Here is a 56,604-nt window from a genome sequence, read left to right on the forward strand (position 1 = left end):
ATGTAGAGCGCGGTCATGCCCGGATTATGTGGATTGTCGAACCACTCCTTGGAGCGAAGCCGCCGCTTGCCTGATGTGGCGGGGTGCTGCCCGTTGGTCTTGTTTGTTGTCATTGGTGTCTCCTGCAATGCAAACGCGCGGGCGCTTGGGCCTAAAGGCTCATGGCTCTCAGGCGTTCGGCTTGTGCGATGCCCAACGGCGCCGGCGCGTGACTGCGACGGGCCTGTCGGCGGATCGTTTCCTCACAAGCTCGATACTAATCATGACCGCTTGGTAACGCTATCATTTTGTTCATCCGGCCAACATTCCGGAAACCGCCGGCTGGCTGTCCGGGCGCCGGAGCACCGAGCTTTGGCGCTCGATCACCTTGAATCCGAGATCGAGCACCGGCTGCTCGGGACGCCGTCCGTCGATCGCGTCGATCAGCATTGTGGCAGCAGTCTTGCCCATCTCATAGCGATTGGTGCGCACGCTCGTGAGCGTCGGCACGGCGGAGGCCATGAATTCGAGATCATTGAAGCCCACTATCGCGATCTGTGCCGGTACCGCGATCTCGCGCCTGCGGCACTCGAACAGCACGCCGAGCGCAAGGTCGTCATTGGCGCAGAACACCGCGTCCATGTCCGGCTGCCGCGCCAAGAGGTCGGTGAACAATGTCCCGCCGAGGGTGACCGAGGTGGGCGTCGCCGTCGTGACGACCAGCCGCTGGTCGAACAGCGCGGCGTCCTTCATGGCCGAGACATAGCCGTCCAGCCGCCGCTGCACCCGCGGGTCCATCCGTGCGCCGACAAATCCGATCTTGCGACAGCCCTGCGCGTAGAGATGCGCAACGGCCGCGCGCGCCGCATCATAGTGGGAAAAGCCGATCATCATGTCGACGGGATTGGGGCCGATCTCCATGATCTGCACGATCGGACAATCGGCGGCCTCCAGCATCGCTCGCGATTCGGCGGTCTGGTCGATCCCGGTGACGATCAGCCCGGCCGGCTTCTGCGCAAGAAACAGGCGCAGGAGCTTTTCTTCCTGGAGGATGCTGTAGCGGGTGTTGGAGAGCTGGATCGAGTAGCGGCTGCCTTCGGACGCATCGTAGATGCCGCGCAGTACGTCGGAGAACACGTTGTTGGTCAAGGAGGGAATGAGGACGCCGATCACTTCCGTGCGCTGCGATGCAAGTGCACGCGCCGCGAGATTCGGCACATAACCCAATTCTTTGGCGGCGCTCTCGACTCGCGCGCGCTTGGCGACCGACAGCGCCTCCGGATTTCTGAAGAAGCGGGACGCGGTAATGGGGCTGACACCCGCGAGCTCGGCGACTTCCGCCAGCCGGATCTTGCCAGACTTGGTGCGTTTTCGTCCCATTTGCTGCTCATACCACAGGCCTCTGTGCAAACAAAGGAACATTGACAGCGCTACCAGACCAGACTAACCAAAGACAAATTGCAAAAACCGCACAAACTGCCGACAATGCCGCCCGCTACACTCGGGCTTCGCTCGGCGAAGTTTCAGAAAAACAAGACGGTAGCGGCGCTTGATCGGCGTCGCGATCCATGAGGAGGGAGCTAGATGTCGTCTGTGCAAATCCGCGACGTGCGGAAATCGTTCGGCAATTTTGAGGTCCTGCACGGCGTGACCGTTCCGATCGAGGATGGCGAATTCGTCGTGCTGGTCGGCCCCTCCGGCTGCGGCAAGTCCACCCTGCTGCGCATGCTCGCCGGTCTCGAGAACATCACCTCAGGCACGATCTCGATCGGCGATCGCGTGGTCAACAATGTCCAGCCGAAGGAGCGGGACATTGCAATGGTGTTCCAGAACTACGCGCTCTATCCGCACATGACGGTCGCCGACAACATGGGCTTCTCGCTCAAGCTGCGCGGCGCAAGCCAGGACGAGATCGGCAAGCGCGTGAAGCGCGCCGCCGAGATCCTCGCGCTCGCACCGTTGCTCGAACGTTATCCGCGCCAGCTTTCGGGCGGCCAGCGCCAGCGCGTCGCCATGGGCCGCGCGATCGTGCGCGATCCGCAGGTGTTCTTGTTCGACGAGCCGCTGTCCAATCTCGACGCCAAGCTGCGCGTTGCCATGCGCACCGAGATCAAGGAGCTGCATCAGCGGCTGAAGACGACCACCGTCTACGTCACCCACGACCAGATCGAGGCCATGACGATGGCCGACAAGATCGTCGTCATGCATGACGGCATCGTCGAGCAGATGGGCTCGCCGCTCGAGCTCTACGACAAGCCAGCCAACCAGTTCGTTGCGGGCTTCATCGGCTCGCCCGCGATGAACTTCCTCAAGGGCAAAGTTCGGTCGAACGGCGTCGCCAGCTTCGAGGGGCCGAACGGCGTCAAGCTGCCACTGAAGACCGCGCCAACTGCCTCCGACGGTCAGCCCGCGGTCTACGGCATCCGGCCCGAGCACTTCACCATCGCCGATGACGGCGCCGAGGCCGAGATCATCGTGGTCGAGCCGACCGGCTCGGAAACGCAGGTGTTTGCCAAGCTCGGCGGCGAGCAGGTCGTCGCCGTCTTCCGCGAGCGCCACCAGTTCAATCCGGGCGACAAGATCCGGTTGAAGCCCGATCCGTCGCTCGTCCATCTGTTCGACGATGCGACGGGCAAACGGCTCAATGCATAAGGCAGACTAAAAAGCATCACAGGGAGGATGACATGCAAGACTTTACCCGCCGGGCATTGCTTCAAGGCGGAACGGCGCTGGCTGCCACCGGCGCACTGACTGGGCCGGCACTGTTCGAATTCGCAAAAGCCTGGGCGGCGGACGCGCCGTGGAAGGCCGAGCCGGGCGCCAAGCTGACGGTGATGCGCTGGAAGCGCTTCGTGCCGGCGGAAGACGAGGCGTTCAATGCCATGGTTGCAGCGTTCAAGGCCGCGACCGGCACCGAGATGAACGTGTTCAGCGAGTCCTTCGAGGACGTGCAGCCAAAGGCCTCGGTCGCCGCCAACACCGGCTCCGGTCTCGACCTGGCCTGGGGTCTGCACACGCTGCCGCAGCTCTTCCCGACCAAGGTCCTCAAGATGAACGACGTTGCCGACTACCTCGGCAACAAATACGGCGGCTGGACCGATGCCGCAGCGCGCACCTGCAAGCAGGGCAATGACTGGCTCGGCATTCCCGTCGCCACGGTCGGCGGCTACTACACCTACCGCAAGTCGGCGACCGACAAGGCTGGCTTCAAAGAGTTCCCGAAGGATTTCCCGGGCTTCCTTGAAATGTGCAAGGCGCTCAAGGCGAACAACACGCCCGCCGGCCTGGCGCTCGGCCACGCCAGCGGCGACGCCAATGGCTGGCTGCACGGGATGCTCTGGGGTCACGGTGCCTACACCGTCGACAAGGATGACAAGGTCATCATCAACTCGCCGGAGACCATCAAGGCGCTGGAATACGTCAAGGCGCTGTCGGAGACCTTCATTCCCGGCGTCGCCTCCTGGAACGACTCATCCAACAACAAGGCGTTCCTCGCCGGCGAATTGTATTGCACCCTGAATGGCATCTCGATCTACATCGCCGCCAAGGACGACCCGACCAAGAAAGAGCTGGCGGAAGACACCTATCACGCGCTGTGGCCGGTGGGTCCGGTCGGCAAGCCGACCGAACTGCAGCTCTGCGTGCCGATCCTGGCCTTCAACTTCACGAAGTATCCGAACGCTGCGAAGGCCTTCATCGCCTTCATGCTGGAGAAGGAGAACTTCGAGAAGTGGCTGACGGGTGCGCGGGGCTATCTCACCCACACGCTCAATGCCTACGAAAGTGCGCCGGTCTGGACCGCCGATCCAAAGAATGCGGTGTTCTCCCAGGCTTCGAAGCGCGCGCTGCCGGCTTCCGGCATCGGCACGCCGGGCGAGAAGGCGGCGACCGCGATCGCCGACTTCATCGTGGTCGATATGTTCGCCAACTACTGCACCGGTGCCAAGGATGCCAAGTCCTCGGTGGCGGAAGCCGAACGGCAGTTGAAGCGCATCTATCGCTAAGGTCGCGGGGCGGGCGGTTTCGGCCGCCCGCTCATTAACACTTGATCAGGGATGTCGGGCATGGCTGATATCGCAGTTGCTCCCCGGGCCAAGCCTCAATTTCGCGAGGCGAGCGCCTGGGACCAGCTCAAGCACAACCGCAATTGGCTTGGCCTCTGGTTCATGTTGCCGGCCATGGCCTTCCTGATCTTCTTCCTGGCCTATCCGTTGGGCCTGGGCATCTGGCTGTCCTTTACCGACACCCGGATCGGCCGGGTCGGGCATTTCGTCGCCACCGAGAACTACGAGTGGCTGTGGGACGATTCCATCTTCTGGCTGTCGGTCTTCAACACGCTGCTCTACACCTTCCTCGCGAGCGCCATCAAATTCGCGATCGGGCTCTATCTCGCGCTGCTCCTCAACGAGAACATGCCGTTCAAGGCGATGTTGCGCGCGATGGTCTTGATCCCCTTCATCGTGCCGACGGTGCTCTCCGCGCTAGCCTTCTGGTGGATCTTCGACTCCCAATTCTCGATCATCTCCTGGTCGCTGAAGCATCTCGGCCTGATCAGCCAGAACATCAACTTCCTGGGCGACGCGACATGGGCGCGGATCTGCGTGATCTTCGCCAACATCTGGCGCGGCGTGCCGTTCGTGGCGATCACGCTGCTCGCCGGCCTCCAGACCGTGTCGCCGTCGCTGTACGAAGCCGCAACGCTCGACGGCGCGACGAGCTGGCAGAACTTCCGGTACATCACCTATCCCTTGCTGACGCCGATCATCGCCGTTGTCATGACCTTCTCGGTCCTGTTCACCTTCACCGACTTCCAGCTCATCTGGGCGATGACCCGCGGCGGCCCGGTCAACGCCACCCACCTGATGGCGACCTTGTCCTATCAACGCGCGATCATCGCCGGGCAACTCGGCGAGGGAGCCGCGATCTCCAGCGCCATGATTCCATTCTTGCTTGCCGCAATCATGATCTCCTGGTTCGGCTTGCAGCGCAGAAAGTGGCAACAGGGAGAGAGCAATGACTGATCTTCCTGCCTCGAAAGTCGATCTCAAGACCGTCCTGTCGACGCCAGCGCGCGTCGATAACAGCGAAGGCATGAGCTATCTCCAGTCGGTGCCGCGGCGCGTCGTGACGCTCTATCTGCCGCTCTCGATCATCGTCGTCATCCTGCTGTTTCCGTTCTACTGGATGGCGCTGACGTCGATCAAACCGGACGAGCAGTTGATCGACCTTGAGACCTACAGCCCGTTCTGGACTTGGAATCCGACCTTCAAGCACTTCTACAAGCTCTTGTTCGACAGCTACTACCCGCACTGGCTCTGGAACACGATGTATGTGGCGGTCTGCGCGACCGTGCTCTCGATCATCGCCTCGGTGCTCGCGGCCTATGCCATCGTGCGCCTGCGCTACAAGGGTGCGAACCTCGTCGGCGGGCTGATCTTCCTGGCCTATCTGGTGCCGCCCTCGATCCTGTTCATTCCGCTCGCTACCGTCGTGTTCCAGTACGGCCTGTTCGACTCGCCGATGGCGCTGATCCTGACCTATCCGACCATCCTGATCCCGTTCTCGACATGGCTGTTGATGGGCTACTTCAAGACCATCCCGTTCGAGCTCGAGGAATGCGCGCTGATCGACGGGGCAAGCCGCTGGCAGATCCTGATCAAGATCGTGCTGCCGCTGGCGATCCCCGGGCTGATCTCGGCCTTCATCTTCTGCTTCACGTTGTGCTGGAACGAGTTCATCTACGCGCTGACGTTCCTGCAGTCGGTCAGCAACAAGACCGTTCCCGTCGCGATCGTCAACGAGTTCGTCGACGGCGACATCTACCGGTGGGGCTCGCTGATGGCGGGTGCGCTGGCGGGCTCGCTGCCGCTGGTTATCCTTTACGCCTTCTTCGTGGAGCATTATGTGTCGGCGATGACCGGCGCGGTGAAGGAATGATGGCGGGCCGGATACAGTTCGCGTCGAGACGGCGCGCTCAAGACCAATAAGAAGGAGTCTGGCTCTTGCACATTCTGGTTCTCGGCGCTGCCGGCATGGTCGGCCGCAAATTGTGCGAACGTTTGCTGCGCGACGGCCGCCTCGGCAAGAGCGATATCACGCGGCTCACCATGCACGACGTGGTCGAGCCGAAGAAGCCGGAGAAGGCCGGCTTCCCCGTCGACACCGTCTTCGGCGATTTCGCAGTAGCAGGCGCGGCCGAAAAGCTGATCGCCGGCCGCCCCGATGTGATCTTCCATCTCGCCGCGATCGTGTCCGGCGAAGCCGAGCTCGATTTCGACAAGGGCTACCGCATCAACCTCGACGGCACGCGGATGCTGCTCGACGCCATCAGGCTTGCCGGGGGCGGCTACAAGCCGCGCGTTGTGTTCACCTCGTCGATCGCGGTGTTCGGCGCGCCGTTCCCGGAGGCGATCGGCGACGAGTTCTTCCACACCCCGCTCTTGAGCTACGGCACGCAGAAGGCGATCGGCGAATTGCTGCTCGCCGATTATTCCCGCCGCGGCTTCCTGGACGGCATCGGCATCCGGTTGCCGACCATCTGCATCCGGCCCGGCCTGCCCAACAAGGCGGCATCCGGCTTCTTCTCCAACATCCTGCGCGAGCCGCTCGCGGGCAAGGAAGCCGTCCTGCCGGTGTCCGAGGACGTCCGTCATTGGCACGCGACGCCGCGCTCGGCCGTCGGCTTCCTGCTGCATGCCGGAACGATGGATCTCGCCGCGGTCGGCCCGCGCCGCAATCTCACCATGCCAGGCCTGTCGGCGACCGTCGGCGAGCAGATCGCGGCCTTGAAGCGGGTCGCCGGCGAGAAAGTCGCCGCGCGCATCAAGCGCGAGCCGGATCCCTTCATCGTGGGCATCGTCGGCGGCTGGCCGCGCAATTTCGATGCGCGGCGGTCGCGCGAGCTCGGCTTCACCACCGCCGAAAAGACTTTTGACGACATCATTCGCATTCACATCGAAGACGAGCTCGGCGGCACCTTCGTTGCCTAGAGGTTGGTCGCTTAAAGCTTCGCTCTTGAAGTGATCTGTTGAATGGCGCAGGTGAAGCCATGGCGAACGTAGCCTGCATTGGCGAATGCATGATCGAGCTCCGGCAAGCCCAGGGCGGACAGTCCGCCGGGCAGGGCGGCGGCCTGTATTCGCGCGGCTTTGGCGGCGACACGCTCAACACCGCCGTCTATCTCGCTCGCCTCGAGGTCAAGGTCGACTATCTTACCGCGCTCGGTGACGATGCGCTGAGCGACGAGATGATCGCGGCCTGGACCGCGGAGAATGTCGGCACGCGGCGAGTTCTGCGGCTGCCCGGCAAGCTGCCCGGCCTCTACATGATCCAGACCGATGCGAAGGGAGAGCGGCAGTTCTTTCACTGGCGCGAAAACTCCGCCGCGCGCCGGCTGATGGACGTGCCGGAGACGGACGAGATCCTGAATTCGCTGATGGGCTACAACATCGTCTATCTCTCGGCCATCACGCTCTCGATCTACACCGAGAGCGGCCGCGAGCGCCTGCTGGCGGCGGTGAAGCGCGCACGTCTGCTCGGCACCCGCTTCGCGTTCGACACCAATTTCCGCGCGCGGGGCTGGCCCGACCTCGACGTCGCGCGCCGGGCTTTTGCTGCCGCTTTTGAGGTCGCCGACATCGTCCTGTGCTCGACCGAGGACATGACCACGCTCTATCCCGGCGAAAGCCACGCCCAGCTCATGGCGCGCATTCCTGCGCCCGAGCTGGTTCTGCGGCTCGCCGAGCCCGTCAGCCTGTTGCGCTTCCCCGGCGGCTCCAGCGAGGTGAGGGCCGAGCCGGTGACGAAGCCGGTGGTCGACACCACGGCCGCGGGCGACAGTTTTGCCGCAGCCTACATCGCCGCCCGGCTCGCCGACGCCGACCCGGTCGAGGCCGCGCATGCCGGCCATCGTCTTGCCGGTCTCGTGATCTGCTATCCCGGCGCCATCATCCCGGCCTATGCCATGCCGCCGAAGAAGCGGTACCGTTCGGCCAGCTCGCGCCAAGCGTCTAAATAGGCTTCCAAATAAGCTTCCAGATAAGATTGCTGCACCATGACCATGACCGCCAAACAGGAAAAGCTCGCCGCACTGTTCAAGGCCGCGACCGTCATTCCCGTGCTCACGATCGAGCGCCTGGAGGACGCCGTGCCCCTGGCGCGCGCGTTGGTCGCAGGCGGCGTGCGCACGCTGGAGGTGACGCTGCGCACCCCGGTCGCGGCTGACGCGGCGAAGGCGATGATCGCGGACGTGCCGGAGGCGATCGTTGGCATCGGGACGATCCTCAACCCCGCCGATCTCGCGCGCGCCGAGGCCTTGGGCGCCAAATTCGGCATCAGCCCCGGCGGGACGCCCGAACTCCTGAAGGCCGCGGCCGGCAGCGCCTTGCCGTTCGCCCCGGGCATTGCGACCGCATCCGAGCTGATGCAGGCCCTGGCGTTCGGCTGCGATCTTGCAAAATTCTTCCCGGCCGAGCAGGCCGGCGGCATCAAGGGCCTGCGGGCGCTGGGCGGACCCTTTCCGAACGTGCGGTTCTGCCCGACCGGCGGCGTCGGCGAGGCGAATGCGGCGACCTGGCTCGCCGAGCCGAATGTGCTGGCGGTCGGCGGTTCCTGGCTGTGCCCGGCGGCGGAAGTCCGGGCCGGGAACTGGGCTGGCATAACTGCCATCTGCCAGCGCACCCTGAAAAGCCTCAAAGCCGGGTGAAGTCTTGCCATCCTTGGGCTAAGACTTAGGTCAGGAAAGACCCAGGGAGAATAACAATGACGGCCAGCATCGTCGGGTGGGCGCATACGCCGTTCGGCAAATTCGATACCGAAACCGTGGAAAGCCTCGTCACGCGCGTCGCCAATGAGGCGCTCGCGGACGCCGGCATTGCCGCCTCCGACGTCGACGAGATCGTGCTCGGTCATTTCAACGCCGGCTTCTCGCCGCAGGATTTTACCGCCTCGCTGGTGCTGCAGGCCGACCCGCAACTGCGCTTCAAGCCGGCGACGCGGGTCGAGAACGCCTGCGCGACGGGCTCGGCGGCTGTCCACCAGGGCATCCGTGCAATCGCGGCCGGTGCGGCCAAGATCGTGCTGGTGGTCGGCGTCGAGCAGATGACGCGCACGCCGGGTCCCGAGATCGGCAAGAACCTCCTCAAGGCGTCCTACCTGCCGGAGGACGGCGATACGGTCGGCGGCTTCGCCGGCGTGTTCGGCAAGATCGCAAGCGGCTATTTCCAGAAGTATGGCGACCAGTCCGATGCGCTGGCGCTGATCGCCGCCAAGAACCACAAGAACGGCGTCGCCAATCCCTTCGCCCAGATGCGCAAGGATTTTGGCTTCGACTTCTGCCGCTCCGAGAGCGAGAAGAACCCCTATGTCGCCGGTCCCTTGAAGCGGACGGACTGCTCGCTGGTCTCCGACGGCGCCGCGGCACTGGTGCTGGCGGATGCCGAGACCGCGAAGGGCATGACGAAGTCGATCGGCTTCCGCGCCACCGCCCACGCCCAGGACTTCTTGCCGATGTCCAAGCGCGACATCCTCCAGTTCGAGGGCTGCACGGTCGCTTGGCAGCGCGCGCTGGAAAAGGCCGGCGTCACGCTGTCCGATCTCTCCTTCGTCGAGACCCATGACTGCTTCACCGTCGCCGAGCTGATCGAATATGAAGCGATGGGCCTGACGCCGAAGGGGCAGGGCGCCCGCGCTATCAAGGAAGGCTGGACGCTGAAAGAGGGCAAGCTGCCGGTCAATCCATCCGGCGGGCTGAAGGCCAAGGGCCACCCGATCGGTGCCACCGGTGTCTCCATGCACGTGATGACCGCGATGCAGCTTGCGGGGCAGGCGCCCGAGGGGATGCAGCTCAAGAACGCCAAGCTCGGCGGCATCTTCAATATGGGCGGCGCGGCCGTCGCCAACTACGTGTCTATCCTTGAGCCGCTGAAGTAAGGTCGCCTGGGGTGGGCAAAGGCGCGCAGAGCGCCGTGCCCGCCCTTTTTCTTTGCGTTAGATCATGGTCGGGCCACTCGGCCCACCTTTAATGCTCCTGATTGATTTGCAGGGAATGCGTCATGAGCACTGAATATGGATCCTCGCTGTCACTGGACGAACTCAACGATCGCATTGCGATCCTCGAGGGCAATATCCGGCAGCTCATCGAGCAGGCGGCCGCTGCTTCGGGCGAGCAGAACGAGGCGCGCATCGCCGACCGCATCAATCAGCAGAACGAGGAGCTCGAACGGCTGCTCAAGATCCGCGAAGCCCGCCAGAAGAAATGAGCTGATGGCCACGGTCCGCGCCGCGCATGCGGCCATACGCCGGCCGCCCTTGCTCGCAACGGAGCGCTGCCGTTAGGTGACCGAAATCGCAGGCTCGCTCGTGAGCCCGCGCAATCGGGAGAGAACGATGGGGCCGCTGCAGGGCATCAAAGTCATCGATATGACCACCGTGCTGATGGGGCCCTATGCCACCCAGATGCTGGGCGACTACGGCGCCGACGTCATCAAGGTGGAATCGCTCGACGGCGACGTCACGCGCCAGATCGGCCCGATGCGGCATGCCGGCATGGGCCCGGTGTTCCTCAACACCAACCGCAGCAAGCGCTGCATTTGCCTCGACCTGAAGAAGCCGGCCGGCCGCGAGGCCGTGCTGCGCCTGATCAGGGGCGCCGACGTCCTGGTCTACAACGTCCGGCCGCAGGCGATGGCGCGGCTCCAGCTCGGCTATGACGTGGTCTCCGCAATCAACCCGCGCCTGGTCTATGCCGGCGTCTTCGGTTTTGGCCAGGATGGCCCTTACGCGGCAAAGCCCGCCTATGACGACCTGATCCAGGGCGCTACCGCGCTCCCCGCCTTGATGGCGCAGACCGGCGACGGCGTGCCGCGCTACGTGCCGAATGCGCTGGTCGATCGCATCGTCGGCCTCACCGCCGTTGGCGCGATCTGCGCGAGCATCGTGCATCGCGACCGCACCGGATGCGGCCAGCGCGTCGACATCCCCATGTTCGAGACCATGGCTGGCTTCGTCATGGGCGATCACATGGGCGGGCTCACCTTCGAGCCGCCCCTCGACAAGGGCGGTTATGCCCGCCACCTCTCGCGCGACCGCAGGCCCTACAAGACATCAGACGGCTATCTCAGCGTCATCGTCTACAACGACAAGCAATGGGAAAACTTCTTTGAGGCGACCGGCCGCGAGGATTTGCGCGCCGACAAGCGGTTCGCCACTTTCGCCGGCCGCGCCGCCAATATCGACTTCGTCTATGCCGAGCTCGCCCGCATCTTTGAGACCCGCTCGACGGCGGAGTGGATCGATCTGCTCACCAGGGCCGACGTGCCGGTCATGCCCATGCACGACCTCCAGACCATTTTGGGCGACGAGCATCTCGTCGCCACGGACTTCTTCCCGGTCGTCAATCATCCGACTGAAGGCCCGATCCGCAGCATGAAAGTCACCGCGACCTGGTCGGAGACCGAAGCCGAGCCGGTCCGGCTGGCGCCGCGGCTCAACGAGCATGGCGACGAGATCCTGCGCGAGATCGGCTACTCCGTGGACGAGATCGCGGCGCTGGTGCGCGACGGGGTGACCCGATCGCCGCCAAAGTAGGAGGGCAGGGATGACAACTCTCTCATCCGTCATTCCGGGGCGCGACGAAGTCGCGAGCCCGGAATCCATACTCACGATGGTGGCTATGGATTCCGGGCTCGCGCCAAGAGGCGCGCCCCGGAATGACGGTGTGGAGACAGCATCATGAGCTTCGTCACCGGCGTCGGGCTCACACCTTTCGGCAAGCATGAAGGCTCGTCCTCGCTCGACCTGATGAGCAAGGCCGCCCAGCTTGCGATCGACGACGCCGGGCTGAAGCGCGCCGAGATCGACGGCATTCTTTGCGGCTATTCGACCGTCTCGCCGCACATCATGCTGGCGACCGTGTTCGCCGAACATTTCGGCATCCGCCCTAGCTACGCCCACGCCGTTCAGGTCGGCGGCGCCACCGGCCTTGCCATGACCATGCTGGCGCATCAGCTCGTCGAGGCCGGCGTCGTCAAGCACGTGCTGGTCGTCGCCGGCGAGAACCGTCTGACCGGGCAGAGCCGCGACGCCTCCATCCAGGCGCTCGCCCAGGTCGGCCATCCCGACTACGAGGTGCCGCTGGGCCCGACCATTCCCGCCTATTACGGCCTCGTCGCTTCGCGCTACATGCACGAATACGGCGTCACCGAAGAGGACCTTGCCGAATTCGCGGTGCTGATGCGGGCGCATGCCTGCAGCCATCCCGGCGCGCAATTCCACGACCCGATCACGGTCGCCGACGTCATGGCGTCGAAGCCGGTGGCGTTGCCGCTCAAGCTGCTCGATTGCTGCCCGGTCTCCGACGGTGGCGCAGCCTTCGTCATCAGTCGCGAACGAACCGGCGCGAGTGGGGTCAAGGTGCGTGGCTGCGCGCAGGCCCATACCCACCAGCACGTCACGGCTGCGCCCGCGCTGAGTGAACTCGGCGCCGAGATTTCGATTGCGCGCGCAAAGCAGGCCGCAGGCGTTGCGATATCGGATGTGCGCTACGCTGCAGTCTATGACAGCTTTACGATCACGCTCGCGATGCTGCTCGAGGATCTCGGGCTTGCGAAGCGGGGCGAGGCGGCGGCCCGCGTGCGCTCCGGCCATTTTGGCCGTGACGGCGCCATGCCGCTCAACACCCATGGCGGTCTGCTCAGCTACGGCCATTGCGGCGTCGGCGGTGCGATGGCGCATCTCGTCGAAACGCATTTGCAGATGACGGAACGGGCGGGCAATCGCCAGGTGCGCGATGCCTCGATGGCGCTGCTGCATGGCGATGGCGGCGTGTTGTCCTCCCATGTCAGCATGTTTCTGGAGCGGGTGCGATGAGCGAACGGATGGCCGATTGGACCAAGGGTGAGCAGGCGATCGTCTATCAGACCTGCGGAGCCTGCGGCCATGTCCAGTATTTCCATCGTGCCTTCTGCGCGGCCTGTGGTGCGGCAGATCCGGGGGAACGGCGCGCAAGCGGCAATGGCAGGGTGTACGCAACCTCACTCGTCTGTCGCGCGGCGACGCCGGAGACGAAGGCGCACGTGCCCTACAACATCCTGCTGGTCGATTGTGCCGAAGGCTTTCGCATGATGGCGCATGGCGAGATGAATCTCGCCATCGGCGACGTGGTCACCGCGAGCTTTGTGCCGTTTGCCGAAAAGCTCGTGCCGTTCTTCACCAAGAGGAGCTAGTGGATTTCGCCATTCGGGGGCGGTCCAAAGGACCGAGCCTGGAACGGGAATTCTGGGCCTGGCGCACGTGCGCGATGCGCCACCCCGGAATGACGAATACTCTGAACTAGCGCCCGTAGAACAAAATGCTGGCGATGACGAGCATCGCCGTCACCGCCAGCATATGCGCGAGCGCTTCCGAGGCCGCCCTCCTGGTGGCTTCCTTCATGCCGTTTTCTCCCTAAACCTGGGCGTGACTCATCGTTGCGCGCGCTGCGCAATCGACGGCCAAATTTTGTTACTCGGAACACCCCACGGCGAGCATTCGCTTCGATGAGTCCCCACTCAGCGAACACTGCACTGTCTCAAGGTCGATCAGTAATACGGCGGCAATTTGGAGAGATAATGTTGCTCTTGCGTCGGTGCACGAATAGTCTTCGGGAATTCGAGGAAAAATCGACAATAAAACCAAGACCCAAGGTGATTGATGGCCCGTATCGACTACGCCGATCCCGCGAACGCATCCGATCGTACCCGCGAGATTCTCGCCAAGAATCGCAATGCCAACATATTTCGCATGATGTCGCATTCGCCCGACTATTTCGTGCAGTATTGCCGGCTCGGCGGCGCGATCCGCAGCAGGGGCGAGCTCGATCCGGTCGTGCGGGAACTCGCGATCACGCGCACCGGGATTCTCTGCGAAGCGCCTTACGAGATCATCGCGCACAAGCGCATCGGCAAGAACGTCGGCGTCACCGACGAGCAGAACGAGGCGCTGACGAACTGGCAGGCGGCGGCCTGCTTCACCGAGACGCAGCGTGCCGCGCTCGCCTTCACCGATGAGATCGTGAGGCTGAACAAGCCGACCGATGCCACGTTCAAGGCGATCGCGTCGAAGTTGACGCCGGGCGCGCTGGTCGAACTCCAGCTCTCGGTCGGCTTCTACATCATGACCTCGAAGTTCCTCGAGACCTTTGAGATCGACCTCCAGCCGGTGACGGAGGTCGTTGGCTAGGGAGCCATCGATGACGATCGACGATTACGCCGCGTGGGCTGCGAGCACGGCAAAGGGCACGCAGCCGCCGACCCATGAGCGGCTGTCCTATCTCGGTCTCGGCCTCGCAGGAGAGGCCGGCGAAGTCGCCGAGCACATCAAGAAGCTGCTGCGTGACGGAACGCTGGATCAGGCCGCGATGGCCGAAGAACTCGGCGACGTCGTCTACTATTGGGCGTGCCTCTGCGCCGCGCTCGGCCGCAAGCCGTCGGAGGTGCTTGCCGCGAGCAAGGCCAAGGTTGAGCGCAGGCTCGGGCCGTAGACCACCTACATCGACGTCAAAATATCCACCTTGGCATTCGCCACGATCAGGCGGTCGGCGAGCAGTTGCGCCAGGTTGCGCATGATGCGCTCGCCGGCGCGGGGGTGCTGCTTGCGGAAGCGCTCGAAATCCCCGAGAGGCACCTCGTAAGCCGTCGCCGACATGTCAGCCAGAACATCTGCGGAGCGCGTGGATTCCAGCAGCGCCATCTCGCCAAAGGCCATGCCGGCGGTCAGCGTCGCCAGCCGCACGCCGTCGGGCAGCGTGACGTGCACGGCGCCGGAGCGCAGGAAGAACAGGGAATCGGCGGGATTGCCGGTCGCAACGATCTTCGCGCCCGCCTGATAGCTCCTGATCGTGCAGAGCGAGGCGAGGTCGGCCAGCTCTTCTTCGCTGAGGCCGGCGAGCAGCAGCTGCTCGTCAAGCTCGGTGGTTTCGTGAAAATCGATCGAGCCGCCATAGCGGTAGACGATCTGGTCCTCGACCCATTCGATGGCGGTATCGAGCAAATAGAAGTCGCGGACGTTCCTCAGCTCTGCCGTCCATTCCCGCAAGCTGTCCCATTCCCGCGATGCGCGTTTGACACCTGAAATGACGACGGTGACGTTGAGCGTTGCGAGCTCCGCAAAGGCTTCCGCGACGAGGCGCGCGCCGGCGCGGGTGGTTGAGGTGACGCGGTGCAGGTCGAAGATCACGAATTGCGGGCGGGGCCTCGCCGCAAGTCGCCGCGAGACGTAGTCCACCGCGGAGAGCGACAGCGTGCCGACCAGCTCGATGATCCACACATCCTGGTCATGCGCGGCGATGATCTCGCGCTCCTGCGGGCGGCGGACGCGCCGTGACGGACTCTTGCCGATGTCGTAGTCGGCGATCACGGCGTTGCGCGCGTCGTCGCTGCGGTTGAGCATGTGCAGATCGTAGTGCGAGGACAATGCCTCGCAGACCTTGATGCCGCGCACGCTGTTGCCGTGCTTGTCGAGCTTTGGCGAATAGCTGCCGAGGCCGAGCCGTGCGGGCAGGGCGGCCAAAATGCCGCCGCCGACGCCGCTCTTGGCGGGAATGCCGATGCGGTAGATCCATTCGCCGGCGTAGTCGTACATGCCCGACGAGGTCATCACCGACAGCGTGCGCGAGATCGCATAGGGCGTCATCACCTGCTCGCCGGTGACGGGATTGATGCCGCGATTGGCAAGCGTCGCGGCCATGACGGCAATGTCGCGCGCGCTGACCAGAACCGCGCATTGCCGGAAATAGACGTCGAGCACGGCAGCGACGTTGTCGGCGATGACCGCATTGGTCTTCAGGAGATAGGCGATGGCGCGATTGCGGTCGCCGGTCTGGCTTTCGGATGCATAGACGGCTTCGTCCACGTCGAGCTCGCGGCCTGCGAAGCGGCCGAGCGCCTTGTGGATCTCCTCGAAGGCGGCATCGCCCTTGCTCTCGCAAATCAGCCCTGTGCACGCGATCGCGCCGGCGTTCACCATCGGGTTGAAGGGATGGTTGTCCGAATTGAGCCTGATCGAGTTGAAAGGGTCGCCCGACGGCTCGACGCCGATCGCGCTCTCGACCCGGCTTGCGCCCAGCACATCCAGGGCCAGGGCGAACACGAACGGCTTAGACATGGACTGGATGGTGAAGGGCACTCGGCTGTCGCCGACCTCATAAACATGGCCGTCCAGCGTCGCGAGGCTGATGCCAAAATGGGCAGGGTCGGCCTTGCTGAGCTCGGGGATGTAGTCGGCGACGGTGCCGGACGTCTCGGCCGAGAATTCATTGAGACAAGCGTTCAGAAACCGCAGCAAGGGCGGGTTCGAGCGGGTCCAGGCGTCGGCGGCGGGCGATTGCGATGTCATCCCTCTCCTTGTGCATCGCAATCAGGGCACGCGCAACCCGTCAGGCACCATGCCCTGGCGCCGGACCAGCAGCAGCGCGAGCACGACCGTGGGCACGAGTATCGCAAGTCCCAGCAAGGTCACCTGCATCTGCGACAGCGGCATGATCCCGCCGCCGGGCGTCGCGATCACGAATCCGCCGATGACCAGCAGAATGCGGATCGGCCATTCCATGAGCCCGGCATTCCGGAGATCGCCAACATAGGCCTGGTAGCCCTGAATGCCCCCGCAGATGAAGACGATGCCGAAACAGGCAAGCGCCGTGAGCCCGAGCGCCTCGGGGTAGGGATTGCTGCCCTGGAGCAGCAACGCCGGGTTCAGCACGAAGAAGAACGGAATGAAATAGATGATGCTGCCGACCCACATGCTCTCCCAGCCCGTCTTCATCGCGGGCGCGCCGGCAATGCCGGCCGCGGCGAAGGAGGCGATCGCGACCGGCGGCGTGATCGAGGACAGCATGCCCCAGTAGAAGATGAACATGTGCACGGCCATCTTGTTCAGCCCGAGCTTTTCCAGCGCCGGGGCCACCAGGATGGCGAGGAAGATGTAGCACGACGTCGTCGTCAGCCCGAGGCCGAGGATCAGGCTGGTGATGGCGCACATGATCAGCAGCAGGAACGCGTCACCGCCGGCGATGTTGAGGAGGTCGTTGGCAAGGCTCGAGATCACGCCGGTAAGCGAGAACGCGCCGATCAGGAGACCACAGCCGGCCAGGATCGCGATCAGCTCGACGAACGTCTTGCCGTTGAGCTCAAGGAACTGCAGCCAGCGCGCGCCGCCCCAGTTCTTGCCGGGGAAGAACTCGTTCAGCGCGGCGAGCAGGCACATGCCCCAAAGCGCCGCGTTGAGAACGCTGAACCAGAACATGGCCGCGGTCGCGACGATCGAGAGGATCAACACGGCCGTGTTGCCGAGCTTCCACGGCGCCGGTCCGGACCACTGGTGCAAAATCACCAGCAACACGGACGCGTAGAACGGTGCGTGGCTCTCGCGTTTGAAATGGAGCAGCATGACCACGAGGACGACGATGACGAACAAATAGTACCAGCCGTCCTTGAAGGCGTCCCAGAAGCGCGGCAGCTCGGCACGAGGAATGCCCTTCAGCTTGTGGCGGGCGGCGTAAGCGTCGACCTGCGCGAACAGGCCGACATAATAGAGTACCGAGGGTATGGTTGCGGCGAGCGCGACGTCGGCATAGCTCGTGTTCATGAACTGGGCCATCACGAAGGCGGTGGCGCCGAGCACAGGCGGTGCCAGCACCGCGCCGGTCGAGGCGCAGGCCTCGATCGCGCCGGAATAGGACGGTGTAAAGCCCGTCTTCTTCATGGCGGGAATGGTCATGGTGCCGGCGGTGAGCACGTTGGAGACGATGCTGCCGCCGACGGTGCCGAGCAGGCCCGAGGCGAACACGCAGACTTTTGCCGCTCCGCCGCGGAACGTGCCGCACATCGCAAAGGCGATGTTGATGAAGAACTTTCCGGCGCCCGTCATCATCAGCGCGGTGCCGAACACCAAAAAGCCGATTACGGTGTCGGCAAAGGCCTGGATCGGGATGCCCAACAGGCTTTCGCCCGAGAGCATGTGATAGGCGGTGGTTTGCTGCAGTGTCGATTGCGTGCCGCGGAACGGGCCAAGCCAGGTGGCGTCGGCAAACATCGGGTAGAACGTAAACGGCAGCACGCTCAGGAGCAGGCTCCAGCCGCCGGTGCGGCGCAGCGCCTCCATCAGCAGGAACCACATCACCAGCCCAGCGACGATGACGTGGGTTGGCGCACCGTCAAACTCCCATCCGAATTGCGCGGCCTTGCGAATGTTGAACATCAGCCAGATCGCGGAGACGAAGGTCGCGGCGAACAGCAGCAGGTCGTACCAGGGGATGCGGTCGAGCGGCGCCGTCTCCGATCCCGGGAACATCAGGAAGGTGAACGGCAGCATCAACGCGATCAGCAGGTAGAAATATTCGGTGTTGAGCTGGGTGTAATCGATAAAGAAGCGCAGCGAGAATTGCTGGTTGACGCAGAGCAGGATGGTGGCGGCAGTCAGGACGAGCAGCGCCCAGCGCCACGCGCCGCGCAAGCTGCGGACGCGCGTGACCTCGGATTCCTGCAAGTCTCCGGCGGCGGAGAGATGCGGGTCCTCGAACTCGATCTTCTTCGCCGGCGCTGCCGTGGTCTCGGACATCACCGCTTCCCCCTAAACCCCGATCCTAGCTGCCCCTAGTCGAAGCCGTTCGGCATATTGGCCTTCGTCAGCGCTGCCGCGCGCGCCTTCATCCAGCCGTCGAGAAAAGCCTTGTCGTCGGCCGGCGGATTGGACTTGCCGTAGTCGGCCCAGGCTGTCGCCAGCACCTCCTGGCGCTTGTAGAGCGCATTGTTGTGGGCCTCCTGCGCGTCGCTCCATTGCCCGGCTTCCTTCAGCGCCTTCACGGCACCCGGATGCACCGGCACCACCCAGTTCTTGGTCTGGCGATCGGCGGCGAGGCCACCGGCGCCCGGCGCGGAGTCCTTGTAGGCGTCGTAGTTCACGATCATCGCCTTGGTCATGGCGTAGACCTGGTCGGGAGCTTGCGAAGCGTAGGCGACGAAGATCGGGTAGGGGTAATTGCCGAGCTCGACCGGCTTCTCCTTCGAGATGCCGGCGCCGCAGGTCGCAAGCTGCGGGAAGAAGAACGAGCCGACCTTCTGCATGCGTGCCCAGCCTTCCTTGTCCTTGGCGGGCAGCGGCGGCCAGAGCAGGCCGCGCGGTGAGGTCTCGGCTTCCTTGGCGGGGCCGGTGATGGTGGTGCCGAAGGCGGCATCGGTGTCGTTGTTGATCAGCCCCTTCCACATCGCGCCATAGCTTGCGAACTCCACGACCTTGACGTCGTTCTGCGTCAGCCCGGCGAAAGCGAGCACCGCGAGCGAGTTCTGGTTCAGCGCGGGCGAGCCGACGACGAAGCCAACGCGCTTGCCCTTGAGATCCCTGAGGTCCTTGACGCCGGTATCGGCGGCGACGCCGAGCGACCCGCAATTGCAGTCGACCGAGGAGAGCATGAGCTGGAGCGCCTGCGGCCCCCATTCCCTGGCGCCGAATTCGAACACGCCTTCCTGCGCGAAATAGGTGCCGGATCCCATTGCTGCCGAGGCCGCGCGCTTGGCGCGCAAGGGCGCAAGCCGCGCGACGTCGTTGCCGGCCGGCAGCACGCGCACGTCGGTGCTGTACTTGTCCTTCATCATCTTGCCGACGCCGACGGCGATGTTGAAGCCGGCGGTGCCGGTGTCGTAGGCGGTGAATGTCAGTGTCGGCGGAAGCTTGATGTCGTCAGCGACAGCATAGCGTGTAGACGCAAAAGAAATGCCTGCCACCAAGGCAGGCGCAAGCACGTACAGCCCACGAAGCATGTTTCTCCCTCCGATGTCCTTCGCTCTTTCCGCGAAGTCCTTCGCGCGCCTTGCGCGAAGTTCCTCGCTTTTCGCGAGGATTTTTTGCTTGGATCGATCATGTCACCGCCGTCAGGCGATGGCAACGCCGTGCCGCGGCTCCCAATCCCGCAGACAGTTTGTCGCGGCGTCTTTTCGCAAGAAGTTGTCTGATCAACGCCTCAGGATTGCGATCGCCTGACCTTCGGCAACGACATCGTCCAGCTTGACGAGAAGCGATGTGAGCGTGCCGGCTGCAGGCGAGGGAACCGGGATCTCCATCTTCATGGCTTCGACGAATGCAATTTCGTCGCCATCTCCAACGCTTCCTCCAACCTCCACGGGAAGCGCGCAGACGCGTCCCGCCACCTCCGTAACAATTCGAATATCTGGCATGCCAATCGCCTTTTTGTTGTCGTCGCAAAATGCCTGATGTAGCGTGTCCTTCAAGCGGAATTTAATTCCGCACAGCGGAACAATCGGTAGGGAACATGGGACGACGATCGGAGCGGTTAAGTCGGCAAGGAGTGCTCGCCGGTGAATCAGGCGAGGGTGATGTCATTCAGGTCGTATCGCGCGCATTCGATGTGCTGCGGTGCTTCGAGGGCCACGAGGCCCGGCTCGGCAATCTCGAAATCTCCAACCGCTGTGGCCTGCCGCGATCGACCGTATCGCGCCTGACCCACACGCTGACCCGGATGGGCCAGCTCGTGTATCTGCCGCGCGATCAGAAGTACCGCATCGGCCCGAGCGCGGTGGCGATGAGTTCCTCGATGATGAAGGGCCTGCAGCTCCGCAATCTGATCCGTCAGCGCTTGGCTGACGTCGCCGAGCAATTGCCCGGCACCGTCGGCTTCGTCATCCCCGATCGTTTCCACCTGGTCTATTTCGAGTTCGCGCGCTCGGCGAGTGCGCTCGGCCTGCACGAGGTTACCGGCAGCCGCATCTCGATGGCCTCCACCGCAGCGGGCGCGGCCTACACAGCGGCGCTCCCGCAGGAGATCGGCGATGCGCTGATCGCGGAGATGGAGCGCGAGGTTCCCGACGCCGCAAAACTGCTGAAGCCCCGCATCGAGGCCAACCGCCAGTTCTTGCGCGAGCACGGCTATGTCGTGGCCTGCGGCATCTGGAGCCCGCATATCAACGGCCTCGCGGTGCCGCTGTGGTCGCCGCAATACCAGACCGTCGTCGTGGTCACGATCGGCCTGCTGGCGGCGATGTATGACGAAGAGCGGCTGCATCGCGAAGTCGCGCCGCTGATGATTGAGCTCGGCCGGGCGGTGGGAGGCCTGCTCGAAGGAGCCGAAGGCGATTTCCTCAACTCTCGCCTCGAACGGAAACCGATTGCGGTGGCGGTCCATAACAATAACAAGCCCATCACGTCGGAGGGAGTGAATGACCTGGAAGCCGGAACTCGACGAGCTCGCTCGGCGCGAAGCGTTCGCGCGCGAGATGGGAGGCGTTGACAAGGTCAAGCGACAGCATGACCAGGGCCGGCTGACGGTTCGGGAGCGCATCAACAAGCTGGTCGACAAGAGCAGCTTTCACGAGATCGGTGCGGTCTCCGGCATCGGCGAATACGACCAGCAAGGCGACCTCAAGCATGTGACGCCGGCGAACTGCGTGTTCGGCCGCGCGCGGGTCGACGGCCGCACCGTCGTCGTGGTCGGCGACGATTTTACCGTGCGCGGCGGCTCGGCCGACGCCTCGATCTCGGCAAAGCCCTTGATGGCCGAGGAGATGGCGCACGATTTTCGCCTGCCCATCATCCGCATCATCGAAGGTTCCGGCGGCGGCGGCTCGGTCAAGACGATCGAGACCAAGGGTGCAGCCAATCTGCCGGGCGGCATCGGCGGCACCCGCTGGTATCGCTTCACGACCGAGAATCTCTCGCGCGTGCCTGTGGTGGCACTGGGGCTCGGCTCGGTGGCGGGCCTTGGCGCGGCGCGCCTCGCAGCGAGCCACTACTCCATCATGACAAAAGCGTCCGCGATGTTCGTCGCGGGGCCGCCGGTGGTGAAGCGGTTGGGGCAGGATCTCTCGAAGCAGGATCTCGGCGGCGCCGACATCCAGACGCGCGCCGGCGCAATCGACCATGCGGTCGAGACCGAGGAAGAGGCGTTTGCCTGCGCGCGGCGCTTCCTGTCGTACCTGCCGTCGTCGGTCTATGAACTGCCGCCGACGCTGCCGTGCCAGGACGATCCCGAGCGCACTGACGAGGCCTTGATGAAGGCGGTGCCGCGCGGCCGCCGCCAGGTCTACAAGATGCGGCCGATCATCGAGTCCGTCGTCGACAAGGGCTCGTTCTTCGAGGTTGCCTCCAACTTCGGCAAGCCGATCATCGTCGGCCTCGCGCGGCTCGAGGGCAGGGCGGTGATGGTGCTCGCCAGCGATCCCTTCCACTATGGCGGCTCATGGACGGCGGACGCCTGCCAGAAGGTGGTGCGCTGGGTCGACTTCGCCGAAACCTTCCAGCTGCCGATCGTCTATCTCATGGACTGCCCCGGCTTCATGATCGGGCTCGACGCCGAGAAGGCGGCGACCATCCGCCACGGCGTGCGCGCGATGGCGGCGGTCAACCAGACCACGGTGCCCTGGTGCACGGTGATCCTGCGCAACGCCTTCGGCGTCGCCGGCGTGGTGCATCAGCCGGCCGACCGCTTCTCGATCCGCTACGCCTGGCCGTCAGCCTATTGGGGCTCGCTGCCACTCGAAGGCGGCATCGAGGCGGCCTACCGCGCCGACATCGACGCGGCGGAGGACCCGGCTGCGAAGCTGAAGGAGATCGAGAACCGCCTCAACAAGCTGCGCTCGCCATTCCGCTCGGCCGAAAAATTCTGGGTCGAGGAGATCATCGATCCCCGCAAGACACGCTCGCTATTGTGTGAGTTCGCGCGATTGGCGGAGCCGCTACGCAAGCCTGGCCCGCCGGAAAACATGACGATCCGGCCGTAGCGGCGATAACGCGGGTTCCTTGGGGGCTGCCGGTCTATCCCGTCTCTGATAAGATCGTCTCGGGAATGAGACCGGGAGGGTTCGCTCATGTCGGCTGTCGATGCAAAGACCGTCCGCACCATGTGCCCGATGAATTGCCACCCGACGTTTTGCGGTATGCAGGTCGAGGTCGAGGGCGGTCGGCTCAAGACGCTGAGTGGAGACAAGGATAATCCTGACAGTGCCGGGTTTCTTTGTGTTCGCGGGCGCGCGACCAGCGAGATCTTTGGCAATCCGAAACGGCTGCTCTATCCCCAAATTCGCGACGATCGCAGCACCGACACTTGGCGCCGTGTGAGTTGGGACGAAGCGCTGGATTTCATGGTGAAGCGGATGCGCTCTGCCGGACCCGAGGCGGTGGGTCTATGGGCAGGGCATGGCGGCTTCACCGTGGGCGGTGCCGTGACAATCCAGTTGATGCAGCGTTTCGCAAATATGTATGGATGCCAGAATTGGCACCCGGCAATGGTCTGCTGGGGGCTTGGCGGTTTCGGCGTGGGACTGTCGGGCGCACTCAAGGTCAATACCAAGGAGGACATGGCTGCGAACGCGAGCATGATCGTGCTTTGGGGCGCAAACATTGCGAGCCAGCCCAACACGGCCCGTCACATCGTCGCGGCCCGACGGCGCGGGGCCAAGGTCATCACGATCGATGTGAGGAGAACCGAAGCAGCGGCTCAATCGGATGAAGTTCTCCTGATCCGCCCCGGGTCGGACGCTGCGCTCGCTTTGGCCGTCATGCACGTCATCGTCACCGAAAAACTCTATGATCCCGCGTTTGTCGAAGCTCATACCGTCGGCTTCGAGGAATTGTCGTCTCACGTTCTGTCCTTCACGCCCGCCTGGGCGGCAGCGGAGACCGGTCTTGACGAAGGCCAGATTGCGTCGTTCGCGAGAGCCTACGCGTCCACACGGCCGGCCATGATCCTCCTCGGCGGCAGCTCCATGCACAAGAGCGCCAATGGTTGGAACGCGGCGCGTGCGATCAGTTGTCTGCCGGCGTTGACCGGCGATTTTGGGATCGCAGGCGGCGGCCTCGGCCCACGTCATGGCGCCCACAGCGCGGCCATGCGCAATCTGAACGCGGGTGTGGCGCGCGTGCCGGGCAACTATGTTGCCAATCAAATGCCCGACATCGCAAAGGCCTTGTCCGACGGGCAGCTCAAGGTGTTGCTGCTGCTGGGGACCAACATGCTGTCGTCCTTTGCGGATGCCGGTGAAATCTCCCGCGGTCTCGACAAGACAGGTCTGGTCGTTTGCGTCGACCTGTTCATGAATGAGACCGCGCGGCGTTTCGCGGATGTCGTGCTGCCCGGAACCGCCTGGCTCGAGGAATTGGGATTCAAGGTGACGAACACGCACCTCTATCTGATGGAGCGTGCACTTGAGCGAGAGGGCGAGACCCGCCCAATCTACGAAATCCTGAGCTCTTTGGCGGACTCTCTCGGGCTTGCCGACTTCTTTCCGTGGGCGTCGATTGAAGAGGTGATCGATGTCATCCTGGATGATGCGACAACCGGCCATGCGACTGTGGCGTCGCTGCGCGCTGCCGGTGGCTTTTTGCCTCTGAACGTATCAGCGGTCGCCTATGCGGACCGGAAATTCGATTCACCGTCAGGGAAGATCGAATTCTTCTCGCCGCAAGCGGCACAGCTCGGGCTTCCGCCGCTCCCCGTGCACCGTGACGACCAGGCGTCGTCCTATCCGCTGTCGCTGAGCTTCGGAAGGACGCTGACACATTTTCATGCGTTCTATGACGAGGGTCAGGCGCTTCAGTCATTGGCAAAGCACAATGTCGCTCCGCAACTCCTGATTTCGCCTGTTGATGCGGAGGCGCGCCAGCTCGCCAACGGGGATGCGATCAGGATCTACAATGAGCGGGGCGAGTTCGCGGCAAAGGCCTGCGTCACCAACGACGTCAAGCCCGGGGTGGTCTGGATGCGCGATGGCTGGGTCGGCCTCAATCATCTCACCTCCGGAGACGCGGTCCTGACCGGAGACGCCCTCAGTCTTTTTCATTTCTCCGTTGGCCAGTCGGACTACGGCGCCCGCGTGGAAGTGGCGCGAGGGCAGGCGTCGCCGTAACGGGGAAACGACGCGCCGAAGCCCGCGGCGCGACCTGTTGGCAGAGGCCCGGCGTCGATCAGAGCCGGAGCACCTTGCCGGGATTCATGATGTTCTGCGGATCGAGCGCGCGCTTGATGGTTCGCATGATGTCGAGCTCGGTCTTCGACCGGTAGTGACTGAGCTCGTCGAGCTTGTCCATGCCGATGCCGTGCTCTGCCGAGATCGAGCCGCCCATGGAGGTGATGAGATCGTTCACGGCCCGCGTGATGGCGCCCTTGTATTGATCCAGCGTCGGTTGATCCATCCCCTTGGGCCCCATGAACGAAAAATGCAGATTGCCGTCGCCGATGTGTCCCAGCGGATAGGGCCTGATCGTCGGGAGGATGTCGAGTACGGCCTTCAACCCCTTGTCGATGAACTCGGGAATCCCGGAGATCGCCACCGAGACGTCAAAGCTCAGCCCCGGCCCCTCGGCCCGGTGGGCCTCGGCCATGGATTCCCGGATACGCCACATGTTGCGCGATTGGCTGACCGTCTGAGCGATCACCGCATCGAGGACGCGGCCGGCCTCGAGTTGATCGGCGAGAAACTGCTCCATCTTCTCGGACATGCCGTCAGTCCCGTCCTGGCGTGGGCGCGAGGACGCCCATTCAAGCAGCAGGTACCATGGCATGTCCGCCTTGATTGGATCCTGGGTACCGGGAATATGGCGGAGCACCAGGTCAACAGCAGCGCGGCTCAATACCTCGCAGGAGCCGACATTGTCCTCGGACGCCGCATGCGCCCCGGACAATATCTCCACGGCCGCCTGCGGATCACGGATCGCCAGCCACGCTGTGCAGACGTCCTTGGGCGCGGGCCACAGCTTGAGCACGGCCTTGGTGATGATGCCGAGCGTCCCTTCGGCGCCTATGAAGAGATGCTTGAGGTCGTAGCCCGTGTTGTCCTTCTTGAGCGCGCGCAACCCGTCCCAGACGTCGCCGTTGGCCAATACGACCTCGAGCCCCAGGACGAGGTTGCGCGCATTGCCATAGCGGAGCACCTGCACGCCGCCGGCGTTGGTCGACAGATTGCCGCCGATCATGCAGGAGCCCTGCGCGCCAAGGCTGAGGGGCAGGAACCTGTCGTGCTCGGCCGCGGTCTCCTGGAGGGTCTGCAGGACGCAGCCGGCCTCGACCGTCATCGTGTAGCCGACGGCATCGACGCTAAGGATGTGGTTCATGCGGCCGAGCGACAACACGATGCCCGTATGCGAAGGCCACGGCGTGGCCCCGGCCATCAGCCCGGTGTTGCCACCCTGCGGCACGATCGCGACACCATGTTCATGGCAAAGCCTGACCACATCAGAGACTTCCGCGGTGCTGGCAGGGCGAACAACGGCTCCGGCAGCTCCGACCGTCGATCCGCGCCAATCCGTCACGAACGGCTGCTTGCCGTGCTCGTCCTCGATGAGGCCCTTCTCGCCCACGATGGCGCGTAGTGAATCGCGCATCTGGGCAGTCAAAGGAACAGTCGGAATGGTGGGTACGGCAACCGGCATTTGTTTCCCCTGGGCACATCTTGGCGTGTACTGAGCGCGCGAAGCGCTTTCGGGCATTGTCCACGTTTGTACCGTGAAGTCTAACGGCAAAATGCCCCGGAAGCGCGTCGAACCCGCAACGCTGCCAAACACACGAATGTCCGGGCCGCAGATGTCCTGCCGATGGCGCTGCCTGTCGCCATGACATCGGCCCAGGGAGCGCAGGATGAACCGCCGGTACTTTATCGCGCGATCGGCATCCGCGAGCCTTCTGGCCGGCAGCCCCCTTGGATGGCAACGTCCTGCGCGAGGGCAAGCGCAGGCGTTGCATCGGATCGGCATTGTCGACTACGTGTCCGGCCCTCTTGTCGCGCAGGTCCGTCTTGGCCTGGTTGAAGGACTTGCCGGAAGCAGGGGCTTCAAAACCGAATTTGGTCAGTTCGGGCATGAGCCGGATCGGCTGACCAGGAACGCCGCAGAGTTCGTCAGGCGAGAGGTCGCCGTGCTCCTTGCATTCTCGAACAAGGCAGCGCTCGTGGCCAAGAGCCTTACAAGCACCATTCCGATCGTTTGTCTCGCCGACGATCCCGTCGCGAGCGGTCTCGTCGAGTGTCCGGACCGGCCCGGTGGCAATCTGACGGGAGCCTTCAGTCCCGTCGCCGGTCTGATTGCGACGCGAATAGACATCATCAGGGGAATGGTGCCGGGCACACAGCTCATCGTGCTGATCACCGATCCGACCAACAGCCCCGCGCATGAGATTGAAGTTCGCGAGGCCCAGGCGGCTGCCAACGCACTTGGATTTGAGCTGTCGATCGTCGCCTGGGTCGGCGAGCACAACATCGAGATCGAATTGTCAGCGTTGCCGCGTGACCGTAACGCCGTGCTGGTCTTTGGCGGCGGCCCGCTGTTCGCGGCTGAAGGCGCCACGCTTGCCTACCAGGCCAGGCGCTACGAATTTCCGGCCATCCACGGCGACAGGGATGCCGTTGAAAAGGGTGGGCTGGTCAGTTACGGCCCGCGCTTTCTGGAAGCTGGCCATCTCATGGGTGTCTATGCCGGCCGCATCCTGAAGGGCGAGAGGCCGGCCGACCTGCCTGTCCGACAGGTGGGGAGGGAGTTGATCGTCAATCGCTTCGTTGCCAAATCCCGCGGGCTTCCGCTGCCCGCAACGCTCCTGGCGCGCGCCGACGAGGTGATCGACTAGAGTGCGATGAGGTCTGGTTGAATCGTCGTCGCGCTCTAGCTCTTTGTTTGAGCATGATCTCCGCGCAAACGCGTTCCGCATTTGTCGTGAGGGAAAACCGCTACACGCTTTTCCGGATCATGCTCTGGCGGGCACCGCGCATACGCGATGACAGGCGCCACATTCAGCGATGAATATGGCGCCCCCTTGGTTTACGCGACTGCGGGCTTCGGCTGCCGCGACAGCGCCAGTACGATCAGCGCGGCGAAGACGCACAGTGCGCCGGCGACGAAGAAGGCGGGCAGGTAGCTCGACAGCACCGTCCGCGACAGGCCCGCGCCGAAGGCGGCCGTGCCGGCGCCGAGCTGGTGGCCGGCAAAGATCCAGCCGAACACCAGGTTGGCGCGCTCGGGTCCGAACTTTTGCGCCGTCAGGCGTACCGTCGGCGGCACCGTTGCGATCCAGTCGAGGCCGTAGAACATCGCAAACAGCGACAGGCCGTAGAACGAGAAGTCGCTGAAGGGCAGGAACACCAGCGACAGTCCGCGCAGGCCGTAATACCAGAACAATAGCCAGCGATTGTCGTAGCGGTCCGACAGCCAGCCGGACATGATGGTGCCGAAGAAGTCGAAGATGCCCATCGCCGCGAGCAGGCCCGCCGCCTGCACCTGCGGAATGCCGAAGTCGAGGCACATCGGGATCAGGTGCACCTGGACGAGGCCATTGGTCGAGGCGCCGCAGACGAAGAAGGTCGCGAACAGGATCCAGAACGCGCTCGACTTCGAGGCATCGCGCAGCGTCCCGAGCGCTACAGCGGTGATCGAGCCATGATTGACGGGCGGCATCGGCAGAGGCTCGGTGCCTTCGTCGCCGAACGGACGCTGGCCGACATCGCTCGGACGGTCGCGCATGGCGAGCGCCACGGCGGTCGCGGCGACGCCCAGCATGACGCAGACGAAGGTGAGCGCGAGGCGCCAGCCAAAACGCTCGGTGAGGCTGGCGAGCAGCGGCAGGAAGACGAGCTGGCCGGTTGCGACGCTCGCGGTCATGATGCCGACGACGAGGCCGCGACGCTGGGCGAACCAGCGCGTGGCGATGGTCGCACCCAGCACCAGCGCGGTCATGCCGGTGCCGATGCCGATCACGACGCCCCACAGCAGCATGAGCTGCCAGACCTGCGTCATCGCGAGGGATGCGACCAGCGCCGACACCACGATCAGTTGCGCGGTCAGCGTGACGTTGCGCAGGCCGTAGCGGTTGAGGAGGGCGGCGGCGAACGGCGCCATCAGGCCGAACAGGATGAAGCGGATCGACAGCGCTGACGAAATCTCCGCGGTGGTCCAGCCGAATTCCTTTTGCAGGGGAACGATGAACACGCCAGGCGCGCCGACCGTGCCGGCGCTGATCAGCGCGGCAAGGAAGGTCACGCCAACCATCACCCAGCCGTAATGAATGTTGCGGCGGGTGAGCGCGGCCGCGAGCCAGTTCGAAATCATCTGTACGTCAACCTTGATTGGGAGATCTTGAGAAACCTGATCGAGCTTCACATTCTGCCACGCCGGCGTCACGGCCGAAATGGCAAAGTTCCCTCATTTTCGGACATTGGCGCTGAGCATGATCCGGAAAAGTGTGCAGCGGTTTTCCGAAGAGATCATGCTCAAATAAAAAGCTAAGGCGCGATGCGTTCGACCGCGATCGCGGTGGCTTCTCCGCCACCGATGCAGAGTGCGGCAACGCCGCGCTTGAGGTTCTGCGCCTCCAGCGCGTGCAGCAGCGTCACGATCAGCCGGGCACCTGTCGCGCCGATGGGATGGCCGAGCGCGCAGGCGCCGCCGTTCACGTTCAACTTCTCCCTGGCGATGCCGAGATCGCGCTGCGCGGCCATCGCGACGACGGCAAAGGCCTCGTTGATCTCGAAGAGGTCGACGTCACCGACGCTCCAGCCGACCTTGTCGAGCAGCTTGCGGATCGCCGGGATTGGCGCGGTCGTGAACCATTGCGGCTCCTGGCTGTGCGTCGCATGGCCCTTGATCTCGGCATGCACGGGGAGGCCGTTGCGGTCGGCCAGCGCACGGCGGGTCAGGACCAGCGCTGCCGCGCCGTCAGCGTTCGCAGAGGAGGCCGCCGGCGTGATCGTGCCGTTGGCGCGGAAAGCCGGCTTCAGGCCGGGGATCTTTGCGGGATCGACCTTAAGCGGATGCTCGTCATTGCCGATGATGCGGGGCCCGGCCTTCTCGGTGAGCGTGATCGGCGCGATCTCGGCCTTGAACGCGCCGCTCTCGACTGCCTTGCGTGCGCGGCTCAGGGTCTCCATTGCATAGGCGTCCTGGTCCTTGCGGGTGAACTGATAGGCCTCCGCGGTCGCCTCGCCGAAATCGCCCATGGAGCGACCGGTCTCGTAGGCGTCTTCGAGGCCGTCCATCATCATGTGGTCGATGATGCGGTCATGCCCCGCGCGATAGCCGGAGCGCGCCTTCGCCAGCAGATAGGGCGCATTGCTCATGCTCTCCATGCCGCCGGAGACGACGATGTCCGCGGAGCCTGCGCGGATGATGTCGTGCGCCAGCATGGTCGCTTTCATGCCGGAGCCGCAGACCTTGTTGACCGTGGTGGCCCCGGTCGCATCGGGCAGGCCGGCCGCGCGCGCCGCCTGGCGGGCCGGCGCCTGGCCTTGTCCGGCCGGCAGCACGCAGCCCATGAAGACCTCATCGACCTTCTCCGGCGCAAGTTTCGCCCGCTCCAGCGCCGCGCCGATCACGTGCGAGCCGAGCTTGTGGGCGGGAAGCGGCGACAACTCGCCCATGAAACGGCCGAGCGGGGTGCGGGCGGCGGAGACGATGACAACGGGATCGGCGGCCATGGCGGGGTTCCCTGCTATTCGGTTATGAGATTATGATCATCATATGATGCGCCGCAAAAAAATGCAACCGCGCCCGCCATGACAATTTGTCGTGTGTCGGATGAGATTTGTGAGTGCCGATTGGACGGTCGATCGTACCGCATACACAACTGTCATCGCCCGCGCAGGCGGTCGATCCGGTATTCCAGAGGTGCGCAAGGATGCGGAGAAGCCGCGGCGTACTGGATGCCCCGCCTTCGCGAGGCATGACACCTCCAGTGTGGAGGCGGCCTACCAATACGGAGAATGCCTACCGCTTCCGGTTCACAAACCCCTGCATCAACCGCGTCGGCTCGTCCGTCAAAAACGACTCGCCAAACACCTTGACGCTGAGATTGACCGACTCGGTCAGCGGCAGCTCCTCCCATTGCCGCAGTAGCGCCTTCTGCGCGCGCAGCGCCTCGGGGCCGCATTCGAGCAGCGCCTTCACCGTGTGCTCGACGGCGGCATCCAGCTCACCTGCGGCAGCGACCTTGTCGACCAGGCCCCAGGCGAGCGCGGTCGGCGCGTCGATATTTTCCGCCGTCATCACCAGCCAGCGCGCACGGCCCCAGCCGATCAGGCGCGGCAGCAGCGCTGCGTGGATCACCGAGGGAATCCCGACGCGGACCTCGGGCATGCCGAACATCGCGTCATGCGCCGCGATCCGGACATCGCAGGCGGCCGCAACCTCGAGCCCGCCGCCAAGGCACCAGCCCGGCATGCGCGCGATCACGGGGGCAGGGAAGTTGCGCACCGCTTCGCAGAGATCGCGCAGGCGGGAGATGAAGGCTTCCGCGGATTTCTGGTCGAGCTTCGCCATCTCCGTGATGTCGGCGCCGCCGATCATGCTCTTCTCGCTCTGGCCGCGCAGCACCACCACGCGGATGCTGCGGTCCGTGGCGAGCTGCTGCAATCCCTGACGTACGGCGTCGATAACGGGCGAGCCAAGGATGTTGAGCGAACCGGCATCGCAGATCGTGACATGGACGACGCCGCGCGCATCGCGCGTTACGCCGCAGTGAGGATTGAGCATGTCCATCGCGCTTCGTCCCGACATTTTGTGGCGCCCGGAGGGCGCGGAAGTCGTGCCACTTCCGGACCGAAACCGCGCCCTTGTCAAGCGGCGGACGTCATCGGGTTGCCGGCATGAAGTTCACCGTATAGTATGATTATCCTCATATAAAAGAGGCTGACATGACCGTAACAGATACGCTCGACCTGTTTTCACCCACACTCCGGCGCGAGCGAGTGGTGGGCTGGCAGGCTCCTGGCCCTGCGGCCAAGGCCGCTCGGGGATGGTCGGGCATGGAAGCCATGCAGGCGATCCGCGACGGACGCCTGCCGCCGCCGCCGATGGCGATGCTGATCGGGTTTCGCATGAGCATCGTCGAGCCCGGCCGCATCGTCATGGAACTGGATCCGCGGGAGGATCTCGAAAACACCATCGGCCTGTTGCACGGTGCGACCGCTGCGGCGCTGCTCGACACCGCCATGGGCTGCGCGATCTCGACCAGGCTTCCGGCGGGGCAGGGCTCGGTTACGCTCGATTTGAAACTGACCTATCTGCGTCCACTCTCGGTTCGGTCGGGGACCATCGCCGCCGAAGGCAAACTGATCAAGCTCGGACGCCAGACCAGCTACACCGAAGGCTTTGTCCGCGACGGCAAGGGCGACCTCGCGGTCCACGCTACCGCGACCTTTTCCATGGTCGCCGGCGTCTAAAGCCGTGAAATAGCTGGAGCTTTTCGCTGGGCCTGTGCTATTATATGATTAGAAACATTCAATGAGTCCAGCATGCGCTATTCCCGGGAACACAAGCAGGAAACCCACGACCGGATCGTTCGGAAGGCCTCCGTACGGCTGCGCGAGAAGGGCGCCCACGGCATCGGCGTCGCCGACCTCATGAAGGAGGCGGGGCTGACCCATGGCGGGTTCTACGCGCATTTCGATTCCCGCGAGGCGCTGGTCATCGAGGCCTTTGCCTACGCCATGGACCGCTCGATGGAGCACTGGCGCAAGATGACCGACCAGGTCTCACCGGAGAAGCGGCTGTCGCTGATTGCGGAAACCTATCTGTCGGCGCTGCATCGCGACGATCCCGGCCATGGCTGCTCGATCCCCGCGCTCGGCGCCGAGATCGCCCGCGAGAGCCCGAAGACGCGAAAGGCCTTCGCCGGCAAGCTCGACGAGATGATCGAGATGATGGCCGATCACATCACCGGCGTGCCGCGCAAGGCCGCGCGCAAGCAGGCGATCGCGACGCTCGCGACCATGGCCGGCACCATGCTGCTGGCCCGGGTCGCCGGCAACGGCGAACTCTCGGATGAGGTCTTGAAGGCCGGCAAGGATACGGCTCTCGAAGGCGCGCGCCGCGAGACGCCGAAGAAGCTGAAGCAGAATTAGCGAGACGCCGTAGGGTGGGCAAAGGCGCCCTTGCGCCGTGCCCACCATCTCTCCACGATTTGCGACACACGCGGTGGGCACACAACGAGCCGCGCCGTCGCGCGTCTCGTCGCTTTGCCCACCCTACAAGGTCCGCCCGGCAAATAGCGCGCGCTCCCTCTCCACGATCTCCCCGATGTAATCTGCCACGGCGCGGATGCGCGCGAGATCCTTGCTATCGGCATGCATCAGCATGAAGAACGTGCGGGTGATCGAGACCTCGTCCGGCAGCACCGGCACGAGCTGCGGATGCTCGCTCGCCATGAAGTGCGGCAGCACCGCGATGCCAAAACCGGCCAGCGTGGCGTTGAGCTGGGCGATCAGATTGGCGCTGCGGAAACGTGCGGAAATCTTTGGCGAGACCTGCGGCAGATAGTCCAATTCGGGTGTGAACAACAGCTCCTCGATGTAGCCGACGAAGCGATGATGCGGCAGATCGTGCCGCGAGATGATCTTTGGAAAGCGGTCGAGATAGGCCGGGGCGGCATAAAGCCCGAGGCGATAGTCCAAGAGCTTGCGCCCGACGATTCGGCCCTCTTTGGGCATGGTCAGGCTGATGGCGATGTCGGCCTCGCGCTTGGACAGGCTGAACAGCCGCGCGGTCGCCACCAGTTGCAGGTCGAGGTCGGGATACCGGTCGGCGAAGGGCGCCAGCCGCGGCGCCAGGAAGGCGGTCCCGAAGCCATCAGGGGCGCCGATCCGCACCGTGCCGGTGAGGCGCGCCAAGGAGCCGCCGACCTGTTCCTGGTTGGCGACGATGGTCGATTCCATCGCCTCCGCGCTGTCGGCGACGCGCTGGCCGGCTTCGGTCAGCAAATAGCCGGTCTTGCGCCTGTCAAACAGCTTTGCCGAGAGGTGCTTTTCCAGCCGGTCGACACGGCGGATCACCGTGGCATGATCCACCCCGAGCTGCTTTGCCGCAGCCGAGACCGAGCCGCCCCGTACGATGGCCAGCACGAAGCGAAAGTCGTCCCAGTCGATGGTGCCTTGATCCAGCATTTTCGCACATCTATGGTGCAATTTATCGGTCTTGAATCCCAAGAAATGCAGGTCCAAACGGATTTGTAAAGCGATCTAGCCCGCGAGAGGGAGGTATTCATGCGCGCAATCGGACATTTCATCGGTGGCAAGGAAGTGAAGGGCACGTCGGGCCGGACGGCCGATGTCTTCGAGCCGATGACCGGCGACGTCCAGGCCAAGGTGGCGCTGGCCTCCAAGGCCGAGGTCCGCGCGGCCGTCGAGAACGCCCGCGCCGCGCAGCCGGAATGGGCCGCGACCAACCCGCAGCGCCGCGCCCGCGTGATGATGAAGTTTCTGGAACTGGTGCAACGCGACTACGACAAGCTCGCCGAACTCCTGGCGCGCGAGCACGGCAAGACCGTCCCCGACGCCAAGGGCGACATCCAGCGCGGCCTCGAGGTCGCCGAGTTCGCCTGCGGTATCCCGCATCTAATGAAGGGCGAGTACACCGAAGGTGCCGGCCCCGGCATCGACATCTATTCCATGCGGCAACCCTTGGGAGTGGTCGCTGGCATCACGCCGTTCAATTTCCCGGCGATGATCCCGATGTGGAAGTTTGCGCCCGCGATCGCCTGCGGCAACGCCTTCATCCTCAAGCCGTCGGAGCGCGATCCCGGCGTGCCGATGAAGCTCGCCGAACTGATGATGGAAGCAGGCCTGCCGGCCGGCATCCTCAACGTCGTCAACGGCGACAAGGAAGCCGTGGATGCGATCCTCGACGATCCCGACATCAAGGCGATCGGTTTTGTCGGCTCGACGCCGATTGCGCACTACATCTATGAGCGCGCGGCCCAGACCGGCAAGCGTTGCCAGTGCTTTGGCGGTGCCAAGAACCACGCCATCGTCATGCCCGACGCGGACATGGACCAGACGGTCGATGCCTTGATCGGCGCCGGCTATGGCTCTGCCGGCGAGCGCTGCATGGCGGTCTCGGTTGCCGTTCCCGTCGGCAAGACCACCGCCGACCGCCTGATGGAAAAGCTGATCCCGCGCGTGGAGTCGCTCAAGATCGGCACCTCGATCGATCCCGCCGCCGATTACGGCCCGCTGGTGACGCGCGAGGCGGTCGAGAAGGTCAAGAGCTACATCGACATCGGCATCAAGGAGGGTGCGACGCTGGCGGTCGACGGCCGCGGCTTCAAGATGCAGGGCTACGAGAAGGGCTTTTATCTCGGCGGTTCGCTGTTCGACAACGTCACCAAGGACATGCGGATTTACAAGGAAGAGATCTTTGGCCCCGTGCTCTCGGTCGTGCGCGCGCACGACTACCAGGAGGCCTTGGCGCTGCCGTCCGAGCATGACTACGGCAACGGCGTTGCGATCTTCACCCGCGACGGCGACGCCGCGCGCGACTTCGCGGCCAAGGTGAACGTCGGCATGGTCGGCATCAACGTGCCGATCCCGGTGCCGATCGCCTATTACACGTTTGGCGGCTGGAAGAAGTCGGGCTTTGGCGACCTCAACCAGCACGGTCCGGACTCGGTCCGCTTCTACACCAAGACCAAGACCGTGACCTCACGCTGGCCGTCCGGCGTCAAGGAAGGCGCGGAGTTCTCGATCCCGCTGATGAAGTAACGCACATGATCCGGAAAAGTGGGCGCCGGTTTTCCGAACAAGATCATGCGCAAAACTAAAAAAACTGGAGCGAGGCCGGGATGCAGTTCGCTCTGAACGAGGACCAGATCGCGGTTCGCGACATGGCGCTGGCGTTTGCGGCCGAGAAGATCGCGCCGCACGCGCTACGCTGGGACGAGGAAAAACACTTTCCCGTCGATGTGATGCGGGAAGCGGCCAAGCTCGGCATGGGCGGCATCTATATCCGCGACGACGTCGGCGGCTCCGCCATGACGCGCTTCGACGCGGCGCTGATCTTCGAGGCGCTCGCGACGGGCTGTCCGACCACCTCGGCCTTCATCTCCATCCACAACATGGCGTCCTGGATGATCGATGCCTTCGGCAACGACACCCAGCGCCACCAATGGCTGCCGAAGCTCTGCACCATGGAGCTGATCGCGAGCTATTGCCTCACCGAACCCGGCGCCGGCTCGGATGCGGCGGCGCTCCGGACCCGCGCGGTGCGCGATGGCGACCATTACGTCCTCAACGGCCAGAAACAGTTCATCTCGGGCGCCGGCGGAACCGATATCCTGGTCGCGATGGTCAGGACCGGCGGCGAGGGCGCCGGCGGCGTCTCGACGCTGGTGATCGACGGCAACACGCCGGGCGTCTCGTTCGGCGCCAATGAGCGCAAGATGGGCTGGAATGCGCAGCCGACCCGCGCCGTGATGTTCGAAAACGCCCGCGTTCCCGTCGAGAACCGGCTGGGCGAAGAGGGCATCGGCTTCAAGATCGCGATGGCGGGCCTGGACGGCGGCCGCCTCAACATTACGGCGTGCTCGCTCGGCGGCGCGCAGACCGCGCTCGACAAGGCGCGCGCCTACATGAAGGAACGCAAGGCCTTTGGAAAGCGCCTCGACGAATTCCAGGCGCTGCAGTTTCGTCTCGCCGACATGGCGATCGAGCTCGAAGCCGCCCGCACCTTTTTGTGGCGCGCAGCGGCGGCGCTGGATCGCAAGGATCCGGACGCCACCATGCTTTGCGCCATGGCGAAGCGCTTCGGCACCGATGTCGGTTTCGAGGTCGCCAACCACGCGCTGCAGCTTCATGGCGGCTACGGATACCTCAGCGAATACGGCATCGAGAAAATCGTGCGAGATCTGCGCGTGCACCAGATTCTCGAAGGCACCAATGAAATCATGCGGCTCATCGTGGCGCGCAAGCTGATCGAGGGCGCGCGATGACTGTTTTGGAAGCGGGCGATCTGATCGCCCGTGTCGAGGGCGCAGCCGGTATCATCCGGCTCAACCGTCCCAAGGCCATCAATGCCGTGACGCTGGAGATGTTTCGCGACATCGACAAGGCGCTCGACCGTTTTGAAGCCGATCCTGCCGTCGGCGTGATCCTGCTGGAGGGCGCCGGCGAGCGCGGTCTGTGTGCCGGCGGCGACATCCGCGCGCTCTGGGAGAGCTCCAAGGTCAACGGCGACCTCGGAAAAATCCTGTGGCGCGAGGAGTACATTCTCAACGCCCGGATCAAGAAATTTCCAAAGCCCTATGTCGCCTTCATGGACGGCATCGTGATGGGCGGCGGCGTCGGCCTGTCGGCCCATGCGAGCCATCGCGTCGTCACCGATCGCACGAAGCTTGCCATGCCCGAGGTCGGTCTCGGCTTCTTCCCCGATGTCGGCGGCACCTATCTGCTGTCACATTCGCCGGGCGAGATCGGCACCTATTTCGGCCTGACCGGGCAGACCATGAACGGCCCGGACGCCATCAACGCCAAATTCGCCGACGCCGTCGTGCCGGCGGCGAAACTGCCCGAACTTCGCGCCGCGCTGACCAAAGTTCCCACCGGTGCCGATGCCGCCGAGGTCAGCAAGCTCATCAGGGGTTTTGCCACCGGCGAGACGGTCGGCCCGGTCGCTGCGAAGCAGGCGATGATCGATGCGCTGTTCGCCTTCGACCGGATGGAGGACATCGTCGCCGCGCTGATGCACGATCGTTCCGAGTTTGCGCAGGCCACTCTGAAAACGCTCGGCGAAAAATCCCCGCGCGGCATGGTGGTGACGCTGAAGCTGCTGCGGCTGGCGCGCAAAACATCGACGCTGGAAGAATGCCTCGTCCGCGAATACCGTGCCGCGAACGAGGTTTTCCGCAGCGATGATTTCCGCGAAGGCGTGCGCGCCGCCGTCATCGACAAGGACCGCAATCCAAAATGGTCGCCGGCTGCAATCGAGGACGTGACGCCTGACATGATCGCGCCGTATTTCGCCGAGATCGGCGCGGACGAATTGAAGTTCGACTAATCCACGAAACAGCTCCAGCGGAGGACATCGAGATGGCCACGATCGCATTCATCGGTCTCGGCAACATGGGCGGCCCGATGGCGGCCAATCTGGTCAAGGCCGGCCACAAGGTCACGGCGTTCGATCTGGTCGAGGCCTCGCGCGCGCAGGCCGAGGCCGATGGCGCTGCCATCGCGGAAAGCGCGGCGGGGGCCGTGAAGGGCGCCGACGTCGTCGTCACCATGCTGCCGGCCGGCAAGCATGTGCTCAGCGTCTGGAACGAGGTCGTCCCCGCCATGACCAAGGGCGCGCTGATCATCGACTCGTCGACCATCGACGTTGAAAGCGCGCGTCAGGCCCATGCGCTCGCCGCCAAGCACGGCGTGCTCTCGGTGGACGCGCCGGTCTCGGGCGGCACCGGCGGTGCCAAGGGCGCAACGCTCACCTTCATGTGCGGCGGCGAGGACAAGGCATTTGCCGCGGCAAAGCCCGCGCTGGAAAACATGGGCAAGAAGATCGTGCATTGCGGCGGCGCCGGCGCCGGGCAGGCGGCCAAGATCTGCAACAACATGATCCTCGGCATTTCCATGATCGCGGTGAGCGAGGCCTTTGCGCTGGCCGAAAAGCTCGGGCTCTCGCATCAGGCGCTGTTCGACGTCGCCTCGACCTCGTCGGGCCAGTGCTGGTCGCTCACGACCTATTGTCCGGTGCCGGGCCCGGTGCCGACGTCACCCGCCAACAACGACTACAAGCCCGGCTTTGCCTCGGCGCTGATGGTGAAGGACCTGACCCTGGCGCAGGACGCGGCCAAGGCCGCGGGTGCAGCGACCCCGCTCGGCAAGCATGCGCAGGAGATTTACCGGGACTTCGACGCAGCCGGTCAGGGCGGGGTGGATTTTTCCGGAATTATCAAGCACGTTAGGGGGCTAGCCGGGAAAACTTGATGACGACCTTTCAGGAAGCGCGCGCGTTTCTGCTAAAGCACCGCACGGACTACGAGACAGCGGTCAAGGACTTCCGTTGGCCGGACCCGGTTCCCTTCAACTGGGCGCTCGACTGGTTTGATGCCGAGCTTGCGTCGAATGCCGACAGCAAGGACCGGCCTGCGCTGTGGATCGTCGATGCCGCGCAGGATCGGCAGACAAAGCTGTCCTTTGAAGCGCTGTCGCGCCGCTCCAACCAGGTCGCAAACTTCCTTCGCGCACGGGGCCTGAAGCGCGGCGATCACCTTCTGCTGCTGCTCGGCAATGTGGTTCCGCTCTGGGAAACCATGCTGGCGGCGATGAAGCTCGGCGTGGTCGTCATCCCCGCCACCACGCTGCTCACCGCCGACGAGCTGCGCGACCGGCTCGATCGCGGCAAGGCCAAGGCGGTGGTCGCAGCGCAAGACCAGGTCGCAAAATTCGCGAGCCTTGGCGTCGAGGGCGTGGCCCGCATTGTAGTCGGTGCAGCCTCCGACGGCTGGCTGTCTTATGACGAGGCCGCCAAGGCGTCCGGGGCGTTCATGCCCGATGGCCCGACGAACGCCGACGACCCGATGCTGCTCTATTTCACCTCGGGCACGACGGCCAAGCCGAAGCTGGTGCGTCACAGCCAGCGCAGCTATCCCGTCGGTCATCTCTCGACCATGTACTGGATCGGGCTGCAGCCCGGCGACGTCCATCTCAACATCTCGTCGCCCGGCTGGGCCAAGCATGCCTGGAGCTGCTTCTTCGCGCCGTGGAATGCCGGCGCCACCGTGTTCGTGGTCAATCAGCCGCGCTTTGACGCAAAGGGCCTGCTGGCCACCATCGGCCGCTGCGGCGTCACCACGCTCTGCGCGCCGCCGACAGTGTGGCGGCTGTTCATTCAGGAGAACCTTGCGTCCTTCGAGGTCGCCTTGCGCGAGGTCTGCGGCGCCGGCGAGCCGCTCAATCCCGAAGTGATCGACCAGGTGAAGTCCGCCTGGGGGCTCACCATCCGCGATGGCTACGGCCAGACCGAGACCACGGCGCTCGCCGGCAACTCGCCGGGCCAGAAGGTGAAGATCGGTTCGATGGGCCGGCCACTGCCGGGCTATCGCGTGCAGATCAGCGACGCCGACGGCAATCCGGCCAAAGAGGGCGAGGTCACGCTCCTGCTCGGCGACAATCGCCCGGCCGGCCTGATGCAGGGCTATCAGGGCGACGACGGCAAATTGTCGGGCACCGAAGGCGATCTCTACCGCAGCGGCGATGTCGTATTCGAGGACGAAGAGGGGTATCTGACGTTCGTCGGCCGCTCCGACGACGTCTTCAAGTCATCGGACTACCGCATCAGCCCGTTCGAGCTGGAAAGCGTGCTGCTGGAGCACGATCTCGTCGCGGAAGCCGCCGTCGTGCCGAGCCCGGATCCGATAAGGCTTGCGATCCCGAAGGCCTTTGTGCTGCTCACCTCGGACGCCGAGCGCTCGGCGGACACGGCGCTTTCGATCTTCAAGCACCTGCACACGCGCCTGGCTCCGTTCAAGCGCATCCGCCGCATCGAGATCGTCACCGAGCTGCCGAAGACGATCTCTGGAAAAATCCGCCGCGTGCAGCTACGACGGCTCGAACGCGACAATGATCGCGACGATCCCCTGCGCGGCCGCGAATTCCGGGAAGAGGACTTTCCGGAACTGCCGAAGACTCGAAGTGAGACCTAAGTGAACGGAGTGCGCCTGTCATTCCGGAGCGATGCGCAGCATCGAACCCGGAATCCATTGTGCCGCAGTGTCTGCTGCCCGATGGATTCCGGGCACGCGCTACGCGCGTCCGGGAATGACGGCCGTTGGAGTTGTTAAATGAACGAAGTCTGGAAGAAGCCGCCGATTTCCTTGTCCGCCTATCAGGCGATGGTCGGCAAGGAGATCGGCGTGTCCTCGTGGCACCTGATCGATCAGCCCCGCATCAACACCTACGCCGACGTGATCGAGGACCACCAGTTCATCCACGTCGACCCCGCACGTGCGGCGAAGGAAACCGCCTTCGGCACCACGATCGCGCACGGCTTCCTGACGATGTCGTTGCTGTCCATCATGTCCTACGAGGTGATGCCGGTCATCGAAGGCACGACCATGGGGGTCAACTACGGTTTCGACAAGCTGCGCTTCATCTCGCCGGTGCGATCAGGAAAACGCGTCCGCGGCCGCTTCGTGCTGGCAGAAGCCAAGCTGCGCAAGCCCACGGAATTGCAGTCCCGCACCAACGTCACGGTCGAGATCGAGGGCGAGGACAAGCCGGCGCTGGTCGCCGAATGGCTCGGGCTGATCTATTTCGCGTAAGTCCGCCCGTCATTGCCGGGCTTGACCCGGCAATCCATCGCTGCTCAAAAGCTATCCAATTCGTGCTCGGTGCACCCTCTCCCTTGTGGGAGAGGGTGGCGAAATCGAGCGGAGCGAGATGAAGCCGGGTGAGGGGTCTCTCTCCACGGGCTCGCTTGTGGAGACAACCCCTCATCCGACGCGCTCACGCGCGCCACCTTCTCCCACAAGGGGAGAAGGAAGAAAGGAAGCAACGCTCATGGCAATCAGGTTTGACGGACGCGTCGCTATCGTCACCGGCGCGGGCAATGGTCTGGGGCGGGCGCATGCGCTGGGGCTCGCCAGCCGCGGCGCAAAAGTCGTGGTCAACGATTTTGGCGGCGCGCGCGACGGCACCGGCGCTTCGCTGTCACCGGCGGAAGCGGTCGTCGAGGAGATCCGCAAAGCCGGCGGCACCGCCATGGCCGACGGCGCCGACGTCTCGAACTTCGAGCAGGTCACCGCGATGGTCGAGCGCGCCACCAAGGAGTGGGGCGGCGTCGACATCATGTGCGCCAATGCGGGCATCTTGCGCGACAAGTCCTTTGGCAAGATGGAGGTCGCGGATTTCCAGAAGGTGCTCGACGTGCACCTCGTCGGCAGCTTCTACTGCTGCAAGGCGGTGTGGGCCGGCATGCGCGACCGCAATTATGGCCGCATCGTCCTGACCACCTCGTCCTCCGGCCTGTTCGGCAATTTCGGCCAGGCCAATTACGGCGCCGCGAAGTCTGGCATGGTCGGCCTGATGAACGTGCTCGCCGAGGAGGGCCGCAAGACCAACATCCGCGTCAACATCATCTCGCCGACGGCGGCGACCCGCATGACCGAAGAGCTGCTGCCGCCGCAGGCGCTGCAGTTGATGAAGCCGGAATCGATCACGCCCGCGGTCGAATTTCTCCTCAGCGAGGACGCGCCGACCCGCACCATCATGGGCGCCGGTGCCGGCTCCTTCGCGGTGATCAGGATCGTCGAGACCGAGGGTATCAATCTGGCCGAGTCCGACTGGACGCCGGATGCGGTCGCAGCCCACTTCGCCGAGATCAGCGACATGTCGAAGGCCCGGGCCTTGCAGGGTGCGTTCGAGCAGACGCAGAAATATGTCGGCCAGGCCGCCGCAAGGGCCGGGATCAAGCTGTAGAACGACGGCGCCATTGCGCACTCCGTCGTCATGGCCGGGCTTGACCCGGCCATCCACGTCTTTGGCACCGCATACCGGGCTTTCGTGGATGCCCGGGACAAGCCCGGGCATGACGACCTGTTCTGTGGTGCTTGGCTTCGTTTAAACTCCCGCTATGACCGCAACCGAGTCCCACATCGCCGTCATCGGCGCCGGTCCCGCCGGTCTGATGGCCGCGGAAATCCTTGCGCAAGGCGGCGTCAGCGTCACCGTCTACGACGCCATGCCATCTGCGGGGCGCAAGTTCCTGATGGCCGGACGCGGCGGGCTCAATCTCACCCACAGCGAGCCGCTGCCGCAGTTCCTCGCGCGCTACCGCGAGGCCGCGCCGAAGTTGAAGGCGGCGATCGACGCATTCTCTCCTGATGCGCTGCGCACGTGGAGCGAGGCGCTGGGCGAGCCGACTTTTGTCGGCACCAGCGGGCGCGTCTTTCCAAAGGCGTTCAAGGCCTCGCCGCTGTTGCGAGCCTGGCTGCGGCGGCTCGATGCCGGCGGTGTCCGCTTTGCCTTCCGTCATCGCTGGCGGGGATGGGACAGCAGGGGGCGGCTGCTATTTCAAGCGCCGGACGGCGAGCGCGCAGTCGAAGCGCGTGCCACGGTGCTGGCACTGGGCGGTGCAAGCTGGCCGCGGCTCGGCTCGGACGGCGGCTGGGTCGCGATCCTCGCGCCAAAGGGCGTTGCCATCTCGAAGCTGCGGCCGGCCAATTCGGGCTTCACGGTTGCGTGGTCCGAAGTCTTTCGTGATCGCTTCGAGGGCCAGCCGCTCAAGGGCGTGGCGCTGACGATCGGCGCGCACACCGTGCGGGGCGAAGCGATGATCACCCGCAGCGGCATTGAAGGAGGCGCAATCTACGTACTGTCGGCGGAGTTGCGCGAGGCGGTGCTGGGCCTCGGGCAGGCGACGCTGACGATTGCATTGCGGCCCGATCTCGACGCTGCCGCGCTGACCAAGCGCCTGTCGGGGACGCGTGGCAAGCAATCGCTCGCAAATTTCCTGCGCAAGGCGTCGCAATTGTCACCGGTCGGCATCGGCCTGATGCAGGAGGCCGCGATCGCCTCCGGCCGTCCGCTGGCATCGTTCTCGCCACAAGATCTTGCGCAGCTCATCAATGCAATTCCGGTTCCGCTCACCGGCGTCGCCGCGATCGATCGCGCGATCTCGACTGCGGGCGGGGTGACCTTCGACGAGCTCGACGCCAACTTCATGATCCGCAAGCTACCGGGCGTGTTCGCCGTCGGCGAGATGCTGGACTGGGAGGCGCCGACTGGCGGCTATTTGTTGCAGGCCTCGTTCGCGACGGGCGCTGCTGCGGGCAGGGGTGTCTTGAGGTGGCTGAAGCGTTCGTAGAACGCCGTCGCCCTTCGAGGCTCGCTTCGCGAGCACCTCAGGGTGACGGCTACGAGAAAGCGTCATCCTGCGATAGCTTACAGAGAGCGTCATCCTGAGGTGCGAGCTCGGCGGCTTGCCGCCGGGCGAGCCTCGAAGGATGCGCGGGCACTCCGCAGCGTCCTACCGCAACTTGCCCCGCGCCGCCACCGGCAGCGTGCCGACGATCTCGTCACCCCGCACCATCACGACCTCGTCCATCATATTCACGACGACGCAGACGTGGTTCGGCACGATCCGCACGATGTCGCCGACATTGGGCCGCGTGTTGCTGCGGGAGAGATCGAGAAAGCCGTGCTCCTCGGCAAAGCGCGCGATCTTGGCTTCGGGATGCTCCAGGATCAGGCCGTGGCCTTCGAGCCCGCCGGTATCCGTGGTCAGCGTCTTCGAGCCGGCATCGAGGATGCCGCGTTCCGGTGCCGCGCGGCTCACCACCGTCGAATAGATGTGCAGCGCGCAATCGTCCCAGCCCGCGACGCCGGCCGCGACCTGCATGCGGTCGTTGTAGATATAAGTGCCGAAGCGATGCTCGGTGCCACCCCTCAGCTTGCCGATGTTCTTCAGGTTCGGCGTTCCGCCGGTCGAGACGATGGTGGCGTCTAGCCCGTGGGCACGCACGCCGGCCAGCGCTTCGTCATAGAACTTTTGCGCATCGTCCCAGCCAGTCTCGGTCGGATAGAGCATGAAGCCCGCGAATTTCAGTCCCTCCAGACCCGCGATCTCGCGGGCCAAGGCGATGGCCTCGGCCGGCGTCTCAACGCCCGCGCGTTTGCGACCGGTGTCGCATTCGACCACCACCGATAGTGGACGGCCCGAGGCCGCGGCGGCCTTCGGGAGGCCTGCTACAACCGTGGAGTTGTCGGCGGCGACCGTCATGTTGGCCTTCATCTGCAGCGCGCCGAGACGCGCCATCTTCTCTTCGCCGAGCAGATTGTAGCTGATCAGAATGTTGTCGATGCCGGCATTGGCCATGATCTCGGCCTCGCCGAGTTTTTGGCAGGTGATGCCTTTCGCGCCGGCCGCGACCTGCATTTTCGCGAGCATCGGATTCTTGTGCGTCTTGATGTGCGGGCGATTGGCAACGCCGACGTCGTCGCAGGCCTTCTGGATGCGTGCGATGTTGCGCTCCACCTTGTCCATGTCGATGACGGCGCAGGGCGTGCCATATTCACGGGCGATCTTTGCGGCGAGGGGTGTTGTCATGGAAGTCCCTTAGTTGGCGCGTATTCTGATCGCAAAACCGGTGCCCACTTTTGCGGAATACGCGGCTCAAGCCTGTTCGATTTCTTCGCGGAGCATTTCAAGTTCGAGCCAGCGTTCTTCGGCCGCGGCGAGTTCATCATGTGCCTTGGCGACCGCGGCTGAGGTATCGTCGAATTTCTTGCGATCCTTGGCATACAGGTTCGGATCGTCGAGCACGCGCTGCAGTTTCGCGATGTCGGCGTGCAGCGCCTCCATCCTCTTCGGCAAGGTTTCCAGCGCGTGCTTCTCGTTGAAGCTCAGCCGCCGCTTGGATGCCGTCGCGGGAGCGGAGGCCTTGGCTTCCTTCTTCTCGAGCGCCGGCTCTGCCTTCACGGTCTCGCGCTTAAGATCGGCGCCGCGCTGCGCCAGCATGTCGGTGTAGCCGCCGGCATATTCGATCCACTTGCCATTGCCTTCGGGCGCGATCGCCGAGGTCACCACGCGGTCGAGGAAGTCGCGGTCGTGGCTGATCAGGATCACCGTGCCCTCGTAGTCGCCGAGCATCTCTTCGAGCACGTCGAGCGTTTCGAGGTCGAGATCGTTGGTTGGCTCGTCCAGCACCAGGAGGTTGGAGGGCTTTGCCAGCGCGCGAGCCAGCATCAGCCGGCCGCGCTCGCCGCCCGACAAAACCTCCAGCGGCGTAACACGCTGCTCCTGCGCGAACAAGAAATCTTTCATGTAGCCGACGACGTGCTTGGGCTTGCCGCCGACCATGACATGGTCGCCGCGGCCGCCGGTCAGGGCTTCCGCCAGCGTCGACTTGGGGTCGAGGCTTTCGCGGTGCTGGTCCAGCGTCGCCATCTCCAGATTGGCGCCCAGCCGCACCGTGCCGGTGTCAGGCTCAATGCCGCCGGTCAACAAATTGACCAGCGTGGTCTTGCCGGCGCCGTTCGGTCCGATGATGCCGAGCCGGTCGCCGCGCTGGATGCGAGTCGAAAAGTTCTCGACGATCTTGCGCTCGCCATAGGCCTTGCTGATATTTTTCGCCTCGATCACCAGGCGGCCGGATTGCTCGGCTTCGGCAGCGGCGAGGCTGGCGGCGCCGGTCGTGCCGCGATAGTTGCGGCGCTGCGCCCGCAGCTCGTGCAGATTGGCGAGCCGCTTGACGTTGCGCTTGCGCCGGCCGGAGACGCCGTGGCGCAGCCAGTGCTCCTCGTCGACGATCTTGCGGCCGAGCTTGTGCTGCTCGCGCTCTTCCTCGGCCAGCACCTCGTCGCGCCAGCTCTCGAACGAGGCAAAGCCGCGGTCGATCTGCTTGATCCTGCCGCGATCGAGCCAGGCGGTGGACCGCGAGAGGTTGGTGAGGAAGCGCCGGTCGTGGCTGATCAGCACCAGCGCGCTGCGGCGGCTGTCGAGCTCCTGCTCCAGCCATTCGATGGTCGTGAGGTCGAGATGGTTGGTCGGCTCGTCCAAGAGCAGGATGTCGGGCGAGGGCGCCAGCACGCGCGCCAGCGCCGCGCGGCGGGCCTCTCCGCCCGAGAGATTGGCGGGGTTCTCGTTGCCGGTGAGCCCGAGCTGCTCCAGCAGATATTGCGCCTGATGATGGTCGTCGCCGGGCGCCATGCCTGCCTCGACATAGGCAAGCGTGGTCGCGTGCTCGCCAAAATCCGGCTCCTGCGGCAGATAGCGGATGGTGGCGCCGGGCTGCACGAAGCGCGTGCCGCCATCGGGCTCGACGAGGCCCGCGGCGATCTTCAGCAGCGTCGACTTGCCCGAGCCGTTGCGACCGATCAGGCAGACGCGCTCGCCTGGGGACACGCTGAGTTCGACGCTCGTGAGCAGCGGCGTGCCGCCAAAGGTCAGCCTGATATCCTTGAGCTGGATGAGGGGCGGCGCCATGGTCAGCCAAGACTCGAAGGGTGGCTCGGCACGCGCTGCTCTGAGCGACGGCGCTGGATGCGGCGGATGGTCTGGTCGAGCGTGGACAGGAAGGTCGAGCGGTCGCGCGGCGCAAAGGATTTGGGCCCGCCGGTGATCTCGCCCGACGAGCGCAAATCCGTCATCAGGTTGCGGACCGCGAGCGTCATCCCGATCGACTCTTCGGTGAACGGTTTTCCGTTCGGCGCGATGACGTCGGCGCCCGCTTTCACGCAGCGGCTCGCGAGCGGGATGTCAGCGGTCACCACGATGTCGCCGCTACCAGCGCGTTCCGCGATCCAGTCGTCGGCGGCGTCCATGCCGGCGCCTGCCGCCACGCGCTCAATCAGCGGGTCCTGCGGCACACGGATGAAATTGCCGGCGACCACGCTCACCGGCAGGGAGTGCCTCGCAGCGACGCGATAGATCTCGTCCTTCACCGGACAGGCGTCGGCGTCGACATAGATGCGGGTTATGCTGGAAACATCAGTCATTCCGCGGCGTGGTACCCCATTCAGGCCGCAAAGGCGAGGGGATTGACCGGGGTTCCCCAGGGCCTACGATTACGCCCGAAACAACAAGAATATGGGAAGGCGCCATGCCGAACCGGCTCGAAACCTACCGCGTCGAGGCCTACAACACCGCAAAGCAATCCGAAAACAAGATGCACGACGACACGGTGGCGCGCCGCTTCGGCTTTTCCGGCGGACTGGTGCCTGGCGTGGACGTCTTCGCCTACATGATGCATGTGCCGATCGCGCGTTGGGGCCGTAATTTCCTGGGGCGCGGGCTGATCGAGGCGCGCTTCATCAAGCCGGTCTATGACGGCGAGACCGCCGATGTCGATGCGACCGAGCACAATGGCCTGCTGACGATCGAGGTCTTTAGCCGGACCGAGCTCTGCGCGACCGGGACGGCCTCGCTGCCGGCCACACGCCTGCGGTCGCGCTCGGTGATTACGTCGCGGTGCCCGCCGTGGCCGAGCGCAAGCCCGTCAGCCCGGCGACGTTTCAGGAAGGCAAATGGCTGGGCACCACGCCGCGCCGTTGGGCCGGGCAGGACGCGCAAAACTATCTCGCCGATGTCAGGGAGGCCGATCCGGTCTTTGCGCGCGAAGGGCTCGGTCATCCCGGCCTCATCCAGAGGGTGATGAATCGGGTTCTGGTCGACAACACGATTTTGGGCCCGTGGATCCACGTCGGTAGCCGCATGCAACTGCTCACGGCCGCACGCGCCGGCGACGAGATCACCGCGCGCGCCAGGGTGACGGCGAACTACGAGAAGAAGGGCCACCGCTTCGTCGAGCTTGATGCACTCGTCGTCGCCAACGGCACGACGCCGCTTGCGCACTGTCAGCACATCGCGATCTACCAGCCGCGCGAGCAGGCGGCGGCCTAGTCCGGGACACGAGTGCGGAAACGAAAACGGGGCCCAAGGGGCCCCGCAAAAGTCTTCAGCTAGAGCATTTTCCGATCTGGCGGAATCGGAAGGGATTCCCTTCGGGGTCGAATCGTGATTCATCCTGAGGGCTGGTAATGGAGGCCAGCCCCCATGGCTAAACCCCTCTCGCCAGACCTTCGCCTTCGCATTATTCGGGCCGTGGAAGATGAGGGCATGAGCTGTCGGGGCGCTGCCGGCCGGTTCGGCGTGGCGCCGTCAACAGCGATCGAGCTGATCAGCGAGTGGCGAAGCACCGGCACCTGCGAGGCTGGAGCACAGGGCGGAGACCGGCGTTCGGCCCGGATCGAGGGTCATGCTGCAGAGATCCTCTCCCTGGTTGAGGCTACGCCTGACATGACGCTGGCCGAGATCGGCGACCGTCTCTTCAAAGTCCACGGCGAGCGTTTCGCGCCGAGTGTGGTCTGGCGGTTCTTCGATCGCCGCAACATCACCTTCAAAAAAAACATCGCACGCCAGCGAACAGGATCGGCCCGACGTGGCCGCTGAACGCGCGGCATGGAAGGCATCTCAGCCTGAGATCGACATCCACCGGCTGGTGTTCATCGACGAGACGGGGGCCTCGACCAAGATGGCGCGGCTCTATGGCCGTTCGCCCTACGGCCAGCGCTGTGTCGCAGCAATCCCCCACGGCCATTGGAAGACGACGACTTTCGTTGGCGCGCTCAGGGCGACCGGCATGACTGCGCCGATGGTCCTCGACGGTCCCATGGATGGCTTGGCGTTCGAGGCTTACTTGACCCAAGTTCTCGTGCCGACGCTAAAGCCGGGCGACATCGTGGTGATGGACAATCTCGCAGCACACAAGCGGGCCGAGGTCGGCATCGCAATCGAGGCGGCAGGTGCCCGGCTCCTCTATCTGCCGCCTTATTCCCCCGATCTCAATCCGATCGAAATGGCCTTCGCCAAGCTCAAATCAGCCCTCAGAAAGGCGGCTGCCAGATCAATCGAGACCTTGCTCGACGCTATCGCCGCAGCCGTTGCCGCCTTCACCGCCCAAGAGTGTCTGAACTTCTTCACCGCAGCCGGTTATGATCGCGCCTGATCAGAATCTGCTCTAGTCCGCGATCTTACTTGATCTTGGCTTCCTTGAATTCGACGTGCTTGCGCGCGACCGGGTCGTACTTCTTCTTGACCAGCTTGTCGGTCATGGTGCGCGAATTCTTCTTGGCGACGTAGTAGAAGCCGGTGTCAGCCGAGGACACGAGCTTGACCTTGATGGTGACCGCTTTGGCCATGTTCTGAACCTCAGAAAATTAAGGGAATCTGGAGCCGGCCAAACGGCCCGCGTTGGCCGGCAACCTAGCCAGAAACCGCCTGATGTCAAGGTTTTAGGGCCTCAAAACCACTCAAATCGGCCCGATTACGCCTCGAAGAACCGGTTTTTCGGCCGCGGCAGGCCCAGATTCTCCCTCAAAGTGGCCCCTTCGTATTCTTTCCGGAAAATCCCGCGCCTTTGCAGCTCCGGAACCACCTTGTCGACGAAATCGTCGAGCCCGGCGGGCAGGAACGGGAACATGATGTTAAAACCGTCGGAGCCGCGACCGACCAGCCACTCCTCCATCTGGTCGGCGATGGTTTTTGCGGTGCCGACGAAGGACAGCCCGCCATAGCCGCCGACGCGCTGGGCGAGCTGGCGCACGGTGAGCTTGTCGCGCGCGGCGAGGTCGACCATGCGCTGGCGTCCACTCTTGCTGGCGTTGGTCTCGGGAATTTCGGGCAGCGGCCCGTCCGGATCGAAGCCCGATGCATCGGTGCCGAGAATGACCGAGAGCGAGGCGATGGCGCTGTCATAGTGCACGCGGCTGTCGAGCAGCGCACGCTTCTCCTTCGCCTCGTCCACGCTGTCGCCGACCACCACAAAGGCGCCGGGAAGAATCTTGAGGTGATCGGGATCGCGGCCGATCTTTTCCATCCGGCCCTTGATGTCGGCATAGAGCTTTTGCCCGTCGGCGAAGCTGCCGCCGCCGGTGAACACGGCTTCCGCCGTCTCGGCCGCGAGCTGCTTGCCGTCCTCGGAGGCGCCGGCCTGAACGATCACCGGCCAGCCCTGGATAGGACGGGCGATGTTGAGGGGGCCGCGCACCCTGAGATATTTGCCCTTGTGGTCGAGCACATGCATCTTCGACGGCTCGAAGAACAGGCCGCTTTCGACGTCGCGCACAAAAGCGTCGTCGGCGAAGGAATCCCAGAGGCCGGTGACGACGTCATAGAATTCCCGCGCGCGCTTGTAGCGCTCGGCGTGCTCCATGTGGTCGTCGAGGCCAAAGTTCAACGCCGCGTCGGGGTTGGAGGTCGTGACGATATTCCAGCCCGCGCGCCCGCCGCTGAGATGGTCGAGCGAGGCGAAGCGGCGCGCGACGTGATAGGGCTCGTCAAAGGTCGTCGAGCCCGTCGCGATCAGGCCGATCCGCTCGGTGACGGCCGAGAGCGCCGAGAGCAGCGTGAACGGCTCGAATGATGTCACGGTGTGGCTGCGCTTCAGCGCATTGACCGGCATGTTCAGCACGGCGAGGTGATCGGCCATGAAGAACGCGTCGAACTTGCCGGCCTCGAGCTTCCTGATCAGTTGCTTGATGTGGCCAAAGTTGAAATTGGCATCGGGCCAGGCCCCCGGATAGCGCCAGGCGCCGGTGTGGATGCTGATCGGGCGCATGAATGCGCCAAGCTTGAGTTGCCGTTGTGCCATCGCGCCCCGTTTCCATGTTGGGTGTCGTTAGCAAAGACATAGGCACGGCCGGGAACTCCGCCATCGGGGCAGTGGGAAGAATTTTTCGTTTTTGCGCGCTCTCTCAGCACATTCGTCATTCCGGGGCGCGCCACTTGGCGCGAGCCCGGAATCCATACTCCCGATCGTGGTTATGGATTCCGGGCTCGCCGCTGACGCGGCGCCCCGGAATGACGATCGGTGCCCTCGAACCAACCGGCTCTCCCAGCCGACAAAGCCAAGACCTGACTTTCAAGTCCCCCTGAGGAGCAACGCAATGGCAAGCGCAATGACGGTGGATGGCAACCTCATCCGCGTCGAATGGCCCGGGCAATGGATTGCACGGGTGCTGTCGCTGCCGTTCCTGGCCGCGGGCTCGTACCTGCTCTGGAACGTCGCGCTCGGCGTGCGCAATGATCTCGCGGGTTTCGGCAGGCTGAGCGACGATCTGGTCCCGATCCTGGTGTTTTCCGGCATCGGCCTCGTGATCGTGATTCCCGGCCTCTGGCTTGCGACCTACCGCTACTTCGTCGAGCTCAACAAGCTCATGGCGGAGGTGGTGATCACGCGCGCCTGCGGTCCCCTGCGGGTCCGCAGCCGGCGGAAGCTCACCGAATTCAGCTTTCTCAGCATCACCGATCAGGGCGCCACGGATGAAGATCCGCCGTCGACCTTCGACGTCGCCCTCTGCGGCAAGCGCGGCACCGAGCCCGTGGCTCTGAGCAGTTTTAACACGCGCGACGAGGCCAACGCGTTCGCGCAGGAGATCGGCCGTGCGCTAAAGCTGCCGGCGCGGGACTATGTCGGCACCGAGCCGGATGCGGACTGATCCCCAAGGATCAGGCCAAAATATCCTTCTGCATCTTGCCGCCGTAGAAATGGAAGAACGGCACCGGTGCGTCATGGCACAGCGGTCCCGTGGCGAGCCGCTTGTCCAGCTCATTGAGCACGTTCCGCGTCATCGGATGCAGATCCGCGAGCGGCTTTGAGCCGAGCTCGACCCAGACCAACTCGACGAGCTCCGCATCCGCGTGCACCACGCCTTCAACGCGGTGGGTGATGGCGGAGGCATCCGCCGTGAAGAAGCGCGTATCGAAGCGCTTGACGCGGCCGGGCGGGGTGATGGCGCGTGCGATCAAAAACAGGCCGGAGGGATCGGGCAACAGGCCCGCATCCGCAAACGGCGCCCAGGGACCCTCGAGTTTCGGCACCTTGCCTTCAGTTTTATCCTGGGCCTTGCGCCCCAGGCACAGGCCGGTCTCCTCGCAGGCCTCGCGGATCGCCGCAATCGCGAGCGATTTTGCACGCGAAGCCTCGGTCTTCGGGCTGCCCTTGAACAGATTGGCCTGCAGCTCCGGCGTGATCGGCGCCGCCACCGGCACGCGATAATCTGCCTTGTCGACGCGCCCGCCGGGGAAGACGAATTTACCGGGCATGAACACCACCTTGTCGTGGCGCTTGCCGACCAGAACCTTTGGCACGCCGCCGCTGCGATCGACCAGGATCAGCGTCGCGGCATCGCGCGGCCGGAAGTAGGGATGGTGATCCGCTTCCTTCTGGTCGTGGACCTTTTCTTTTTCCGTTTCTTCCCCAGCCTGCGCCGCTTCCGTCATCTCCAACCCCGAACAATCTCTTGTTGCTTCTTGCCGTTTTTATCTGAGCATGGTCTTTCCGGAAAACCGCTGCACACTTTTCCGGATCATGCTCTACACCGGCGGGATACCGTCCGGCGGATTGTCATCAAAGCCGTGCATGCGCAGGGCCCATTGCAAGCCGACCACGGCGCCCTTCACCGGCTGAAGAAGGGCGAGCGACGCGAAGAACGTGAAGGGCAGGTAGGCCGCAAAGCTGATCCAGACCGGCGTCGAATAATTGGTCTCGATCCAGAGCACGGCCGGCACCACGATATGGCCGACGATGACGATGACGAGATAGGCGGGCAAATCGTCGGCGCGATGCGGCGTGAAGTCGAGCCCGCAGGAGCTGCAATTGTCCGCGGTCTTGAGGAAGGCGCGGAACAGCTTGCCCTTGCCGCAGCGCGGACAGCGGCAGCGAAAGCCGCGCTTCATGGCGCTCCAGACGTCGCGCTGCTCGACGAGGCCGGTCTCGCGCGTCCAGATTTTTGGCGCCGTGCTCATCGCTTCCATGCCTTCGCCTTGTTCTTGCCCTTCTTCCCCTTGCCGGACTTGTTCTTCTCGGGCTCGCGTTTTCTCTCCGGGCTTCGTCCGGGATGCGCCTTCTGCGACTTGCGCTGCCGGCGAGAATCCCGCCGCCCGCGCGGCGCCGTCGCACCCTCGGACAACAGCTCGAAACGGAGCGCCCCGGCAATGGGAGCAGCTTCTATCAGACGGACGTCGACCACGTCACCCAACTGGTGCATGGCACCGCTGCGCGTGCCGACCAGCGCATGCCGGCTCTCGTCATAGTTGAAATATTCCGTGCCGAGGGATCGGATCGGGATCAACCCGTCGGCGCCGGTCTCGTCCAGCTTGACGAACAGCCCTGCGCGCGTGACGCCGGAGACGCGGCCCTGGAAGGTCGCGCCGATCCTGTCCACGAGGTGATGCGCGATCAGCCGGTCCACCGTCTCGCGTTCGGCCTTCATCGCGCGCCGCTCGGTCACGGAAATATGCGCGGCGACTTCACTGAGACTCTCCGGCGTTTCGCTGTCCGGTAGCGCGCCTTCGCCGAGGCTGAGCGCCCGCACCAGCGCGCGATGCACGACGAGGTCGGCATAGCGGCGGATCGGCGAGGTGAAGTGCGCGTAGCGCCGCAGATTGAGTCCGAAATGACCGTAGTTCTCGGCGGAATACTCTGCCTGCGCCTGAGCGCGCAGCACCACTTCGCTCACCAGCGGGAAGTAGTCGTGGCCTTCGAGCTGCGCCAGCACGCGGTTGAAAATGGTCGGGCGCAGCGCGCCGCTCTTGGCGAAGGGGACGTCGAGCGTTTCCAGGAATTCCGCCAGCGCAAAGACCTTCTCCTGCGTCGGCTCGTCATGCACGCGGTAGATCAGCGGCAGCGACTTCTTCTCCAGCATCTCTGCCGCCGCGACGTTGGCGAGGATCATGAACTCCTCGATCAATTTGTGCGCATCAAGACGCTCCGGCACGACGACGCGATCGACCGTGCCGTCGCTCTTCAAGAGGATCTTTCGCTCGGGCAGGTCGAGATTGAGCGGATCACGCTCGTCGCGCGCGCGCTTGACGCAGGCATAGGCGGCATAGAGCGGCTTGAGGATCGGTTCGAGCAGGGGGCCGGTGGTGTCGTCCGGCCGGCCGTCGATCGCGGCCTGCGCCTGCGCGTAATGCAGCTTTGCCGCCGAGCGCATCAGGATGCGATGGAACGAGTGCGATCGCTTGCGCCCGTCGGGGCCGATGATCATCCGCACGGCAAGCGCGCCGCGCGGCTCGCCCGGCACGAGCGAACAGAGATTGTTGGAGATGCGCTCCGGGAGCATCGGCACGACGCGGTCCGGGAAATAGACCGAATTGCCGCGGTCGAGCGCGTCGCGGTCGAGCGCGGTGCCGGGCCGCACGTAAAAACTCACATCGGCAATGGCGACATCGACGATGAAGCCGCCCTTGTTGTTGGGATCGGGGTCGGGTTGCGCATGCACCGCGTCGTCATGATCCTTGGCGTCGGGCGGATCGATGGTGACGAGCGGCACGTCGCGCCAGTCCTCGCGTCCTCTGAGATTGGCGGGCTCTGCGGCCTCAGCCTCGCGCTCTGCCGCGGGCGAGAATTGCAGGGGAATGTCGTGGGCGTAGATCGCGATCAGGCTGATCGCCTTCTCGGATTTGACCGAGCCGAGCTTTTCCTTGACCCGGCCGGAGGCCAGCCCAAAGCCGCGCGAGCGGACGATGTCGACGCTGACGAGGTCGCCGTCCTTCGCCTCCAGCGTGTCGGTCCTGGCGATGTTCAGCTCGCGGTCGGCAAACTTCTTGTCGACGGGGACGAGCCGCCCGCCACCCTCGGGGAGTGCGCGAAACACGCCGAGGATGCGGCTTTTCGCTTTGTCGATGACCTTAATGATGCGGCCCTGATAGGCCGGACCTTCCGTCTCGTCTGATCGATCGACGCGGAGCAGGGCGCGGTCGCCGACGCCGGCGGCCGTGCCGGGGGCTGCCCGGCGCGGCACGTGGATACGGATTTTTGGCGGCTCGCCGTTCTCGACCTCGTCCCATTCGGCCGGTGTGGCGATCAGCTCGCCGTCCTGGTCGCGGCCGGTGATGTCGGCCAGCAGCGTCGGCGGCAGGCCCTCGGGCTCGGAAACCTTGCGACGATTTTTCTTGATGATGCCGTCATCGGCGAGCTCGCGCAGCATGCGCTTGAGCTCGATGCGGTCGGCGTTCTTCAGGCCGAACTCGCGCGCAATTTCGCGGGTTCCGACCTTTCCTGATTGTGCCTTGATGAAGGCGACGATGGCATTCCGGTCGGGAAAGCCACGGTCAGTTTTTCGTTTCACTTAACCTCTATAGCTTGGTGAGTCTTGGCGCTCTTGGCCGCAGACACGCTGCAACCTCTCCCGCTTGCGGGAGAGGTCGCGCCGAAGGCGCGGGTGAGGGTTCGCCCCTCTTGGGGGTTCTCGATTGCGGAGACACCCTCTCCCCAACCCTCCCCCGCAAGCGGGGGAGGGAGCGCAGCTTCATTGCGGCTCGTAAGCAAACTCGATCTCATTACGAATTCTTGCCGGCACTCTTCTTGGCCGGCGCCTTGGCGGCGCTTGAAGCCTTGGTCGCCGACGTCTTTGCCGTCGACGCCACGCCTGCGCGCGCCTTGCTGGTTGATTCAGATTTGGCCGCGGCTTTTTTCGCGGCCGGTTTCTTGGGCTTTGGCGCGGCATCGTCGCCGTCGGCAGCTTTCGCCGCCTTGGTCGTCTTTGCCTTGGTCGCCTTCTTCGCCTTGGCCTTGCCGCCGCCCTTGGCGGCGCGTTCGTCGATCAGCGCAATCGCCTGCGCAAGCGTGATCGCATCCTTCTCGAACTCGGCCGGGATCGTGGCGTTGACGCCGCCTGCCGCGACATAGGGGCCGTAGCGGCCGCTCTTCACGGTGACGGTACCCAGCGTCGGGTGATCGCCGATGGCCTTGCCGGGATCGGCGCCGAAGCGGCGGCTCGGGCCCTTGGCGACCTTCTCGGCGATCAGCGTGACCGCGCGATTGAGGCCGATGTCGAAGACCTCGTCGCCGGCCTCCAGGCTGGCATAGGTCTTCTCATGCTTGACGAACGGCCCGAAGCGGCCGAGGCCCGCCGTGATCGGCTGGCCGGTTTCGGGATGCTTGCCGATCTCGCGTGGCAGCGACAACAGTTTGAGCGCAAGCTCGAGCTCGATATCGCCGGGCGAGGTGCCCTTCGGAATGCCTGCGCGCTTCGGCTTCTCGCCTTCCTCGTAGTCCTTCTGCTCGCCGAGCTGGATATAAGGCCCGAAACGGCCGGCCTTGACCCAGACGTCGAACCCGGTGTCCGGGTCCTGGCCGAGCGAACGGTCGGCGCTGGCTTCGCTGTCGGCGGCGAGCTGGCGGGTGTAGCGGCATTCCGGATAGTTCGAACAGCCGACGAAGGCGCCGAACTTGCCGGCTTTCAAGTTCAGTCTGCCGGTGCCGCAGGTCGGGCACTGCCTGACGTCGCCGCCGTCGGGGCGCGGTGGATAGATGTGCGGCCCCAGCATCTCGTCGAGCACGTCGAGCACCTGCGCGACGCGCAGATCCTTGATGTCGTCGACGGCGCCGATGAAGCCGCT

The 56,604-nt window shown here is 64.4% G+C and carries 50 protein-coding genes and 1 pseudogene (2 of these 51 running past the window's edge); 31 read left to right on the top strand and 20 right to left on the bottom strand.

Features of this window, described 5'->3' with window-relative positions:
* Together JQ632_RS05025 and JQ632_RS05030 are read right to left on the bottom strand one after the other, a co-directional pair.
* Nucleotides 1-113 carry the 5' portion of an IlvD/Edd family dehydratase gene (locus JQ632_RS05025; RefSeq protein WP_212401176.1) on the bottom strand. The gene continues 1,714 nt to the left of window position 1, outside the view, so the window shows 113 of its 1,827 coding nt (coding positions 1-113); its start codon is at nt 111-113; its stop codon lies off the left edge, out of view.
* A 178-nt stretch (nt 114-291) separates the two neighbouring features.
* On the bottom strand, nt 292-1,359 hold the full coding sequence (locus JQ632_RS05030) for a LacI family DNA-binding transcriptional regulator (RefSeq protein ID WP_212401177.1): 1,068 nt from the start codon (nt 1,357-1,359) through the stop codon (nt 292-294).
* Nucleotides 1,360-1,563: 204 nt separating this feature from the next.
* Here JQ632_RS05030 and JQ632_RS05035 point away from each other — a divergent pair, with 204 nt between their 5' ends.
* The 14 genes from JQ632_RS05035 to JQ632_RS05100 all read left to right on the top strand — a co-directional run bounded on the left by JQ632_RS05035 (nt 1,564) and on the right by JQ632_RS05100 (nt 14,497).
* Nucleotides 1,564-2,631 carry an ABC transporter ATP-binding protein gene (locus tag JQ632_RS05035; RefSeq protein ID WP_212401178.1) on the top strand — a complete coding sequence of 356 codons (1,068 nt, stop codon included), beginning with the start codon at nt 1,564-1,566 and terminating at the stop codon, nt 2,629-2,631.
* Between the two features lie 32 nt (nt 2,632-2,663).
* Nucleotides 2,664-3,983, top strand: a complete 1,320-nt coding sequence (locus JQ632_RS05040; RefSeq protein WP_212401179.1) for an ABC transporter substrate-binding protein — start codon at nt 2,664-2,666, stop codon at nt 3,981-3,983.
* 60 nt (nt 3,984-4,043) lie between these two features.
* Nucleotides 4,044-5,000, top strand: coding sequence for a carbohydrate ABC transporter permease (locus JQ632_RS05045; RefSeq protein WP_212401180.1), 957 nt, complete (start codon nt 4,044-4,046; stop codon nt 4,998-5,000).
* Complete coding sequence (locus tag JQ632_RS05050; protein WP_212401181.1) at nt 4,993-5,916, top strand: carbohydrate ABC transporter permease; 924 nt, start codon at nt 4,993-4,995, stop codon at nt 5,914-5,916. Before JQ632_RS05045 ends, JQ632_RS05050 begins: the two co-directional genes overlap by 8 nt.
* Before the next feature lie 65 nt (nt 5,917-5,981).
* Nucleotides 5,982-6,968 (top strand): D-erythronate dehydrogenase, encoded by a 987-nt coding sequence (gene denD / locus JQ632_RS05055; protein WP_212401182.1) that lies wholly within the window; start codon nt 5,982-5,984, stop codon nt 6,966-6,968.
* Nucleotides 6,969-7,027: 59 nt separating this feature from the next.
* Nucleotides 7,028-7,996: a sugar kinase gene (locus JQ632_RS05060; RefSeq protein WP_212401183.1), complete on the top strand. Its 969-nt coding sequence runs from the start codon at nt 7,028-7,030 to the stop codon at nt 7,994-7,996.
* A gap of 36 nt (nt 7,997-8,032) precedes the next feature.
* Nucleotides 8,033-8,683 (top strand): bifunctional 4-hydroxy-2-oxoglutarate aldolase/2-dehydro-3-deoxy-phosphogluconate aldolase, encoded by a 651-nt coding sequence (gene eda / locus JQ632_RS05065; RefSeq protein WP_212401184.1) that lies wholly within the window; start codon nt 8,033-8,035, stop codon nt 8,681-8,683.
* A gap of 56 nt (nt 8,684-8,739) precedes the next feature.
* Nucleotides 8,740-9,909 (top strand): acetyl-CoA acetyltransferase, encoded by a 1,170-nt coding sequence (locus JQ632_RS05070; protein ID WP_212401185.1) that lies wholly within the window; start codon nt 8,740-8,742, stop codon nt 9,907-9,909.
* Nucleotides 9,910-10,031: 122 nt separating this feature from the next.
* A complete protein-coding gene (locus JQ632_RS05075; RefSeq protein ID WP_212401186.1) occupies nt 10,032-10,238 on the top strand; it encodes a hypothetical protein in 207 nt (68 codons plus the stop codon).
* 127 nt (nt 10,239-10,365) lie between these two features.
* Nucleotides 10,366-11,565, top strand: coding sequence for a CaiB/BaiF CoA-transferase family protein (locus JQ632_RS05080; protein ID WP_212401187.1), 1,200 nt, complete (start codon nt 10,366-10,368; stop codon nt 11,563-11,565).
* A gap of 144 nt (nt 11,566-11,709) precedes the next feature.
* A complete protein-coding gene (locus JQ632_RS05085; RefSeq protein ID WP_212401188.1) occupies nt 11,710-12,846 on the top strand; it encodes a thiolase family protein in 1,137 nt (378 codons plus the stop codon).
* Entirely contained in the window at nt 12,843-13,202 is a 360-nt protein-coding gene (locus tag JQ632_RS05090) for a Zn-ribbon domain-containing OB-fold protein (protein WP_212401189.1), read from the top strand. The genes JQ632_RS05085 and JQ632_RS05090 overlap by 4 nt, the downstream gene beginning before the upstream one ends.
* A gap of 466 nt (nt 13,203-13,668) precedes the next feature.
* Nucleotides 13,669-14,196 carry a carboxymuconolactone decarboxylase family protein gene (locus tag JQ632_RS05095; protein ID WP_212401190.1) on the top strand — a complete coding sequence of 176 codons (528 nt, stop codon included), beginning with the start codon at nt 13,669-13,671 and terminating at the stop codon, nt 14,194-14,196.
* Between the two features lie 10 nt (nt 14,197-14,206).
* Nucleotides 14,207-14,497: a nucleoside triphosphate pyrophosphohydrolase family protein gene (locus JQ632_RS05100; RefSeq protein ID WP_212401191.1), complete on the top strand. Its 291-nt coding sequence runs from the start codon at nt 14,207-14,209 to the stop codon at nt 14,495-14,497.
* A gap of 5 nt (nt 14,498-14,502) precedes the next feature.
* Here the strand turns inward: JQ632_RS05100 and glsA are convergent, their stop codons facing one another.
* The 4 genes from glsA to JQ632_RS05120 form a co-directional block, all read right to left on the bottom strand.
* Entirely contained in the window at nt 14,503-16,350 is a 1,848-nt protein-coding gene (glsA, locus tag JQ632_RS05105) for a glutaminase A (protein WP_212401192.1), read from the bottom strand.
* Between the two features lie 21 nt (nt 16,351-16,371).
* Nucleotides 16,372-18,570 carry a TRAP transporter permease gene (locus tag JQ632_RS05110; protein WP_212401193.1) on the bottom strand — a complete coding sequence of 733 codons (2,199 nt, stop codon included), beginning with the start codon at nt 18,568-18,570 and terminating at the stop codon, nt 16,372-16,374.
* Between the two features lie 35 nt (nt 18,571-18,605).
* Nucleotides 18,606-19,769 (bottom strand): TAXI family TRAP transporter solute-binding subunit, encoded by a 1,164-nt coding sequence (locus tag JQ632_RS05115; RefSeq protein ID WP_212401194.1) that lies wholly within the window; start codon nt 19,767-19,769, stop codon nt 18,606-18,608.
* Nucleotides 19,770-19,961: 192 nt separating this feature from the next.
* Entirely contained in the window at nt 19,962-20,183 is a 222-nt protein-coding gene (locus JQ632_RS05120) for an acetyl-CoA carboxylase biotin carboxyl carrier protein subunit (RefSeq protein WP_212401248.1), read from the bottom strand.
* Between the two features lie 95 nt (nt 20,184-20,278).
* Between JQ632_RS05120 and JQ632_RS05125 the strand changes: the two genes are divergently transcribed.
* The 3 genes from JQ632_RS05125 to JQ632_RS05135 all read left to right on the top strand — a co-directional run bounded on the left by JQ632_RS05125 (nt 20,279) and on the right by JQ632_RS05135 (nt 24,866).
* A complete protein-coding gene (locus tag JQ632_RS05125; RefSeq protein ID WP_212401195.1) occupies nt 20,279-21,253 on the top strand; it encodes an IclR family transcriptional regulator in 975 nt (324 codons plus the stop codon).
* Nucleotides 21,183-22,742, top strand: coding sequence for an acyl-CoA carboxylase subunit beta (locus tag JQ632_RS05130; protein ID WP_212401196.1), 1,560 nt, complete (start codon nt 21,183-21,185; stop codon nt 22,740-22,742). The genes JQ632_RS05125 and JQ632_RS05130 overlap by 71 nt, the downstream gene beginning before the upstream one ends.
* 87 nt (nt 22,743-22,829) lie before the next feature.
* Nucleotides 22,830-24,866 (top strand): molybdopterin-dependent oxidoreductase, encoded by a 2,037-nt coding sequence (locus tag JQ632_RS05135; RefSeq protein ID WP_212401197.1) that lies wholly within the window; start codon nt 22,830-22,832, stop codon nt 24,864-24,866.
* Nucleotides 24,867-24,924: 58 nt separating this feature from the next.
* On the opposite strand, the gene JQ632_RS05140 is transcribed toward JQ632_RS05135, so the two are convergent.
* Nucleotides 24,925-26,388, bottom strand: coding sequence for an FAD-binding oxidoreductase (locus JQ632_RS05140; protein ID WP_212401198.1), 1,464 nt, complete (start codon nt 26,386-26,388; stop codon nt 24,925-24,927).
* 205 nt (nt 26,389-26,593) lie between these two features.
* Here JQ632_RS05140 and JQ632_RS05145 point away from each other — a divergent pair, with 205 nt between their 5' ends.
* On the top strand, nt 26,594-27,574 hold the full coding sequence (locus tag JQ632_RS05145) for an ABC transporter substrate-binding protein (protein ID WP_249151391.1): 981 nt from the start codon (nt 26,594-26,596) through the stop codon (nt 27,572-27,574).
* Between the two features lie 191 nt (nt 27,575-27,765).
* Here the strand turns inward: JQ632_RS05145 and JQ632_RS05150 are convergent, their stop codons facing one another.
* From JQ632_RS05150 to JQ632_RS05160, 3 genes are all read right to left on the bottom strand, one after another.
* Nucleotides 27,766-29,049, bottom strand: a complete 1,284-nt coding sequence (locus JQ632_RS05150) for an MFS transporter (RefSeq protein ID WP_212401200.1) — start codon at nt 29,047-29,049, stop codon at nt 27,766-27,768.
* Nucleotides 29,050-29,222: 173 nt separating this feature from the next.
* The gene (locus tag JQ632_RS05155; RefSeq protein WP_212401201.1) at nt 29,223-30,413 is read right to left on the bottom strand and encodes an acetyl-CoA C-acyltransferase; all 1,191 of its coding nucleotides are present in this window, start codon (nt 30,411-30,413) and stop codon (nt 29,223-29,225) included.
* Between the two features lie 289 nt (nt 30,414-30,702).
* Nucleotides 30,703-31,473: an enoyl-CoA hydratase gene (locus tag JQ632_RS05160; RefSeq protein ID WP_212401249.1), complete on the bottom strand. Its 771-nt coding sequence runs from the start codon at nt 31,471-31,473 to the stop codon at nt 30,703-30,705.
* 155 nt (nt 31,474-31,628) lie between these two features.
* Here JQ632_RS05160 and JQ632_RS05165 point away from each other — a divergent pair, with 155 nt between their 5' ends.
* Both JQ632_RS05165 and JQ632_RS05170 read left to right on the top strand, forming a co-directional pair.
* Entirely contained in the window at nt 31,629-32,156 is a 528-nt protein-coding gene (locus JQ632_RS05165; RefSeq protein WP_212401202.1) for a PaaI family thioesterase, read from the top strand.
* Nucleotides 32,157-32,228: 72 nt separating this feature from the next.
* Nucleotides 32,229-32,837 carry a TetR/AcrR family transcriptional regulator gene (locus tag JQ632_RS05170; protein WP_212401203.1) on the top strand — a complete coding sequence of 203 codons (609 nt, stop codon included), beginning with the start codon at nt 32,229-32,231 and terminating at the stop codon, nt 32,835-32,837.
* 123 nt (nt 32,838-32,960) lie between these two features.
* Here the strand turns inward: JQ632_RS05170 and JQ632_RS05175 are convergent, their stop codons facing one another.
* On the bottom strand, nt 32,961-33,875 hold the full coding sequence (locus tag JQ632_RS05175; RefSeq protein ID WP_212401204.1) for a LysR family transcriptional regulator: 915 nt from the start codon (nt 33,873-33,875) through the stop codon (nt 32,961-32,963).
* Nucleotides 33,876-33,974: 99 nt separating this feature from the next.
* On the opposite strand from JQ632_RS05175, the gene JQ632_RS05180 reads away from it, so the two are divergent.
* The 8 genes from JQ632_RS05180 to JQ632_RS05215 all read left to right on the top strand — a co-directional run bounded on the left by JQ632_RS05180 (nt 33,975) and on the right by JQ632_RS05215 (nt 43,563).
* Nucleotides 33,975-35,471, top strand: a complete 1,497-nt coding sequence (locus JQ632_RS05180) for a CoA-acylating methylmalonate-semialdehyde dehydrogenase (protein WP_212401205.1) — start codon at nt 33,975-33,977, stop codon at nt 35,469-35,471.
* 80 nt (nt 35,472-35,551) lie between these two features.
* A complete protein-coding gene (locus JQ632_RS05185; protein ID WP_212401206.1) occupies nt 35,552-36,697 on the top strand; it encodes an isobutyryl-CoA dehydrogenase in 1,146 nt (381 codons plus the stop codon).
* Nucleotides 36,694-37,761 (top strand): enoyl-CoA hydratase/isomerase family protein, encoded by a 1,068-nt coding sequence (locus JQ632_RS05190; RefSeq protein WP_212401207.1) that lies wholly within the window; start codon nt 36,694-36,696, stop codon nt 37,759-37,761. Before JQ632_RS05185 ends, JQ632_RS05190 begins: the two co-directional genes overlap by 4 nt.
* A complete protein-coding gene (gene mmsB / locus JQ632_RS05195; RefSeq protein WP_312015567.1) occupies nt 37,761-38,684 on the top strand; it encodes a 3-hydroxyisobutyrate dehydrogenase in 924 nt (307 codons plus the stop codon). Before JQ632_RS05190 ends, mmsB begins: the two co-directional genes overlap by 1 nt.
* A complete protein-coding gene (locus JQ632_RS05200) occupies nt 38,684-40,402 on the top strand; it encodes an AMP-binding protein (protein WP_212401208.1) in 1,719 nt (572 codons plus the stop codon). Before mmsB ends, JQ632_RS05200 begins: the two co-directional genes overlap by 1 nt.
* Nucleotides 40,403-40,540: 138 nt before the next feature.
* A complete protein-coding gene (locus JQ632_RS05205) occupies nt 40,541-41,020 on the top strand; it encodes a MaoC family dehydratase (RefSeq protein WP_212401209.1) in 480 nt (159 codons plus the stop codon).
* 238 nt (nt 41,021-41,258) lie between these two features.
* Nucleotides 41,259-42,176 carry an SDR family NAD(P)-dependent oxidoreductase gene (locus tag JQ632_RS05210; protein ID WP_212401210.1) on the top strand — a complete coding sequence of 306 codons (918 nt, stop codon included), beginning with the start codon at nt 41,259-41,261 and terminating at the stop codon, nt 42,174-42,176.
* 154 nt (nt 42,177-42,330) lie between these two features.
* Entirely contained in the window at nt 42,331-43,563 is a 1,233-nt protein-coding gene (locus JQ632_RS05215; protein ID WP_212401211.1) for a TIGR03862 family flavoprotein, read from the top strand.
* Nucleotides 43,564-43,725: 162 nt separating this feature from the next.
* On the opposite strand, the gene JQ632_RS05220 is transcribed toward JQ632_RS05215, so the two are convergent.
* The 3 genes from JQ632_RS05220 to JQ632_RS05230 form a co-directional block, all read right to left on the bottom strand.
* The gene (locus JQ632_RS05220) at nt 43,726-44,805 is read right to left on the bottom strand and encodes a D-TA family PLP-dependent enzyme (RefSeq protein WP_212401212.1); all 1,080 of its coding nucleotides are present in this window, start codon (nt 44,803-44,805) and stop codon (nt 43,726-43,728) included.
* A gap of 66 nt (nt 44,806-44,871) precedes the next feature.
* Nucleotides 44,872-46,683 carry an ABC-F family ATP-binding cassette domain-containing protein gene (locus JQ632_RS05225; RefSeq protein WP_212401213.1) on the bottom strand — a complete coding sequence of 604 codons (1,812 nt, stop codon included), beginning with the start codon at nt 46,681-46,683 and terminating at the stop codon, nt 44,872-44,874.
* A gap of 2 nt (nt 46,684-46,685) precedes the next feature.
* Nucleotides 46,686-47,195: a YaiI/YqxD family protein gene (locus JQ632_RS05230; protein WP_212401214.1), complete on the bottom strand. Its 510-nt coding sequence runs from the start codon at nt 47,193-47,195 to the stop codon at nt 46,686-46,688.
* A 104-nt stretch (nt 47,196-47,299) separates the two neighbouring features.
* Here JQ632_RS05230 and JQ632_RS05235 point away from each other — a divergent pair.
* Both JQ632_RS05235 and JQ632_RS05240 read left to right on the top strand, forming a co-directional pair.
* Nucleotides 47,300-48,099 (top strand): annotated as a pseudogene (locus JQ632_RS05235) (hypothetical protein).
* A 153-nt stretch (nt 48,100-48,252) separates the two neighbouring features.
* Nucleotides 48,253-49,204 (top strand): IS630 family transposase gene (locus tag JQ632_RS05240; RefSeq protein ID WP_212401215.1). Its coding sequence is split into 2 segments (ribosomal slippage): nt 48,253-48,596 and nt 48,595-49,204, totalling 954 coding nucleotides; the frame shifts between segments, so codons are not numbered across the junction.
* Between the two features lie 25 nt (nt 49,205-49,229).
* On the opposite strand, the gene rpmG is transcribed toward JQ632_RS05240, so the two are convergent.
* Both rpmG and JQ632_RS05250 read right to left on the bottom strand, forming a co-directional pair.
* The gene (gene rpmG / locus JQ632_RS05245; RefSeq protein WP_057756569.1) at nt 49,230-49,397 is read right to left on the bottom strand and encodes a 50S ribosomal protein L33; all 168 of its coding nucleotides are present in this window, start codon (nt 49,395-49,397) and stop codon (nt 49,230-49,232) included.
* Between the two features lie 125 nt (nt 49,398-49,522).
* Nucleotides 49,523-50,848: an LLM class flavin-dependent oxidoreductase gene (locus JQ632_RS05250; RefSeq protein WP_212401216.1), complete on the bottom strand. Its 1,326-nt coding sequence runs from the start codon at nt 50,846-50,848 to the stop codon at nt 49,523-49,525.
* A 295-nt stretch (nt 50,849-51,143) separates the two neighbouring features.
* Here JQ632_RS05250 and JQ632_RS05255 point away from each other — a divergent pair, with 295 nt between their 5' ends.
* The gene (locus tag JQ632_RS05255) at nt 51,144-51,695 is read left to right on the top strand and encodes a hypothetical protein (protein WP_212401217.1); all 552 of its coding nucleotides are present in this window, start codon (nt 51,144-51,146) and stop codon (nt 51,693-51,695) included.
* Nucleotides 51,696-51,705: 10 nt separating this feature from the next.
* On the opposite strand, the gene JQ632_RS05260 is transcribed toward JQ632_RS05255, so the two are convergent.
* The 4 genes from JQ632_RS05260 to topA form a co-directional block, all read right to left on the bottom strand.
* Nucleotides 51,706-52,479, bottom strand: coding sequence for an NUDIX hydrolase (locus tag JQ632_RS05260; protein WP_212401218.1), 774 nt, complete (start codon nt 52,477-52,479; stop codon nt 51,706-51,708).
* 93 nt (nt 52,480-52,572) lie between these two features.
* Nucleotides 52,573-53,013 (bottom strand): DUF983 domain-containing protein, encoded by a 441-nt coding sequence (locus JQ632_RS05265; protein WP_212401219.1) that lies wholly within the window; start codon nt 53,011-53,013, stop codon nt 52,573-52,575.
* A complete protein-coding gene (gene rnr / locus JQ632_RS05270) occupies nt 53,001-55,331 on the bottom strand; it encodes a ribonuclease R (RefSeq protein WP_212401220.1) in 2,331 nt (776 codons plus the stop codon). The genes JQ632_RS05265 and rnr overlap by 13 nt, the downstream gene beginning before the upstream one ends.
* Nucleotides 55,332-55,542: 211 nt before the next feature.
* Nucleotides 55,543-56,604: the 3' end of a type I DNA topoisomerase gene (gene topA, locus JQ632_RS05275; protein WP_212401221.1), read on the bottom strand. Its footprint extends 1,683 nt past the window's final position; only the last 1,062 of its 2,745 coding nucleotides appear in the window; its start codon lies beyond the right edge, outside the window; its stop codon occupies nt 55,543-55,545.

It is taken from the genome of Bradyrhizobium liaoningense (assembly GCF_018130955.1).
Taxonomy (GTDB): Bacteria; Pseudomonadota; Alphaproteobacteria; order Rhizobiales; family Xanthobacteraceae; genus Bradyrhizobium; species Bradyrhizobium liaoningense_C.

Excerpts from the sequence above, each read along its gene's own strand:
- JQ632_RS05075 (WP_212401186.1), top strand. The coding sequence starts at position 10,032 with ATGAGCACTGAATATGGATCCTCGCTGTCACTGGACGAACTCAACGAT.
- JQ632_RS05210 (WP_212401210.1), top strand. The coding sequence starts at position 41,259 with ATGGCAATCAGGTTTGACGGACGCGTCGCTATCGTCACCGGCGCGGGC.
- JQ632_RS05185 (WP_212401206.1), top strand. The coding sequence starts at position 35,552 with ATGCAGTTCGCTCTGAACGAGGACCAGATCGCGGTTCGCGACATGGCG.
- JQ632_RS05265 (WP_212401219.1), bottom strand. The coding sequence starts at position 53,013 with ATGGAAGCGATGAGCACGGCGCCAAAAATCTGGACGCGCGAGACCGGC.
- JQ632_RS05050 (WP_212401181.1), top strand. The coding sequence starts at position 4,993 with ATGACTGATCTTCCTGCCTCGAAAGTCGATCTCAAGACCGTCCTGTCG.
- JQ632_RS05115 (WP_212401194.1), bottom strand. The coding sequence starts at position 19,769 with ATGCTTCGTGGGCTGTACGTGCTTGCGCCTGCCTTGGTGGCAGGCATT.
- JQ632_RS05125 (WP_212401195.1), top strand. The coding sequence starts at position 20,279 with ATGGGACGACGATCGGAGCGGTTAAGTCGGCAAGGAGTGCTCGCCGGT.
- JQ632_RS05120 (WP_212401248.1), bottom strand. The coding sequence starts at position 20,183 with ATGCCAGATATTCGAATTGTTACGGAGGTGGCGGGACGCGTCTGCGCG.
- JQ632_RS05080 (WP_212401187.1), top strand. The coding sequence starts at position 10,366 with ATGGGGCCGCTGCAGGGCATCAAAGTCATCGATATGACCACCGTGCTG.
- JQ632_RS05130 (WP_212401196.1), top strand. The coding sequence starts at position 21,183 with ATGACCTGGAAGCCGGAACTCGACGAGCTCGCTCGGCGCGAAGCGTTC.
- JQ632_RS05205 (WP_212401209.1), top strand. The coding sequence starts at position 40,541 with ATGAACGAAGTCTGGAAGAAGCCGCCGATTTCCTTGTCCGCCTATCAG.
- glsA (WP_212401192.1), bottom strand. The coding sequence starts at position 16,350 with ATGACATCGCAATCGCCCGCCGCCGACGCCTGGACCCGCTCGAACCCG.
- JQ632_RS05085 (WP_212401188.1), top strand. The coding sequence starts at position 11,710 with ATGAGCTTCGTCACCGGCGTCGGGCTCACACCTTTCGGCAAGCATGAA.
- JQ632_RS05220 (WP_212401212.1), bottom strand. The coding sequence starts at position 44,805 with ATGACAACACCCCTCGCCGCAAAGATCGCCCGTGAATATGGCACGCCC.
- JQ632_RS05170 (WP_212401203.1), top strand. The coding sequence starts at position 32,229 with ATGCGCTATTCCCGGGAACACAAGCAGGAAACCCACGACCGGATCGTT.
- JQ632_RS05090 (WP_212401189.1), top strand. The coding sequence starts at position 12,843 with ATGAGCGAACGGATGGCCGATTGGACCAAGGGTGAGCAGGCGATCGTC.
- JQ632_RS05180 (WP_212401205.1), top strand. The coding sequence starts at position 33,975 with ATGCGCGCAATCGGACATTTCATCGGTGGCAAGGAAGTGAAGGGCACG.
- JQ632_RS05175 (WP_212401204.1), bottom strand. The coding sequence starts at position 33,875 with ATGCTGGATCAAGGCACCATCGACTGGGACGACTTTCGCTTCGTGCTG.
- rpmG (WP_057756569.1), bottom strand. The coding sequence starts at position 49,397 with ATGGCCAAAGCGGTCACCATCAAGGTCAAGCTCGTGTCCTCGGCTGAC.
- JQ632_RS05045 (WP_212401180.1), top strand. The coding sequence starts at position 4,044 with ATGGCTGATATCGCAGTTGCTCCCCGGGCCAAGCCTCAATTTCGCGAG.
- JQ632_RS05165 (WP_212401202.1), top strand. The coding sequence starts at position 31,629 with ATGACCGTAACAGATACGCTCGACCTGTTTTCACCCACACTCCGGCGC.
- JQ632_RS05135 (WP_212401197.1), top strand. The coding sequence starts at position 22,830 with ATGTCGGCTGTCGATGCAAAGACCGTCCGCACCATGTGCCCGATGAAT.
- JQ632_RS05250 (WP_212401216.1), bottom strand. The coding sequence starts at position 50,848 with ATGGCACAACGGCAACTCAAGCTTGGCGCATTCATGCGCCCGATCAGC.
- JQ632_RS05110 (WP_212401193.1), bottom strand. The coding sequence starts at position 18,570 with ATGTCCGAGACCACGGCAGCGCCGGCGAAGAAGATCGAGTTCGAGGAC.
- JQ632_RS05145 (WP_249151391.1), top strand. The coding sequence starts at position 26,594 with ATGAACCGCCGGTACTTTATCGCGCGATCGGCATCCGCGAGCCTTCTG.
- JQ632_RS05035 (WP_212401178.1), top strand. The coding sequence starts at position 1,564 with ATGTCGTCTGTGCAAATCCGCGACGTGCGGAAATCGTTCGGCAATTTT.
- eda (WP_212401184.1), top strand. The coding sequence starts at position 8,033 with ATGACCATGACCGCCAAACAGGAAAAGCTCGCCGCACTGTTCAAGGCC.
- JQ632_RS05215 (WP_212401211.1), top strand. The coding sequence starts at position 42,331 with ATGACCGCAACCGAGTCCCACATCGCCGTCATCGGCGCCGGTCCCGCC.
- JQ632_RS05095 (WP_212401190.1), top strand. The coding sequence starts at position 13,669 with ATGGCCCGTATCGACTACGCCGATCCCGCGAACGCATCCGATCGTACC.
- JQ632_RS05100 (WP_212401191.1), top strand. The coding sequence starts at position 14,207 with ATGACGATCGACGATTACGCCGCGTGGGCTGCGAGCACGGCAAAGGGC.
- JQ632_RS05030 (WP_212401177.1), bottom strand. The coding sequence starts at position 1,359 with ATGGGACGAAAACGCACCAAGTCTGGCAAGATCCGGCTGGCGGAAGTC.
- JQ632_RS05230 (WP_212401214.1), bottom strand. The coding sequence starts at position 47,195 with ATGACTGATGTTTCCAGCATAACCCGCATCTATGTCGACGCCGACGCC.
- JQ632_RS05260 (WP_212401218.1), bottom strand. The coding sequence starts at position 52,479 with ATGACGGAAGCGGCGCAGGCTGGGGAAGAAACGGAAAAAGAAAAGGTC.
- JQ632_RS05255 (WP_212401217.1), top strand. The coding sequence starts at position 51,144 with ATGGCAAGCGCAATGACGGTGGATGGCAACCTCATCCGCGTCGAATGG.
- JQ632_RS05060 (WP_212401183.1), top strand. The coding sequence starts at position 7,028 with ATGGCGAACGTAGCCTGCATTGGCGAATGCATGATCGAGCTCCGGCAA.
- JQ632_RS05040 (WP_212401179.1), top strand. The coding sequence starts at position 2,664 with ATGCAAGACTTTACCCGCCGGGCATTGCTTCAAGGCGGAACGGCGCTG.
- JQ632_RS05155 (WP_212401201.1), bottom strand. The coding sequence starts at position 30,413 with ATGGCCGCCGATCCCGTTGTCATCGTCTCCGCCGCCCGCACCCCGCTC.
- JQ632_RS05160 (WP_212401249.1), bottom strand. The coding sequence starts at position 31,473 with ATGGACATGCTCAATCCTCACTGCGGCGTAACGCGCGATGCGCGCGGC.
- JQ632_RS05190 (WP_212401207.1), top strand. The coding sequence starts at position 36,694 with ATGACTGTTTTGGAAGCGGGCGATCTGATCGCCCGTGTCGAGGGCGCA.
- JQ632_RS05225 (WP_212401213.1), bottom strand. The coding sequence starts at position 46,683 with ATGGCGCCGCCCCTCATCCAGCTCAAGGATATCAGGCTGACCTTTGGC.
- JQ632_RS05150 (WP_212401200.1), bottom strand. The coding sequence starts at position 29,049 with ATGATTTCGAACTGGCTCGCGGCCGCGCTCACCCGCCGCAACATTCAT.
- JQ632_RS05070 (WP_212401185.1), top strand. The coding sequence starts at position 8,740 with ATGACGGCCAGCATCGTCGGGTGGGCGCATACGCCGTTCGGCAAATTC.
- JQ632_RS05200 (WP_212401208.1), top strand. The coding sequence starts at position 38,684 with ATGACGACCTTTCAGGAAGCGCGCGCGTTTCTGCTAAAGCACCGCACG.
- JQ632_RS05140 (WP_212401198.1), bottom strand. The coding sequence starts at position 26,388 with ATGCCGGTTGCCGTACCCACCATTCCGACTGTTCCTTTGACTGCCCAG.